General features: G+C 72.2%; 49 protein-coding genes, 1 tRNA gene and 1 pseudogene (2 of these 51 only partly in view). 23 read left to right on the top strand and 28 right to left on the bottom strand.

Annotated elements, in window-relative coordinates:
* Positions 1 to 522: the 5' portion of a helix-turn-helix domain-containing protein gene (locus ACF1BE_RS06505; protein WP_392197850.1), read on the bottom strand. The gene continues 303 nt to the left of window position 1, outside the view; the window shows 522 of its 825 coding nt (coding positions 1-522); it begins with the start codon at positions 520 to 522; the stop codon falls past the left edge of the window.
* Positions 523 to 877: 355 nt separating this feature from the next.
* On the opposite strand from ACF1BE_RS06505, the gene ACF1BE_RS06500 reads away from it, so the two are divergent.
* Positions 878 to 1375 (top strand): ATP-binding protein, encoded by a 498-nt coding sequence (locus tag ACF1BE_RS06500; protein WP_392197819.1) that lies wholly within the window; start codon positions 878 to 880, stop codon positions 1373 to 1375.
* Between the two features lie 110 nt (positions 1376 to 1485).
* Here ACF1BE_RS06500 and ACF1BE_RS06495 read toward each other — a convergent pair whose 3' ends face one another.
* Positions 1486 to 1755 (bottom strand): DUF397 domain-containing protein, encoded by a 270-nt coding sequence (locus ACF1BE_RS06495; protein WP_205614162.1) that lies wholly within the window; start codon positions 1753 to 1755, stop codon positions 1486 to 1488.
* A 433-nt stretch (positions 1756 to 2188) separates the two neighbouring features.
* Here ACF1BE_RS06495 and ACF1BE_RS06490 point away from each other — a divergent pair, with 433 nt between their 5' ends.
* Positions 2189 to 2704 carry a DUF4232 domain-containing protein gene (locus tag ACF1BE_RS06490; protein WP_392197818.1) on the top strand — a complete coding sequence of 172 codons (516 nt, stop codon included), beginning with the start codon at positions 2189 to 2191 and terminating at the stop codon, positions 2702 to 2704.
* 3 nt (positions 2705 to 2707) lie between these two features.
* Here the strand turns inward: ACF1BE_RS06490 and ACF1BE_RS06485 are convergent, their stop codons facing one another.
* Positions 2708 to 3817 (bottom strand): DUF2786 domain-containing protein, encoded by a 1110-nt coding sequence (locus tag ACF1BE_RS06485; protein WP_392197817.1) that lies wholly within the window; start codon positions 3815 to 3817, stop codon positions 2708 to 2710.
* Positions 3818 to 3970: 153 nt separating this feature from the next.
* On the opposite strand from ACF1BE_RS06485, the gene ACF1BE_RS06480 reads away from it, so the two are divergent.
* A complete protein-coding gene (locus ACF1BE_RS06480; protein ID WP_392197816.1) occupies positions 3971 to 4711 on the top strand; it encodes a Clp protease N-terminal domain-containing protein in 741 nt (246 codons plus the stop codon).
* Between the two features lie 312 nt (positions 4712 to 5023).
* Complete coding sequence (locus ACF1BE_RS06475) at positions 5024 to 6724, top strand: bifunctional 3'-5' exonuclease/DNA polymerase (RefSeq protein ID WP_392197815.1); 1701 nt, start codon at positions 5024 to 5026, stop codon at positions 6722 to 6724.
* 40 nt (positions 6725 to 6764) lie between these two features.
* Here the strand turns inward: ACF1BE_RS06475 and ACF1BE_RS06470 are convergent, their stop codons facing one another.
* The 3 genes from ACF1BE_RS06470 to ACF1BE_RS06460 all read right to left on the bottom strand — a co-directional run bounded on the left by ACF1BE_RS06470 (position 6765) and on the right by ACF1BE_RS06460 (position 11829).
* A complete protein-coding gene (locus ACF1BE_RS06470; RefSeq protein WP_392197814.1) occupies positions 6765 to 10142 on the bottom strand; it encodes a BTAD domain-containing putative transcriptional regulator in 3378 nt (1125 codons plus the stop codon).
* A gap of 636 nt (positions 10143 to 10778) precedes the next feature.
* A complete protein-coding gene (locus ACF1BE_RS06465) occupies positions 10779 to 11402 on the bottom strand; it encodes a pyridoxamine 5'-phosphate oxidase family protein (protein ID WP_392197813.1) in 624 nt (207 codons plus the stop codon).
* Between the two features lie 82 nt (positions 11403 to 11484).
* Positions 11485 to 11829: an ArsR/SmtB family transcription factor gene (locus ACF1BE_RS06460; protein ID WP_392197812.1), complete on the bottom strand. Its 345-nt coding sequence runs from the start codon at positions 11827 to 11829 to the stop codon at positions 11485 to 11487.
* A gap of 153 nt (positions 11830 to 11982) precedes the next feature.
* Between ACF1BE_RS06460 and ACF1BE_RS06455 the strand changes: the two genes are divergently transcribed.
* Positions 11983 to 13236 carry an MFS transporter gene (locus ACF1BE_RS06455; protein WP_392197811.1) on the top strand — a complete coding sequence of 418 codons (1254 nt, stop codon included), beginning with the start codon at positions 11983 to 11985 and terminating at the stop codon, positions 13234 to 13236.
* Positions 13237 to 13256: 20 nt separating this feature from the next.
* Here the strand turns inward: ACF1BE_RS06455 and ACF1BE_RS06450 are convergent, their stop codons facing one another.
* From ACF1BE_RS06450 to ACF1BE_RS06440, 3 genes are all read right to left on the bottom strand, one after another.
* Positions 13257 to 14423: an MAB_1171c family putative transporter gene (locus ACF1BE_RS06450; RefSeq protein WP_392197810.1), complete on the bottom strand. Its 1167-nt coding sequence runs from the start codon at positions 14421 to 14423 to the stop codon at positions 13257 to 13259.
* A complete protein-coding gene (locus ACF1BE_RS06445; RefSeq protein WP_392197809.1) occupies positions 14413 to 14925 on the bottom strand; it encodes a hypothetical protein in 513 nt (170 codons plus the stop codon). Before ACF1BE_RS06445 ends, ACF1BE_RS06450 begins: the two co-directional genes overlap by 11 nt.
* Positions 14926 to 15084: 159 nt before the next feature.
* On the bottom strand, positions 15085 to 15510 hold the full coding sequence (locus ACF1BE_RS06440) for a helix-turn-helix domain-containing protein (protein WP_392197808.1): 426 nt from the start codon (positions 15508 to 15510) through the stop codon (positions 15085 to 15087).
* Between the two features lie 355 nt (positions 15511 to 15865).
* Between ACF1BE_RS06440 and ACF1BE_RS06435 the strand changes: the two genes are divergently transcribed.
* From ACF1BE_RS06435 to ACF1BE_RS06360, 16 genes are all read left to right on the top strand, one after another.
* Positions 15866 to 16648, top strand: coding sequence for a thioesterase II family protein (locus tag ACF1BE_RS06435; protein ID WP_392197807.1), 783 nt, complete (start codon positions 15866 to 15868; stop codon positions 16646 to 16648).
* Positions 16645 to 17775: a LuxR family transcriptional regulator gene (locus ACF1BE_RS06430; RefSeq protein WP_392197806.1), complete on the top strand. Its 1131-nt coding sequence runs from the start codon at positions 16645 to 16647 to the stop codon at positions 17773 to 17775. The genes ACF1BE_RS06435 and ACF1BE_RS06430 overlap by 4 nt, the downstream gene beginning before the upstream one ends.
* A gap of 204 nt (positions 17776 to 17979) precedes the next feature.
* Positions 17980 to 18846: a diiron oxygenase gene (locus ACF1BE_RS06425; protein WP_392197805.1), complete on the top strand. Its 867-nt coding sequence runs from the start codon at positions 17980 to 17982 to the stop codon at positions 18844 to 18846.
* Complete coding sequence (locus tag ACF1BE_RS06420; protein ID WP_392197804.1) at positions 18846 to 19694, top strand: hypothetical protein; 849 nt, start codon at positions 18846 to 18848, stop codon at positions 19692 to 19694. Before ACF1BE_RS06425 ends, ACF1BE_RS06420 begins: the two co-directional genes overlap by 1 nt.
* A gap of 1 nt (position 19695) precedes the next feature.
* Entirely contained in the window at positions 19696 to 20112 is a 417-nt protein-coding gene (locus tag ACF1BE_RS06415) for a holo-ACP synthase (RefSeq protein ID WP_392197803.1), read from the top strand.
* A 21-nt stretch (positions 20113 to 20133) separates the two neighbouring features.
* Positions 20134 to 20373, top strand: a complete 240-nt coding sequence (locus tag ACF1BE_RS06410) for a phosphopantetheine-binding protein (RefSeq protein ID WP_392197802.1) — start codon at positions 20134 to 20136, stop codon at positions 20371 to 20373.
* A gap of 22 nt (positions 20374 to 20395) precedes the next feature.
* Positions 20396 to 21223 (top strand): class I SAM-dependent methyltransferase, encoded by an 828-nt coding sequence (locus ACF1BE_RS06405; RefSeq protein ID WP_392197801.1) that lies wholly within the window; start codon positions 20396 to 20398, stop codon positions 21221 to 21223.
* An 11-nt stretch (positions 21224 to 21234) separates the two neighbouring features.
* Positions 21235 to 22185: a 3-oxoacyl-[acyl-carrier-protein] synthase III C-terminal domain-containing protein gene (locus ACF1BE_RS06400; RefSeq protein ID WP_392197800.1), complete on the top strand. Its 951-nt coding sequence runs from the start codon at positions 21235 to 21237 to the stop codon at positions 22183 to 22185.
* Between the two features lie 5 nt (positions 22186 to 22190).
* Positions 22191 to 23558, top strand: coding sequence for an ATP-grasp domain-containing protein (locus ACF1BE_RS06395; protein ID WP_392197799.1), 1368 nt, complete (start codon positions 22191 to 22193; stop codon positions 23556 to 23558).
* Positions 23555 to 24868, top strand: a complete 1314-nt coding sequence (locus ACF1BE_RS06390) for a diaminopimelate decarboxylase (RefSeq protein ID WP_392197798.1) — start codon at positions 23555 to 23557, stop codon at positions 24866 to 24868. The genes ACF1BE_RS06395 and ACF1BE_RS06390 overlap by 4 nt, the downstream gene beginning before the upstream one ends.
* Before the next feature lie 18 nt (positions 24869 to 24886).
* Complete coding sequence (locus ACF1BE_RS06385) at positions 24887 to 25153, top strand: acyl carrier protein (RefSeq protein WP_389584486.1); 267 nt, start codon at positions 24887 to 24889, stop codon at positions 25151 to 25153.
* 10 nt (positions 25154 to 25163) lie between these two features.
* The gene (locus tag ACF1BE_RS06380) at positions 25164 to 26009 is read left to right on the top strand and encodes a hypothetical protein (protein ID WP_392197797.1); all 846 of its coding nucleotides are present in this window, start codon (positions 25164 to 25166) and stop codon (positions 26007 to 26009) included.
* 5 nt (positions 26010 to 26014) lie between these two features.
* Positions 26015 to 26614 carry a hypothetical protein gene (locus ACF1BE_RS06375; protein WP_392197796.1) on the top strand — a complete coding sequence of 200 codons (600 nt, stop codon included), beginning with the start codon at positions 26015 to 26017 and terminating at the stop codon, positions 26612 to 26614.
* Positions 26607 to 27767, top strand: a complete 1161-nt coding sequence (locus ACF1BE_RS06370; protein WP_392197795.1) for an acyl-CoA dehydrogenase family protein — start codon at positions 26607 to 26609, stop codon at positions 27765 to 27767. The genes ACF1BE_RS06375 and ACF1BE_RS06370 overlap by 8 nt, the downstream gene beginning before the upstream one ends.
* 33 nt (positions 27768 to 27800) lie before the next feature.
* Entirely contained in the window at positions 27801 to 28214 is a 414-nt protein-coding gene (locus ACF1BE_RS06365; RefSeq protein WP_392197794.1) for a holo-ACP synthase, read from the top strand.
* A gap of 221 nt (positions 28215 to 28435) precedes the next feature.
* Positions 28436 to 29398, top strand: a complete 963-nt coding sequence (locus ACF1BE_RS06360; protein ID WP_392197793.1) for a carbohydrate kinase family protein — start codon at positions 28436 to 28438, stop codon at positions 29396 to 29398.
* 152 nt (positions 29399 to 29550) lie between these two features.
* On the opposite strand, the gene ACF1BE_RS06355 is transcribed toward ACF1BE_RS06360, so the two are convergent.
* The 11 genes from ACF1BE_RS06355 to bldG all read right to left on the bottom strand — a co-directional run bounded on the left by ACF1BE_RS06355 (position 29551) and on the right by bldG (position 46670).
* A tRNA-Thr gene (locus tag ACF1BE_RS06355) sits at positions 29551 to 29624 on the bottom strand.
* Positions 29625 to 29776: 152 nt separating this feature from the next.
* The gene (locus ACF1BE_RS06350) at positions 29777 to 31381 is read right to left on the bottom strand and encodes an alpha/beta hydrolase (protein ID WP_392197792.1); all 1605 of its coding nucleotides are present in this window, start codon (positions 31379 to 31381) and stop codon (positions 29777 to 29779) included.
* Between the two features lie 106 nt (positions 31382 to 31487).
* Positions 31488 to 32693: a DNA polymerase III subunit delta' gene (locus tag ACF1BE_RS06345; RefSeq protein WP_392197791.1), complete on the bottom strand. Its 1206-nt coding sequence runs from the start codon at positions 32691 to 32693 to the stop codon at positions 31488 to 31490.
* A gap of 415 nt (positions 32694 to 33108) precedes the next feature.
* Positions 33109 to 36492, bottom strand: coding sequence for a dTMP kinase (tmk, locus tag ACF1BE_RS06340; protein ID WP_392197790.1), 3384 nt, complete (start codon positions 36490 to 36492; stop codon positions 33109 to 33111).
* Between the two features lie 131 nt (positions 36493 to 36623).
* Positions 36624 to 39455 (bottom strand): type I DNA topoisomerase, encoded by a 2832-nt coding sequence (gene topA / locus ACF1BE_RS06335; RefSeq protein ID WP_392197789.1) that lies wholly within the window; start codon positions 39453 to 39455, stop codon positions 36624 to 36626.
* Between the two features lie 257 nt (positions 39456 to 39712).
* Positions 39713 to 39910, bottom strand: coding sequence for a hypothetical protein (locus tag ACF1BE_RS06330; RefSeq protein ID WP_392197788.1), 198 nt, complete (start codon positions 39908 to 39910; stop codon positions 39713 to 39715).
* A gap of 411 nt (positions 39911 to 40321) precedes the next feature.
* The gene (locus tag ACF1BE_RS06325) at positions 40322 to 41842 is read right to left on the bottom strand and encodes a methyltransferase (protein WP_392197787.1); all 1521 of its coding nucleotides are present in this window, start codon (positions 41840 to 41842) and stop codon (positions 40322 to 40324) included.
* A gap of 60 nt (positions 41843 to 41902) precedes the next feature.
* The gene (locus ACF1BE_RS06320; RefSeq protein WP_392197786.1) at positions 41903 to 42520 is read right to left on the bottom strand and encodes a small secreted protein; all 618 of its coding nucleotides are present in this window, start codon (positions 42518 to 42520) and stop codon (positions 41903 to 41905) included.
* 244 nt (positions 42521 to 42764) lie between these two features.
* Positions 42765 to 45170 (bottom strand): sodium-translocating pyrophosphatase, encoded by a 2406-nt coding sequence (locus tag ACF1BE_RS06315; RefSeq protein ID WP_392197785.1) that lies wholly within the window; start codon positions 45168 to 45170, stop codon positions 42765 to 42767.
* A 304-nt stretch (positions 45171 to 45474) separates the two neighbouring features.
* Positions 45475 to 45909, bottom strand: coding sequence for an ATP-binding protein (locus ACF1BE_RS06310; protein WP_392197784.1), 435 nt, complete (start codon positions 45907 to 45909; stop codon positions 45475 to 45477).
* Positions 45910 to 46328: 419 nt separating this feature from the next.
* Positions 46329 to 46670, bottom strand: a complete 342-nt coding sequence (bldG, locus tag ACF1BE_RS06305) for an anti-sigma factor antagonist BldG (protein ID WP_121787637.1) — start codon at positions 46668 to 46670, stop codon at positions 46329 to 46331.
* 81 nt (positions 46671 to 46751) lie between these two features.
* Between bldG and ACF1BE_RS06300 the strand changes: the two genes are divergently transcribed.
* Positions 46752 to 49253: a DEAD/DEAH box helicase gene (locus ACF1BE_RS06300; RefSeq protein WP_392197783.1), complete on the top strand. Its 2502-nt coding sequence runs from the start codon at positions 46752 to 46754 to the stop codon at positions 49251 to 49253.
* A gap of 595 nt (positions 49254 to 49848) precedes the next feature.
* On the opposite strand, the pseudogene ACF1BE_RS06295 reads toward ACF1BE_RS06300, so the two are convergent.
* From ACF1BE_RS06295 to ssd, 7 genes and pseudogenes are all read right to left on the bottom strand, one after another.
* Positions 49849 to 50154, bottom strand: a pseudogene (locus tag ACF1BE_RS06295) (Rv3654c family TadE-like protein); the annotation flags it as partial.
* Positions 50155 to 50399: 245 nt separating this feature from the next.
* On the bottom strand, positions 50400 to 50735 hold the full coding sequence (locus ACF1BE_RS06290; protein ID WP_392197782.1) for a TadE family type IV pilus minor pilin: 336 nt from the start codon (positions 50733 to 50735) through the stop codon (positions 50400 to 50402).
* Positions 50736 to 50757: 22 nt separating this feature from the next.
* Positions 50758 to 50958, bottom strand: a complete 201-nt coding sequence (locus ACF1BE_RS06285) for a DUF4244 domain-containing protein (RefSeq protein ID WP_392197781.1) — start codon at positions 50956 to 50958, stop codon at positions 50758 to 50760.
* 85 nt (positions 50959 to 51043) lie between these two features.
* On the bottom strand, positions 51044 to 51823 hold the full coding sequence (locus ACF1BE_RS06280) for a type II secretion system F family protein (RefSeq protein ID WP_392197780.1): 780 nt from the start codon (positions 51821 to 51823) through the stop codon (positions 51044 to 51046).
* 160 nt (positions 51824 to 51983) lie between these two features.
* Positions 51984 to 52832: a type II secretion system F family protein gene (locus ACF1BE_RS06275; protein WP_392197849.1), complete on the bottom strand. Its 849-nt coding sequence runs from the start codon at positions 52830 to 52832 to the stop codon at positions 51984 to 51986.
* 17 nt (positions 52833 to 52849) lie between these two features.
* A complete protein-coding gene (locus ACF1BE_RS06270) occupies positions 52850 to 54049 on the bottom strand; it encodes a TadA family conjugal transfer-associated ATPase (RefSeq protein WP_392197779.1) in 1200 nt (399 codons plus the stop codon).
* Positions 54046 to 55152, bottom strand: a complete 1107-nt coding sequence (gene ssd, locus ACF1BE_RS06265) for a septum site-determining protein Ssd (RefSeq protein WP_392197778.1) — start codon at positions 55150 to 55152, stop codon at positions 54046 to 54048. The genes ACF1BE_RS06270 and ssd overlap by 4 nt, the downstream gene beginning before the upstream one ends.
* Positions 55153 to 55741: 589 nt before the next feature.
* On the opposite strand from ssd, the gene ACF1BE_RS06260 reads away from it, so the two are divergent.
* Positions 55742 to 56572, top strand: a complete 831-nt coding sequence (locus ACF1BE_RS06260; RefSeq protein ID WP_392197777.1) for an HAD family hydrolase — start codon at positions 55742 to 55744, stop codon at positions 56570 to 56572.
* Between the two features lie 335 nt (positions 56573 to 56907).
* On the opposite strand, the gene ACF1BE_RS06255 is transcribed toward ACF1BE_RS06260, so the two are convergent.
* Positions 56908 to 57671 carry the 3' portion of an oxidoreductase gene (locus ACF1BE_RS06255; protein ID WP_392197776.1) on the bottom strand. Its footprint extends 61 nt past the window's final position, so 764 of the gene's 825 nt are visible here — the last part of the coding sequence; its start codon lies off the right edge, out of view; it ends in the stop codon at positions 56908 to 56910.

Raw genomic sequence — 57671 nt, 5'->3', positions numbered from 1 at the left:
GCGGTCGCCGTAGGGGCGGCGCAGGGCGGCCTCGTCCAGGACGATGTGGAACTCGGGGGCGGCGTCGGAGAGCAGGTACTTCTGCCGCTCCAGCCGCAGCGCGACCCGCCGCTCCACGTCGGCGGCGCTCGCGCCCTTCATGCCGCGCCGGACCACCGCGCGGGCGTAGTCCTCGGTCTGGAGCAGGCCGTGCACGAACTGGACCTCGTAGACGCGGATCAGCGAGGCGGCGCCCTCCAGGCCCACATAGGTGGGGAACCAGCTCGGCAGGACGTCGGTGTAACTGTGCCACCAACCCGCCACGTTGGCCTCCCGGGCGAGGGAGAGCAGCGACTCGCGCTCCGACTCGTCGGTGATGCCGTAGAGCGTCAGCAGGTCCTCCACGTCCCTGGTCTTGAAGCTCACCCGGCCCAGCTCCATCCGGCTGATCTTCGACTCGGAGGCGCGGATCGAGTATCCCGCCGCCTCGCGCGTGATGCCCCGCGCTTCACGCAGTCGCCTGAGTTGCGAGCCGAGCAGCATCCGCCGCACCACCGATCCGGGCTCTCCCGCGCTCACGTTCGCCAGCCTCCCCAACCGTCTCCAGGGGCCGAAGTCTGCCACTAAAACACTTCGAGCAGTACTCGGCCGGTTACGGAAACGGAAAGACCTCGGCCGTCGTGGCGGGGTCCGGAGCGGGAGAGGTCGGGACCTCTGACGGAAACCGTGGGGAACCGCCGGGTAGATGGCAGAAAAAATGGCCAAGAAGTGGTACGGGCAGCCTCATTTCGGTCACGTGCACGTGCATCTGCCCTTGCATCTGCTCTACGCATCCGAAACCATGGGTGCCGCGCCACCGCTGCATCGCAACGACCGCGAACAACCGGGAGTGCCTCGCATGGGGACGAATGGATCGACCATGCTCAAGCCGTTACGGCAGGGCCTTCCGCCGTTGGACCCCGCAGCCGTGTCCGATGCCGCCTCCTGTGCCCTGCCCGCCCGGTACGAGGCGGTGCGCGAGGCCCGGCGCTTCACCCGCGACACTCTCGACCAGTGGGACGCCGGCGACCGCTTCGACGACATCTGCCTCGTCGTCTCCGAACTCGTCACCAACGCCCTGCGCCACGCGCTGCCGGCCGATCAGCGGCGCGGCGACGGGTGCGGCCCGTCCGTGCGGCTGCACCTTCTGCGCTGGACCGAGCGCCTGGTGTGCGCGGTGCGCGACCCCAGCCACGAGACGCCGGTGCCGCGCGACTCGGAGGACTTCGCCGCCGAGTCGGGCCGCGGGCTGTTCCTGGTCGACTCCTTCGCCGACAGCTGGGGCTGGCACCCGCTCGCGGGCGCCCTCGACGGCAAGGTGGTCTGGGCGATGTTCCGGCTCAAAGCGGCCGGCTGATCCGGTACGGCACCGGCGGACGCCCGCTGTCTACGCGCGTCGGTGTGCCGCGTGCGTGCGCCTGTGCCCCCGACATCGTTGCCAACGGGCCGTCCCGTGAAGGGGCGGCGTCAACTGCCCACCAGATGGTCGAACTCGCCGTCCTTGACGCCGAGGAGCATCGCCTCGATCTCCGCCCGTGTGTAGACGAGCGCCGGCCCGTCCGGAAAGCGCGAATTGCGGACGGCGACCTCGCCGCCCGGCAGTCTCGCGAACTCCACGCAGGAGCCCTGCGAATTGCTGTGCCTGCTCTTCTGCCAGGCCACTCCGTCCAGCTGCGTGGCAGCCATGCCGTTGTACACGTCGTACCCCCCGTACACGTTGTCAACGTCGCGGTCCACAGGTCGCTCCCCGGTGGTGCACTGGCTGATGTGGCCATAGATGCTGTGGTCAACTGACCCGGATCATAACTCTGTTCACGTGCAAACGCATGAGCAGATGCACGTGCACGGGGAGTGGTCCCGCGATTACGGTCTTGACGCCTGCTTTACGAAGCCGGCCCAGCGCCTGTCCCGAGCAGGCAGGCCGTGTCCGGCCCGGCCTCACCCGTGATCGCGCGTGCCGTCCTGCGGGCCGCACCGTGCGGATCGAACCCCCGTGCACTAGGAAGAGACGCGTAGCGAGCCCTTACTGTTCCAGGGTTCAGGTGACGGTCCGGTCGGCGGGGTGCCGGCCCGGATCCAGGGGGGTCGCGCCGGGGTGCGCGAACCGGGCCCGCGTTCAGGGGCCATGATGCAGGGGCACCGTCACCACCACGTGGACAGGGACCTGCTCATGCGCGTCATTCCGCTCACCGTCACCGCCCTCACCGCCGCCCTGCTGCTGACCGCCTGCGACGGCGGCGGGAGCGACAGCGGCGGCAGCGCCGGCTCGGCCTGCACGATCGGCGAGGTCTCCGTGCAGATGGGGTCGGCGAGCGTGGCCCCGGCGGCGGGAGACAGCGGCGAGATCCCGGTCAGCATCACCAACCACAGCGCCCCCTGCACGCTGGACCACTTCCCGGGTGCCGTGCTGGAGACCGGCACCACGCAGGCCACGGTGCCCGCGCTCAAGGGCGCGAAAGCGCAGAAGCTGAAGCTCGCCAAGGGCGACTCCGCTTCCTTCTCGATCAGTTACGTGCGCGGCAAGGACGGCGACAAGAACACCCTGGCGGCCAGGACGGTGCGGATCAGCCTGCCCGGATCCGGCAGCACCCGGTCCTTCCCGTGGTCGTACGGTCCCGTCGCCGGCCGGGGCAGCGGCGGCGGCCCGGACGCCTCCGTCAGCGCCTTCCAGCAGGTCGGCGACTGATGGTCAGCCGAGCCGGCGGCGGGCTCCGACCTGCGCCCGGTCCGCCGCGCGGGCGCCCTCGGTCCAGCCCGCGGCGTCGCTCACCCCGCGCAGCCGGGTGCTCGTGGTCTCCGGGAACATGCGCTCCAGCCGGCCGGTGACGGCTGTCGCGCGCGTGGCCAGCACCGGCAGGAGGTCCCGGGTCACCTGGGTCTCGGCCGCGGCCGCGAGCCGGTCGCCCACGCGGTGCGCGTAGGCCGCCAGGAACGACTGCCGGAACGACTTGGTCCGCTTGCGGCCGCCGGCCCTCTGCGCCGCCTCGGCCTCGGTCATGGCGTGTGTGGCCTGCACCAGCAGCGAGGTGTAGAGCAGCTCGACGGCCTCCAGGTCCGCCTCGAAGCCGACGACGGTGGAGAAGCCGAGCGGTTCGTTCCACACCGCGCGGCAGTGGTTCGCGGTGGCCACCGCGTCCAGCAGGATCGCCTTGGCCTGCTCGTACGGCGCGTCGACGCCGATGCGGCAGGCGCCGGGCGCGTCCGGGGCGGGCGCCTCGGCGGCGAGCAGCGCCTCGTCGACACTGTGCCGTGCCATCAGCTCCTGCGCCTTGGCGCTGAGCGCCTCCGCCTCCTGCGGATAGCCGGTCGCCTCGGCCTTGGCGAGCAGCGCGCGAATGCGGCTCAGCATGCGGGAGGCGCCCGGACCGGGGGCCCGGCGCGACTCGTCCTCCAAGGGTTCCAGCGGGGGCAGGCGCAGCAGCAGGCGGTACAGCTCCAGGACGGCGGTGGCCCGCGAGAACCGGTCGGTGCCGGGCACGGAACCCTCGGGCAGGGCCTTTAGCTGGGCGGCCCAGCGGCGCCCGTGCGGCCGGCCCCGTCCGGCCTGGGCCCGGATCAGCGTGGCGGCCAGGCGCACATGTACGTCGTCCAGCTCGCGCCGCACCAGCCGTACGACGTCGGCGGGCTGCCAGCCGCGCCGCCAGGCCGCCGCCACGAAGTCCTCGCCGCGCAGCGCGAGTTCGGCGTCCGCGGCGGGGTCTGCGGCGAGCAGGGAGGCGGCCGTGTCGAGCCCGGTGTCGGTGTCGTCGTAGAGGGCGGCGCGGAAGGCCCGTTCGACGGTGCTGGCGGTACTGGTCACACCGTCGATCGTGCCATGCGGCCCCGACAGCCGGCGCCGGCCGTCCACAGCCTGTGGACAACTATCCGCGCGAACCGGCCGGGAAAGCCGGTGCCGGGCGACACCGTCAACCATCCGTTGACAGTCATTGAGTGACAACCTACGGTTGACACCATGGCAACCAACCCGAACTTCACGGCATCCGTGCGCCTCGACGACCTCATCGAGGCCATCAAGAAGGTGCACACCGAGCCTCTCGACCAGCTCCAGGACGCGATGATCGCCGCGGATCACCTCGGTGACGTGGCCGACCACCTGATCGGGCACTTCGTCGACCAGGCCCGCCGCTCCGGGGCGTCCTGGACCGACATCGGCCAGAGCATGGGCGTGACCCGGCAGGCGGCACAGAAACGCTTCGTGTCGAAGGAGTCCGCCACCCTCGACCTCAGCCAGGGCTTCAACCGCTACACCCCGCGCGCGCGGAACGTGGTCATGGCCGCCCACAGCGAGGCGGTCGCCGCACGCAACGCCGAGGGCCGTCCCGAGCACCTGGTGCTGGGACTGCTGGCCGAGCCGGAAGGCCTGGCCGCGAAGGCGATCACCGCGCAGGGCGTCCCGCTGGACTCCGCACGCCGGGCCGCGACCGCCGCGCTGCCGCCCGCCGCGGAGGACGTCCCGGACCTGATCCCCTACGGCCCCGAGGCCAAGAAGGTCCTGGAGCTCACCTTCCGCGAGGCGCTGCGGCTCGGCCACAACTACATCGGCACCGAGCACATCCTGCTGGCGCTGCTGGAGCACGAGAACGGCCAGGGCGTTCTCAGCGGCCTCGGCATCACCAAGGCGGCGACCGAGGAGTACGTCGGCGAGGTGCTGGCCCTGCTGCTGGAGCAGCAGGAGGGAGAGCGGGAGGAGTAGGCGGCGGAAGCCGGGGGTGCCGCGGAGGCAGCGCGGGGGCGGGGCCGCCGAGGCTGGAGCTGCCGGGCGTACGGGGGCTGCGCCGCCTGCGAGAGCGCGCGGGGCTGCGGGCTGCGGGCTGCGGGCTGCGGGCTGCGGGCTGCGGGCTGCGGGCTGCGGGCTGCGGGCTGCGGGCTGCGGGCTGCGGGCTGCGGGAGCTTACGGGGTGGCGGGGCTGGCGGGGGCTGTGGGGCCTGCGGAGGCTGTGGGGCCTGCGGAGGCTCGAACCGCAGGTCAGGATCGTTGTCAGACCCTGCTGCCAGACTCGTGGTCATGACCGACCGGTGGGCGCTCGCACCGGCCGAGGACGGTGGCGTGGACGTCGCCCCCCTCGGCCCGGACGGGCTGCCCGCCGGGCCGGTGCGGCGGGAGAGCGATCTCGCCGGGGCGGTGCGGAGCCGCCCGGAGGTGACGCGCTGGGTGTGGCGGTCGACCGCCGAGGTCTACCCGCGTCTGCTCGCCACGGGGGTGCGAGTGGAGCGGTGCTACGACATCGAGGACGCCGAGACACTCCTGCTGGGCCACGAGGGCCGGTCGGGCGAGCCACGCTCGGCCGCCGCCGCCCTGGCCCGCCTCCGCGGCGGACCCGTGCCGCCCGACCCGCCGCAGCGCGCGGCCGTACCGGGCGCCCAGTCCCCCCTGTTCGAGCCCGCCGGCACCCGCCTGCCCCTGCCGGACCTGCTCGCTGTCCACGCCGAGCAGCTGCGACGGCACGGCAGGACAGCGCACCCCGACCGGATGCTGCTGCTGACCGCCGCGGAGTCGGCCGGGATGCTGGTGGCCGCCGAGATGAACCACGCGGGCCTGCCCTGGAGCGCCGACGTCCACCGCGAGCTGCTGCACTCCCTGCTCGGCGAGCGGTACGCGGGCGGCGGCGAGCCGCGCCGCCTCGCCGAACTGGCCGACGAGGTGTCCGCCGCCTTCGGCCGCCGGGTACGGCCGGACCTGCCCGCCGACGTGGTCAAGGCCTTCGCGCAGGCCGGGATCAAGGTCAGGTCCACCCGCCGCTGGGAGATCCGTTCCGTCGACCACCCGGCCGTCGAGCCGCTGCTGGAGTACAAGAAGCTGTACCGCATCTGGGTGGCTCACGGCTGGTCCTGGCTCCAGGACTGGGTGCGCGACGGCCGCTTCCGTCCCGAGTTCCTCGCCGGCGGCACGGTGACCGGACGCTGGGTGACCAACGGTGGGGGCGCCCTCCAGATCCCCAAGGTGATCCGCCGGGCCGTGGTCGCCGACCCCGGCTGGCGGCTGGTGGTGGCCGACGCCGACCAGATGGAACCGCGCGTGCTGGCCGCGATCTCCCGCGACCCGGGTCTGATGGAGGTGGCCGGCCGCCCGAGCGACCTCTACCAGGCCGTCTCCGACCGCGCCTTCTCCGGCGACCGGAACCAGGCCAAGCTCGCCGTCCTCGGCGCGGTCTACGGCCAGACCTCCGGCGACGGGCTGAAGAATCTGGCCGCGCTGCGCCGCCGCTTCCCGAGAGCCGTCGCCTACGTGGACGAGGCCGCCCGCGCGGGCGAGGAGGGCCGGCTGGTGCGCACCTGGCTGGGCCGCACCTGCCCGCCGGCCGCCGGGTCGGGCGAGGACGCGGCGGAGGAGGCGGGCATCCCGGTCGGCGAGGACGACACCGGGGCGCAGCCGGACGGCCGTACCGGCTGGGCTCCCGGTCACGCCTCCGGCGACTCCCGCGCGCGGGGCCGCTTCGCGCGCAACTTCGTCGTCCAGGGCAGCGCTGCCGACTGGGCCCTGCTGCTCCTCGCCGCGCTGCGCCGCGCCTGCGCGCCGCTCCGGGCCGAGCTGGTCTTCTTCCAGCACGACGAGGTGATCGTGCACTGCCCCGCCGAGGAGGCCGACACCGTCGTCCAGGCCATCCGCGCCTGCGCCGACCTCGCCGGCCGGCTGACCTTCGGCGAGACACCGGTGCGCTTCCCGTTCACGACGGCGGTGGTGGAGTGCTACGCAGACGCCAAGTGAACGGGTCCGCGAGGCGGGCAGGGTGTCACCGCGGGGCGGGTCAGCCGTCGTTCAGCAGGTGCGTCAGCTCGGCCAGGACCGCCTGCTCGTCCGTGCCGTGCAGCGCGTCCAGTGCCGCCCGCCAGGCGTCGCGCGCCTCCGGCCGCCGCCCTTGCCCGCACAGCAGCAGCCCGTGCTGGTGCAGAGCCAGGCCGCCCATGTAGCGGTCGGCGCGGGCGTCGGCCCGGCGCAGCAGCTCGGCGCACTCACCGGCCGCCCGCCCCGTCTCCCCCAGCTGCCGCAGCGCGCGGACGAGGCCGAGCCGGGTCTGGGACTCCCCGTGCCAGTCACCGTGGCCGCCCAGGATGCGCAGGCTCTCCTCGAAGTGCCGGGCGGCGGCGGCCGGTTCGCCGAGGGTCAGCTGGGCGTAGCCGATGTTGCAGTGCGCCGAGTGCTGCACGATGACCGCGCCGATCGCGTCCCCGATGGCCAGCGAGCGCCGGTGCTGTTCGATGGCGGCACGCGGGTCGGTGTGCTCGTAGAGGTTGCCCAGGTGGCTGTGGGTGACGGCCTCCCCGTAGGGGTCGTTCAGCAGCCGGGAGTACGTGAGGCTCTGCCGCAGCGCCTCCCCCGACTCCTCGAACCGGCCGAGCCCTTCCAGCAGCAGTCCGCGGTTGTTGAGGCAGCGCCGGATCCGGGAGGCCGTGCCGAGCCGGCGCCAGATCTCCAGGGCCTGGTCGGTGAGGGTGAGGGCGTCGTTCTGCCGGCCGGTGAGGAAGTGGAGGCCCGCGAGGTCGCCGAGCGCGTAGGCCTCGGCCGCCGGGTCGGCGAGCCGCCGCGCGGCGGCGAGGGCGGCCTGTCCCAGCAGCTCCATCTCGGCGACCCGGCCGCTGCGCTGCACGTAGGGGAAGAGCAGCCGTGCGAGCACCGAGAGCGCGGCGACCGTGCGCGTGTCCTCCGTGCCGGCGTTCCGCTCCACCAGCGCGACGACGTTCTCCAGCTCCATCTCGCCCCAGGCGAAGGCCTGCTCGGCCGACTCGAAGGGCGCCAGGGCCGCCACGTCCGCGGCGTGTTCCGCCGGCTGCGCACTGGTCGGCCGCCGCCGGTCGTCCTGATCGAGCCCCGGTTCCACGACGGCCGTGAGCACCCGCTCCGCCGCGGCGGCGTACCACCGCAGTGCGGTGCGATCGGGGCCGGCGGTGTCCTGGGGGGCGGTCACGGCGGGTGCGGGGCGCGTCCTCGCGCGCGGCCCGGTGGCGGGGACCACGGGGACGGCGTCGGTGCCCGCGGGCGATGTGGCGGCATCGGCGGGAGCGGGGTCCTCGGGCGCGTCGGCGCCTGCGGCCGGTGCACAGTTCTCGGCCGCGTCCGGGATCTCGGCAGGAGACGCGGCCGGGGGCGGGGCGTGGCCGGAGGGCGTGGCCGCGTCGGCCAGTTCGCGGGCGAAGTCGCGGACCAGGTCGTGGGGGGTGTAGCGGCCGTACGCCGTCTCCTCCAGGAGGGCGACGTCGACCAGGCGGTCCAGGGCGGCCTCGGCGCGGCGCTCGTCGGTGCCGGTGAGGCGGGCGACGAGCGGCGCGCCGTAGGTGGGCAGGTCGAGGGCCCCGATGTGGCGCAGGGCGAGGGCCGCGTCCCGGTCGGCCTCGCGCTCGGCGGCGGCGAGCGCGTCGTGGGCGACGGCCAAGGAGCGCCGGACGCTCAGGTCGTCGTACTCCAGATGGTGCAATCGTCCACCCGTATCGGCCAGTTGGCTCGCCAGGACATCGGGGGTGAGGGCACGCCGGGCGGCGAGCCGCGCCGCGACCACGCGCAGCGCCAGCGGGAGCCGGCCGGTCAGTTCGACCAGTGCGTGCCCGGCGTCCAGCCCCTCCCGTCCGCTCACGGCGCGCAGCAGGGCCGCGCTGTCCTCGCCGGTCAGCGGGCCGAGCGGGAAGCGGCGCGCGCCGTCGAGCGCGGTCAGCGGCGAGCGGCTGGTGACGATCACCGCGCAGCCGGGTCCGGCCGGGAGGAGGGGCCGTACCTGGGCCGCGGTGGCCGCGTCGTCCAGTACCAGCAGGAGGTGCGCCGGAGCGAGCAGCGACCGGAGCAGGGCGGCTGCGGCGTCCGGGTGTTCGGGGATGTTCCGCGGCTCGGCACCGAGGTCCCGCAGCAGTGCGGCGAGCGCCTGTGCGGCGGTCAGCGGGGTCACACCCGGGGTGGCGCCGTGCAGGTTGACGTACAGCTGGCCGTCGGTGAAACGTTCCCTCAGCTCATGGGCGACATGCAGCGCCAGCGCGCTCTTGCCGACGCCCGCCATACCGCTGATCACGGCCACCGTGGGTGCCGGGACGGTCGGTTCGGTCAGCGCGCGGTGCAGCGCGCGGCACACGTCGGCACGCCCGGTGAAGTGCGCCGGAGGCGCCGGGAGCTGGGCCGGACGCGGCGTCTGCCGCGGATCCGGCCCGTCACCGTCGCACGGTGCGGCGGAGGCCGAAGGGGCCGCCTCACCCTTGCCGGCAGCGCTCACCCGGCCGTCCCCGCCCGGCGTGCGCCCGCCACCACCGGCCGGGCCGGGACCGCCGTGCTCGCCGCCCTCCCGCCGCCGCCCCTCGCCGCTCCCCCGCAGCACCTCGACATGCGCCTCCCGGACCGCCTGGCCGGGTTCGATACCGAGTTCCTCCACCAGCCGGGCGCGCAGGTCACGGTGGACGGCGAGGGCCTCGGCCTGCCGTCCGGTGCGGTGCAGGGCGAGCATCAGCTGACGGTGGTACGCCTCGCGCAGCGGATGCTCGGCGACCAGGGCCGCCAGTTCCGGCACGAGAGCCGCCAACCGCGCTCCGCCGACGGCGAGTTCGGCGTCGTACCGCCACTCCAGCAGGAACAGCCGGGCTTCCTGGAGGCGCTGCACGAGGGCGTAGCCGCCGAGGTCGGCGGGAAGCCCGCTGAGCGGGGCGCCGCGCCACAGCGCGAGCGCGGCGGTGCAGGCGCGGACGACGCCCGGCCAGTCACGCCGGGCGTGCGCGGTCCGCGCCTCGGTGCCCAGGGCGTCGAAGACGTGCACGTCCAACTCGCCGTGGTCGACGCGCAGCATGTATCCCGGCGATACGGCCCTGAGCCGCTCGGGGTCGTCCAGGAGCCGGCGCAGCCGGGTGACATGGTTGTGCAGCGAGGCCTGCGCGGAGACGGGCGGCGCGCCGCCCCACAACACGTCCTTCAGTGACTCGACGGAGACGACCCGCCCGGGCTCCAGCAGCAACGCGGCGAGCAGGGCGCGGACTTTCGGACTGCCGATGGCACGGACACCGTGGTCGGCGGCATCGCGGGACGCCGGGTGCACGTGCGCGTCCGCTCGGCCGGATTCCCGGGATCCCGGGGAGGTGACGTCCGACATCCCGTACGGCGGTCGGTCGTAGAGGACCGGCGGCCCCAGCAGTCCGAAGCGCAGCTCGCCCCGCCGCATCACGCCGCTTCACTGCCTTTCCGCGCGGTCGGGGCCGACCGTGCACCACGGCGGGCCCGTGCCCGCCGTTGTCTGGCGGAAATCCGCCCTGCCCACAACGGCTTCCCGCCACCTTCCGTCCGCCCGTCCGGTTGTGGAACGCCCGCAACTCCGGGCTGTCTCCGCTGCCGCCGGGCGACTTCCGGCCAGTCGGCTCACCGCTGTCCGACGAACCGTTGGCCACATGTTAGCGATCCGTTGGCGAATCCTGATGTGATCATTCCATCGGGTCCGGCCCGACGGCGCGCGCGTATGTCGCGTAACTCGGGGGAGTGTCGCCGCAGGCCGGGTCCGGGGACGAACAGGGCCCCGGCCGTCGGAGGTGAACGACCGGGGCCCCGTCCCGCCCTCTTCTCCCCCCGGCCCGGTCCGCTTCCTGGTACCCGGTGACGGCTCCCGGCACCAGCGCCGGCGCGAATGACCCGCGGGACGCCCGAGGCGCCGCACGGCCCGCCGGCGCACCGCCCGCCACCCACCGGCCGGCCCCCGCGGCCGTCCGGCCCCCCGTCGGCCCGCGCCGCTCCGGGACACGGGCCGCTGCGACAGACCGCCGTCAGCCGCCGACGCGCGTACCCGGGGCGCGGAGAAGCGTACGCGTCAGGCGTCGTCGCCGAGGCGGGCCCTGAGGCGGCGGTTCTCCTCCTCCAGGGCGGCGAGCCGGGTGCGTACCGGATCGAGTGCGGCACTGAGCTCGGCTTCCGAGAAGCGGGGCGTGATGTGCTGGTGGCAGTTCCAGTTGAACCCCTCGACCCGGATGACCATCAGGCGTTCCAGGTGGCCGGGGGTGCGCCTGGCGGAAAGTCGCTCGGTGAGGACCGGGTCGTCCTCCAGGGACTGGACGGAGGCCCGGCCGAAGATCTTCAGTCTGCGCTGCTGCGGGTAGTCCATGAGGAACAGCGCCACGCGCCCGTCCGCCCGGACGTTCCCCGTGGTGATGTACTGGCGGTTGCCGCGCACGTCGGCGTAGCCGATCGTCCGCTCGTCCAGGACATGGAGGAAGCCGGGCGCGCCTCCCCTGAACTGCACGTACGGCCAGCCGGTCTCGCTGACGCTGGCGAGGTAGAAGCCGTCGCGGGACTCGATGAAGTCGGCCTCGCCCGCCGTCAGCGGTTCGGGGGCGTCTCCCTCCATGAGCCGGCGACCGGCTGCCGCCGCGCTTCCCTGTTCACTTTGCACCTGGCGCACGGAATCGGTGTACGCCAGATGGGCGTAGCGACCCACTGGGACCTCCTGGGGCTCGGCTCGTCGGCGGCTGTCCGCCCTGCGTCGCTCGTCGCGGGGTGGTCCTGTCCCCCCCGCCGGGTCATCCGGCGTGCTGTCGCCGCTCCTGCGGTGTGGAGGCCGTCAGGATCGACGTCAGCAGGCCGGGGAACCGGTGTTCGAGTTCGTCCCTGCGCAGCCGGCTGAGCCGGGAGTTGCCCACCAGCCGGGTCGCGACGACGCCGCTCTCCCGCAGCGTGCGCAGGTGGTGGGAGACGGTCGAACGCTTGACGGGGACGTCGAGGGTGGTGCAGGAACCCTCGCCCGAGCTGTCGAGCAGCCGGACGATCTGCAGGCGTACGGGGTCGGCCAGGGCCTGTAGGACCGTACCGATGTCGACCTCGTCGAGGTCGGGCTCCGGCAGCCAGGTGTCCTTCGTGTCACGCATCACGGCCTCCATGGTGATCGCCTCTGACGATACACATCACCTCTGCCCGCCATCCGGCAGAAGAGCCGATGCGCGTCGGCAGTTACGATGCGGATCGACATAGACTACGATGCTCATCGTAAGGGACGGCATCTATCGGAACAGGAGCACCCGATGACCGACACCGCGCAAGCCGACCACGGTGAGCGCTGGCGCCCTCATGCGATGGTTCTGGCCCTGGGCACCTTCGCCGTGGGAACCGACGCGTTCGTGATCGCCGGCCTGCTCCCCGACATCAGCCGTTCGCTGCACGTCGACACCGCCGCCGCGGGTCAGCTGGTCAGCGTCTTCGCCATCGCCTACGCGCTGCTGTCGCCCGTCCTGGCGGCCCTGACCGGCAACTGGTCCCGGCGCCGGGTGCTGGTCACGGCGCTCGCCGTCTTCGCGGTGGGCAACGTCGTCACCGCACTCGCCCCCGGCTACCCGCTGGTCCTGGCATCCCGGGTGGTGGCCGCGGCGGGAGCCGCGATGTTCACGCCCAACGCGGGGGCCACCGCCGCCGCCATCGCCGGCGACGAGCGGCGCGGGCGGGCCATCGCGATCGTGACCGTCGGCCTGACGTCCTCGCTCGCTCTCGGCGCGCCGCTGGGCACCGCCATCGGGAACGCGTTCGGGTGGAGGGCGACCATGTGGTTCGTCACGGCGCTCGCCGTCGTCATAGCGCCGGTGATCGCGCTGCGGCTGCCGGACATCAGGCTCGGCACCAAGGTGGGCCTGCGCCAGCGGCTCTCGCCGCTCACCGACCGCAGGGTGGCCAGCGTCCTCACCGTCACGCTGCTGGCCTTCGTCGGGATCTACCTGCCGTACACGTACATCAGCTCGGTCTTCGCAACGGCCACCGGCGACGACGGCGGCCGAGTGGCCTTGCTGCTGCTGGTGTTCGGACTGGCCGGTACGGCGGGGAACCTGATGGCCGGCCGCCTGGCCGACCGGCACGGACCCCGGAACGTGGTCATCTGCGCCACCCTCGGTCTGGCCGCGGTGTTCCTCGCCATGCTGCCCAGCCAGAAGTCGTTCGCCGCCGCGATCGTCGTGGTGGCGCTCAGCGGAGTGGGCTCGTGGTCGGTGACCGCTCCCCAGCAGCACCGCGTCATGGCGCTCTCCCAGCCGGGGGCCGAAGCGCTGGGGGTCTCGCTCAACGCGGCCGTGATGTACCTGGCGATCTCCCTGTCCAGCGTGATCGGCGCGATCGGCCTGAACTCGTTCGGCAGCGCCGCCTCGCTGCTGCCCATCGCGGTGGTCTGCGTCCTGGCGGCGGCGCTGCTGACCTGGCTGTCCGCCAGGCCGGAGCGTCAGGCGGACGAGCAGGCCACCGGCGCCACGGCGGACACGACGACCGGTGACGTCGGGGCGTCGGCCGTGAAGTGACCCGGGTGAGTGGGCGGCGATCAGCGGATCCCGGTGGGGAACCGGTGCGCCGGGCGGCCGGCGTCGCCCCCCGGCGCACCGCGGGAGTAGGCGTCGGCGACCCGGATGAGGAAGGCGGTCTCGTGGACGAGATCGTGACCGCCCAGCGCGGACAGCCCCACGGCCCGCGTACGCGGCCCCTGACCGCGATTCTTCGCGCGGCGGGCCGCCGCCAGCCAGCGTGCCATCTCCGCCGCGTACGCGGCGGACAGGTCGGGGGCCGCCGTCGGACCGGGATCGGGGAACGGCGGATCAGGCGAGGCGTAGTCGCGCAGCACCAGGATGGCGTCACGGATCTCGATGACCTGGCGGTACACCAGCAGGCTCCAGGGGCCGCGCGGCAGCAGCAGTTCCAGCAGGCGCGGCCGGGGCGGCGCGAGGGCTACCCAGGGCACAGCGGACACGAGGTCGCGCCAGAGTCTCCACAGACGCCAGAAGTCCCTCGCGTCCCGGTGTGCACGGCGGATGGTCGAAAACGCCGGCGCGGCGATGACGGCCGCCCTGCAGAGGCAGAACACGCCCATGACGAAGGGAAGGGTCGGCGTCACCCAGGAAACGCCTGTCATCAGCCGGATCAGACATCCCACCCAGGAAAGGGCGGCCAGGCAACTGCCCAGTCCGAATAGGCCCATGGTGGTCCTGAGCGGGGATTTCTCATCCTCACGCCAGTGTCGCAGGCATACCGCGATGCACAGAATGTTCCCGGCCTGATGTATACCGATCACTATCAGCCAGAAAACATCGCTTCCGGTGCCGAGCGACTGATGGACGTTCATGCCCGGGTTCCAGCGCGCGCCGAGGATTATCAGGCAGACGATGGCCAGGCCGGAACCGAAATGAAGCCATTCTCGTTGCTGCCGGTCCGTCGTGACCAGGACGAAGTCCATGACGATGATGGCCGAGAGCACTCCGCACAGGTGGGTTGCCAGCACATACGCCTGGTAGATGTGGAAATCGCGGTCCACCAGCTCGACCAGAAAATGCCGTTTCAGCGTCATGGTGACGGCCGCCGCCGCGACCGCTATCCACAGGCCGCGCTGCTGCGGTGACCGAATGGCGGAAGGCGCCCGTAACAGCAGGGCGAGCCACATGACCGACGTACCGACGCTCTCGACCCACAGCCCGGTCGTCGTCACGTCATAGGACACGCGACAGCCCCAGCGCCGCTTCCCATTCACTCGCGGATTCGGACGGTGGTGTCTCCGGCCGGACCGCGACGGTCCGGATGAGGCTGGCGAGCATCTCGGCTTCCTGCTCCTGGCGCGTGGTGTAGTCGGTGCGCGCCAGGAGGCGCTGCGCGAGACCTGGATCGAGCTCCCCGAGCTGCCCGGGCGACCCGAGGCCGCCGGGCATGTCGAGCGTCGGGTGGTCGAACAGCATGTGACCGATCTCGTGCAGGATGATGTGTTCCTGGTGGGGGCGGCTGGTCTGCTGTTCGAAGAAGACGAAGTCGTAGGCGCCGGTGGCGAGCCACAGCCCGCAGGCTCCCGCCGCCGCCGCTCCGCTCGGCAGCGGGAGCAGGTGAAGCGGGCGCCCCCGCAGATCGGTCAGGTGGGCACAGAGCTCTTCGAGGGAGAACGGAGGCTCCAGTCGCAAGGTGCCCAGGACGGCCTCACAGCGACGGCGCAGCCGCCGGTACCGAATCCGCATACCACTCCCTGTTCTTCTCCGGCACTGTTTCCAGCGCTGCCCGAGCGAACTGGCCGCCTGCACGGTGATTACGTGTCACCCCCCACGACCGGACCGGTGGTTGCACGTGCGAGGCCCGGGACGCACGTCGGCTACCGTGGCTGACGATCCCTCAAGGCGTCAACTGTCGCTGGTATCCTTTTCCAGGGGAAGGCCCTCCAAAGCACGCAGTTGATCAATAATTTCGGCCGCGGCCACCAGCCCCTTCGTGGACAGCCCATTGGCCCGCGCGGCAATCCTGGTGACGCCCGCGTCCCGCAGCGCCTCCCACTCGCTCAGCTGGATGCCGGCCTCCCGCAGCGCGACCAGCCGCAGCAGCATGGAATCGACCTCCTCGGCGACCGCGTCGTCGAAGAAATACGCGGGCTTTACGCCGAAGAAGGCGGCGAGCGCCTCCAGGTGGTGCATCGTCGGGTTGTTGCGCGTCCCATTACGCAGGTAGGCGATGTACGCCTTCGAGATGTCCCCACCTCGTTCGCGGATCGCCCTGGCCACTTCGTCATTGCTGTATGGGCCACGGTCCCGCGGATGCACGGTGGCGAACAAGTGGTTGAGACGACTTGCGAGTGCCCCCGTAGCGGAAGACCGCGCATTTTCAGCCATGCCTACTCCGATCCGTCACCGGTCAGTCATTGACGCCAACCGTGCACCGGTTTGCATCGGTTGACAAGGAACCGCCGCCAGCTAAGCTGACTCACCGGCAACTGAGATGGCCATGGATCCCCTGAGTCTCGCGATCGTAGGGGCGGTCAGTTGCCGCGAGCAATCCCTGGCGCCGACGACCACGCATGACACGCGGTGCCGCCGCGCCTGACGCCGATCCTCTGTTCCGCGCGATCGCTCAACCCTCGGAACACGTTGACCTCCTTTTGTGCTGCGACCGGATGGGGATGACGACTCGATGGAAAAGCAAGCCGTCCAGGACACCGCGAACTGGATCCAGGTCCCCCGGCCCGTGCCCGGGGCCGCGACGCGGCTGGTCTGCTGTCCCCATGCCGGGGCGTCCGCGAGCGCCTTCGGCCCCCTGGCCAGAGCCCTGCCCGGCCACATCGAGGCACTGTCCGTGCAGTACCCGGGCCGCCAGGGCGGGCCCGGCTACCAGGGCTTCACCGACATCGGCGAACTGGCGGACCGGATCGCCGCCGAACTGCGGCCCTGGTGCGACCGCCCCTTCGCGGTCCTCGGCCACAGCATGGGATCCGTCGTCGCCTTCGAGCTGACCAGACGGCTGGAGGCCGCGGGGACGCCACCCGCGCGGCTGTTCGTCTCCGGCCGGCGTTCACCGTCGGACGGGCTCGGCGTGCACGTACCGCAGGACGACGAGGAGATCGTCGAAGAGCTCAGGGCGCTGGGAGCCATCCCGGTCAAGCTCCTCGACAAGCCCAAGTACCGGAAGTCGATCCTGACCGTGGTCCGCAACGACTACCGGGCGAACTCCGGTTACCTGGCCCCGCCGGACGCGACGGTGAGCTGTCCCGTCACCTTCCTGCTGTCGGACGCGGACCCCTACGTCGACGCGGCGGCGGCCGACGCCTGGGGGAGCCACACCACAGGGGAGCTGAAGGTCACGTCCTTCCCCGGTGGCCACTTCTTTCTCAACGAACAGCTGGCCGAGGTGGCGGAGGCCGTCACCGCGGATCTCCGCACCGGCTCCGCTGGGCGGCACACGGGAGGCATACGGTGAAGAACGTGCTGGACAAGGCCGTGCCGTCGTGGCTGGAGCCGGCCGCGGCCACCTCGGTGGACGAGATGACGGCACCGGTCAGGGACCGGTCCACCCGCGAGGTACCGGGCTCGTCGCCCACGTGCGGGGGAGACGAACTGGCCGTCCGGGTCTACGAGGAGACGTTGGCGAACGGACCCGCCACCGTGCTCCAGGTGGCGGCCGCCCTGCGCCTCCCGACCGCCACGGTCGAGCAGACCATGAGCACACTGCGCGGCCTGCGGCTGGTCAAGCGCTGCGAGGTGTCGGGCCAGTACCGGGCGGTGAGCCCGGACACCGCCCAGGTCGAGCTGGTGGTGCCGCTGGAGGAGGCCATCAGCCACAAGCGCCGTGAACTGGCCGGCATTCACGAGAGGCTGAGCTCCTTCGCCGACACCTTCAGCACCCTGCGGCGCTCCAGGCCCCGGCAGGAGGTGGTGGTGCGCTGCCACGACCCCCGGGAGGTGGAGCTGCGGATGGCCGACGCCGCCCGCGACCTGGCCGGCGAAGTGCTCGCCATGTGGCCGCTGGGCCCGGCCCGGGCACAGCAGGACCAGCCCCTGGGGCGCGGGGCGCTGCCGGGCGGCGCGCGTCTGCGGATCCTGTGCCCGCACACCGCCCGTACCAGTGCCCCCGCCCGGGCCGGTCTGCGCAGGGCGTCCGAGGCCGGCGCCCGCATCCGCACGTCCAACCACGTGTTCGAAGACCTCGTCATCGTGGGTGACGACGCGGTCTTCCTCTCCGAGCACGCCGAGGACCGGGACACCCCACTGGTCACGATCGTCTACGAGCCGGCGGTCGTGTCCCTGCTCCGCCGGGTCTACGAGTACGCGTGGCAGTCGGGGACCGACTTCGAGGCCGACGCCGTCTCGTACGGGGAGACGCTGGACGACGTCAAGGCCACCATCCTGGACCTGCTCGCCTCCGGCCTGAAGGACGACGTCGTCGCCCGCCGCATCGGCATGTCGTCGCGGACCTTCCGCCGGCACATCTCCGGCATCATGGGCGAACTCAACGCCGAGAGCCGGTTCCAGGCCGGGGTGGCGGCGGCCTGCGCCGGCCTCGTGGGTATGCGCGAGCCCTGCCCGCAGGTGGGCCGGGCCGGCTGAGCGGTCCGTTCCAGGCACGGTCTGCAAGGGCCCCGCGAGGGGGCCCCGGCAGGCCGTGCCTTCATGTCTTTTTTGGCTTCTTCCGGCTCCGCCGGCCGATTCCGCTGGCCAGGAGCGGCCAAGCCGCTTTAGGTCGTTGCCACGTACAGCCAACGCTCATTACTGTTTTTTCAGTGCCCCATCCGAATCGGAGGATGTTCGAGCATGGTCAGCAAACTGATTGATCAGGATGACCGGTTTCTCGGAATCCTGGACCGCCTGACCACCAAGGCGATCGACGACTACTACAACCCGTACAAACTGTTCGAATGGCCGGACAGCCTGCCGGAGAACATGTGGTGGATGAGCCCGGAGCTGACGACGACGCACGGCACGGAAGCCGCCGCACGACTCACCGAGGAGCAGCTCTACGCGCTTTCGCGCTACGAGAGCATCAACTTCTACAGCCTGAACGTGCACGGCATCCGGGAACTTCTCATCGAGGTCACCAAGCGGATACACACCTCGGGCTTCGAGACGCCCTCCGAGTTCTTCCACCATTTCATCGGTGAGGAGAACGAGCACATGTGGTTCTTCGCCGAATTCTGCCTGCGCTACGGGAAGAAGATCTACCGGCAGCCTTCCGGCGCGAACGTCGAGATCCCGCGCTCCGACGTGGAGAGTCTGCTGGTCTTCGCCCGCATTCTCATCTTCGAGGAGCTGGTCGACCACTTCAACTCCAAGATGGCGCTCGACGACCGGCTGCACGAGACCATCCGTGGCATCAACCGGATCCACCACCAGGACGAGTCCCGGCACATCGCCTTCGGCCGCGAACTGGTCTCCGCGCTGTTCGAGGAGGTGAAGCGCAGCTCCTCCGAGGAGGAACTGAAGGACATCACCGCCTACATCAGGCGGTACATGAGCTACAGCTTCGAGTCGCTGTACAACCCGCAGGTCTACCGGGACGCGGGGGTCGAGAACCCGCTGGATCTTCGCCGGGAACTCCTCGACTCCCCGACACGGCCGGAGTTCGAGAAGAGCGTATTCCGCAAGACCACCAAATTCCTGGAGAAGACGGGGCTCATCTGATGACCGACGCCCACGCGACCCTCGACCTGTCCCAGGCGCTCGTCATCCTCGACCCCGACCGGACGGACCTGCTCAGGGAACTCGACCGGACCTTCGCCGGCTGGGGAACATCCGCCGGCGCCCGCGAGATCCTCCCGCCACCGCTGTACCCGGTCTCCGACCTGGAGAAGTTCGACGTCTACGCGAACTTCCCGCACCTGGCCCTGGTGGCGGCCCCGCTCGACGTGGACAGCGGTGCGGCCAAGCCCGCTGACGGTCGCTTCGCACCGTCCGACCTGCGGGAACCGCGGCTCGGACTGCCGCACGCGACCTGCTACGGCGCCTACCTGTACTACGAGAGGAGCCGGGTCACCGACAAGACCCTGGTGACCCTGGTGAACCGCTGCTTCCGCAACGAGGAGTACTACGGCGGACTGCGCCGGCTGCTCAGCTTCCAGATGCGGGAAATCGTCGCACTGGGCTCGTACGAGCACACCCAGCAGGTTATCTCTGCCTTCACGGAGCGCATCACCGCGTTCGCAGAGGGGCTGAATCTCGGACTGGAGAAGGTGGCCGCGTCCGACCCGTTCTTCGAGAACGACGGCGCCCGCGCCCTCATGGCGAAGCTCAGCCCGGTCAAGTTCGAATTCCAGGCCGCGGACGGCCTGGCGATCTCGTCGGTGAACACACACCGAAATTTCTTCGGCGAACGCTGCGACATCCGCCTCACGTCCGGCGACGAATACGCGTACACGAGCTGCGTGGCATTCGGACTGGAACGGTGGCTGTCCGTTCTGCTCGATCTGCACGGCGGTGACGCGCGGCAGGCGCTGGAATCCGTCAGGGCGGCCGCCCGGCAGGTCGCCTGACATGAGATACGGACGGGTCGGAATCGACCTGGTCCCGTTCGGCCGCGTCCGCGAGATGGTAGGGCGCGACAACGGGGCCGCGCTGGCCCGGATGCTCTCGGAAGAGGAAACGAGACTCTCCCGCACGGCCGGCGGGCCGGACATCGCGGGTATCGCCGGGCGCCTGGCCGCCAAAGAGGCGGTGTTCAAACTCTTCCGCGTTCCGGGGCAGACGTTGCCGTGGCTCGGCATCGAAATCCTGAAAGACGACGGCGGCTGGCCCGTCGTACGACTCGGCGGACGCGCCGCCGACCTGGCGCGGGACGCCGGTCTGGAGCACATCGAAGTCAGCATCACGCACGACGAACCATGTGCCGTGGCGGTCGCCTTCTGCGCCGGTGCGCCGGAGGCGGACACCAGTCGGCTGACATCCGCCTGACAACGGTTTGAGGAGTGGGAAATGGCATCGGCAGGAATCGACGAAGTACGCGCCTGGATCCTGGAACGGCACCCGGAACGGAAGACCGTCGAATCCGACGAGAACCTCATCGAGAGCCGGCTCGTGGACTCGCTCTCGTTCGTCGAGCTGGTCTACGCCATCGAGAGCGCCAGCGGCGTGGAAATCGATTTCGAGGCCATCGACATCCAGGACTTCCAGACGCTCTCGGCGATCGAGAAGGCGTTCTTCGTCACCGTCTGACTCCCGGAGGGGGACAAGCATCATGGAAGCTGTCTCGTACACGGCCCAGTGGACGGCCGCGGCCCGGGCGGTCGAGTCCGAACGCGGCGACGAGGCGATGTTCGACGACCCGTTCGCCCGCGAGCTGGCGGCTCCGCGCGGCTTCGAACTGCTGGAGAAGTACGGCGGGGGCGGCCTGCTGCCGTTCATCGCCATACGCACGAAGTACCTGGACGACAGCATCGAGGCGATCCTCGGGGACAGCGGCATCCGGCAGATCGTGTTCATCGCCGCCGGCATGGACACCCGGGCCTTCCGGCTGGCCTGGCCGCCCGGCGTGACGGTCTACGAGGTCGATCACGAGGCCCTGGTCGCGGAGAAGCGCAGGCGCCTCGCCGAGCTGGGCGCGCGGCCGACGACCGAACGCCGCGAGGTCGCCGCCGACCTGGCCGGGCAGTGGCTGCCCGCCCTGTACGACGCCGGGTTCGACCGCGACCAGCCCACCCTGTGGGTCGCGGAGGGGCTGATGTTCTTCCTCACCCGGGAGCAGGCGTCCGGGCTTCTCGCCGTCCTGGGGTCCGCCTCGGCCGCCGGCAGCTGGCTGGCCGTCGACTTCGTCAGCAAGGCCCTGTTGCGCAGCCCGTTCTCCCGCGCCTTCCTCGAGGGCCTGCGCGAGGACGGCACACCCTGGCTGTTCGGCACCGACGAGCCCGAGGAGTTCCTGGCCGACACCGGGTGGAAGGTGCGGGAGCTGAAGGAGCCGGGTGAGCCCGGCGCGGGACAGGGCCGGTGGCCGTACGAGGTGCAGCCCCGCGACCGAAGGGGCGCGCCCCGCAGCTGGCTGGTCCGCGCGGAGTTCGCGGGCCGCTGAGAGGAGAGCACATGAGCGACGCGACGACCCTGGAGAGGATCGAGTCGTTCCTCCCCGAGCGCAGCGTGAAGATCGACGAAGTCGCCGGCAGCCTCGGTCTCCGGCGGGCCGAGGTGGGCGTGTTCCGGAAGATCTACGGCCTGGACCGGCTCCGGTTCGACCCGGACACGGGCCTGTTCGACCTGGTCCTCCCCGCTGCGCGGCAGGCGCTGAAGGCGCTCCCGGAAGGACACCGGATCAGGTACGTCATCTACGCCCACACCATGCAGACCCTCACCCCGCCGCACATCGACGCCGCTCAGGTGATCCGTGACGATCTGGGGCTGCACGACGCCGAGGCGTTCGCGCTCACCCAGCAGGCGTGCGTCAGCAGCCTGGGGGCCATCGACCTGGCGGGCGAACTGCTGCGGGCCGAGGCGCCGGAGGGCGCCCACGCGCTGATGGTGACCGGCGAGCGGGCCTACTCGCCCAAGGTCCAGCTGATCCCCAACAGCGCCATCATGGCCGACGCCGCGGCTGCCTGCCTGGTGACCGTGGGCGGCCGGGGTGACGAGGTGCGCTCCCATGTCACGCGCACCCTCGGCGAGTACGCGGCCGGACTGGAGATGACCAAGGAGGAGACCCAGGGCTTCGGCCGGGCCTACGGCACGGTGCTCGGCGAGGTCATCCTGGAGGCCGTACGGGAGGCGGGGCTGGCCTTCGGCGACATCGACCTCGTCATCCCGCACAACGTGAACATGGTCTCCTGGCGGCAGACGATCAAGGAGATGGGCGCCGACCCGGGCCGTTTCTTCCTGGAGAACATCGAGCGTTACAGCCACTGCTACGCCTCGGACGTCTTCGTCAACTACACCACGCTGCGCGACAGCGACCGGCTCGTCGACGGCCGCCACTACGTCCTGTGCTCCGTCGGTCTGGGTGCCACCTTCGGCGCCATGGTGATCACCCACCGGAAGCGGTGAGCGCGATGGACGCCACCGCCTACACGGCGGATCTCAAGGAAGCGCTCACCGGCGACCGCGACGCCCGGTTCGTGTGGCTGTGCAATTTCGAGGTGGAGAACCAGTGGGCGCGCGACTACGTCGGTCTGCCGGCGGCGCGGGTGTCGGCCACCAGCGCGACCGTGCAGCGCATGGAGGAACTCGGCGCCCTGCTGGCCGAACCCGCCGACTGCCTGCTGCTGGACCGGCCGCTGGACGACGGCTACCGACGCTACCTCGAGAAGACCGGTCTGGGCGCCCCCGTCGAGCTGGTCACACGGGACCCGGCCGGCGCCGGCGGCACCAGCCGGGCCGTGCTCGACTCACCGGAGTTGATGGACCGGCTGCGGCAGCTCGCACGGGACGGCGCGTATCTGATGCCCATGGGCAACTCGCTCCTGGAGCAGCGGATCTCCCAGGAGACGGGGTTGCGCGCCGCGGTGCCGAACGCGGCCGTCCACGAGCGGGTCAACAGCAAGATCTACAGCCGTCGCCTCGCCGGGGAGCTGGGGCTGCGCGAGATCCCCGGATTCTGCTGCGAGACGGTCCCGCAGCTGCGCCACGCGCTCGACCAGGGGCTGGGCGACGGCGGGCCGGTGATCGTCAAGGACGCCTACGGCGTCTCCGGCAAGGGCCTGCTCGTGCTGGACAGCCGCAAGAAGGCCGACCGGCTGCTGCGCATGGTCGAGCGCCGGGCGCACAACACCGGCGACGACGCGATCCATGTGGTGGTGGAGCGGTTCCTGCCCAAGCGGTTCGACCTCAACTACCAGTTCACCATCGACCGCGCCGGAGGGGTCCGGTTCGACTTCGTCAAGGAGGCGCTCACCTCCGGCGGGGTGCACCTCGGCCACGTCATGCCGGCCGACCTCACCCCGGCCCAGCACGAGACGCTCACCGAGGCCGCCGAGGCGCTGGGCGCACGACTGCACAAGGACGGGTTCTTCGGCATCGTGGGCGTGGACGCCCTCGTCGGCGCCGACGACCTGGTCTATCCGGTCCTGGAGATCAACGCCCGGCTGAACATGTCCAGCTACCAGGGACGCGTCACCGAACGGTTCCTGGCGCCCGGGGGCACCGCACTGGCCAGGCACTACCCGCTGCGGCTCACCACGCCGGTCTCCTTCGACGAGGTGGCCGAGGCCCTCGGCGACCTGGCCGAACCGCCGTCGGCGGGTACCGGAGCGGTCATCACGTCGTTCGGCACCGTCAACGCGCAGAGCGGTGGATCCGTCCCGTTCGACGGCCGGCTCTACACCCTGCTCTTCGCCGCGCGACGCGAGGAACTCACCGCCCTCGACCAGCGGGTGGCCCGCTCGCTCGCACGATTCGGCACCAGCGGAAGGAAGCCATGAGCAGCCGGAAGGAAGCCACCAGCAGCACCGGCGGCACGAGCGGCACGGAATTCCATGTGCAGGGCGTGCCGATCTCGCGCATCGCCGAGGAGTTCGGCACCCCTGTGTACGTCTACGACGGCGAGGAGCTGCGCTCCGTCTACCAGTCGCTGCGCGACCGGCTGCACCCGGCGGTGGACGTCTTCTTCTCCCTGAAGGCCAACCCGAACATCAGCGTCACCTCCCGGCTGGGCTCGCTCGGCGCCGGCGCGGAGATCTCCTCCATGGTCGAGCTGATGACCGTGACCCGAGCGGGCATCGCACCGGACGACGTCATCTTCCTGGGACCGGGAAAGACGCGCGCCGAGCTGGAGGCCTGCGTCGCCGCCGGTCTGTACGCCATCGTGTGCGAGTCGCTGGACGAGGCCGCCGAGATCGAGGAGATCGCCGCCGCCACGGGCCGCGACGAGGTCCCCGTGCTGCTCCGCGTCAACCCGGACTTCCACACCAAGGGCTCGGGCCTGACGATGGGCGGCAAGCCACGCCAGTTCGGCATCGACGCCGACGTCCTGCGCCGCTCCCGGGGCCTTCTCGACCGTCTGCGCAGGGTGCGGGTGCGCGGCTTCCACGCCTACATGGGCACCCGCTTCCTGGGCGCCGAGGACCTGGCGCGCAACACCCGCCAGATCCTCGCCCTGGCCGACGAACTCGCGCAGGCCCTCGGGATCGAACTCGAGACCGTCGACTTCGGCGGCGGTTTCGGCGTCGCCTACTTCGACAACGAGAAGGACCTCGACCTCCCGGCCACGGTCGCCGGGATCAACGAGGTGGTCGAACCGTTCGCCGCCGCGCACCCCCGGTGCCGGCTGATCAACGAACTCGGGCGGTACCTGACCGCGACGTGCGGCACGTACGTGGTGCGGGCGCTGTACGTCAAGGAGTCGATGGGCGAGCGGTTCGTCGTCGCCGACGGCGGCACCAACCACCACATGGCGGCGGTCGGAGTCGGCAGCTTCGTCAAGCGGAACTTCCCGATCCGCTCGCTGACCCGGTACGACGACGAGCTGACCGGCACCTACACCGTCACCGGGCCGCTGTGCACCCCCAACGACGTCATCGGCAAGAAGGTCGTCCTGCCCCCGGTCCAGGCCGGTGACCTGCTGGGGGTCGAACGCTCGGGAGCGTACGGACCGACCGCCTCACCGGGCCTGTTCCTCAGCCACGGCTTCCCGGCCGAGGTACTGGTCCACAACGGCACCGCGCACCTGGTGCGCGAACGGGACCGCAAGGAGGACCTGCTCACCAAGCAGCGCCTCATCGACTTCGACTGACACAGGAGCGAACTGGCAATGGAACGCGGCAGCGTGATCTCGGCGGTGGAGAAGTCCCTCAGCGAGGTGCTGGAGCGCCCCGTCACCGGCCTCACCGAGGAGGTACGCCTCTTCGAGGACCTGCATCTGGACTCCACGTCCGTCCTGGAACTGCTGATGGCACTGGAGGACGCCGTGGACATATCGGTGGACCCCGAGGACCTGGACATGGACGACTTCAAGTCGGTCGGATCGCTCACCGACTACGTCCTGTCCCAGGCCGCGCAGACCACCGGCGAGGGATGAGGCGACGGCGATGCCCACTCTGCGTGCCGCCTGCGCCGTGGTGTCCCCACCGCGCAGGCCCTACGACGACGACCCGTCCCTCCTCTCCTACTACCGCGACCTGGTCGAGCCGTTCGGGCTGGAGGTGGAGGAGGACCTGCTGCGCGCCGGACCGAACGTCCGCCACCGGGACCTGATCGACCGGCTCGTGACGGCCGGTGACACCGGCGACAGCGCGCCCGATCTGGTGATCGTGACGCAGGCGCTGCCGGACGTCACCCCGTTCACCGCGATCTCGCCCTACCTCGACCGGCTTCTCGGCGGCCGTGCCACCAACTTCGGCATCCACCAGCAGGGCCTGGCGGCGCCGTTCACGGCGCTGCGCATCATCTCCGCCTTCCAGCGCGCCGGCCGCAGCCTCGATGCGGTGCTCGCCGTCCTGGAGCAGACCACCCTGCCCACCCGGTTCCCGCTGGTCCACGACAACCACCTGGTGGACTCCGGGGTCATGCTCCGGTTCGGCCGGGACGGCGGGCCCCGGGTGACCGAAGTCGAGGCGGTCCCCGCCACCGAGCCGGTGGCCGCCCGGATCGGCGAGGTGGCGGGCAAGGAGCCGGACGGCACCCTGGTGGTGGCCGGGCCCTGGCTGGACGTGGCCGCGCTCGACGGCGTCCGCCACCACTACCAGGCCGGCCACGGCACGTACTGCACCAGCGTCTGGCTGGCACTCGCCCGGCACTGGCGCTCCTGGCAGCAGGAGTACCCGACGGTCGTGCTGTGCGACACCGACCCGCGCTCCGGGGACAGCCACCTCGCCGTGCTGCGGTCGGACGGTCACGACGCGGTCCCGGGCACGGCAGGCGGTGAGGGACGGTGACGCCGGTGGACAGCGCCACGACGACCTCCCCGGACACGGCCCTGCGGGACTTCGCCGCCGCGCTGGACGCCTGCCACGACAAGGTGACCTCGGGCGGCCTCGTGGTCTCCCACGGCGGCTGGGTTGTCGCCTCGCCGGCGCGGGTGACCGCCGGGGCACAGGTGCCGGGCAGCTCGGGAGCGCTGATGGCGCAGCGCGGCGGAACCCCGGCCGCCGACCGCCGGCAGGAGGCGTTCGCACAGGAGCTGATCGGACTGCACCGGCAGACCCTGCGCGAGGTGCTGGACGGCGCGGTCACCCGGCTCGACGAACGCGTCTCGGAGGGCGTCAGCCTGCTCAACCGCCAGCTCGTCCAGGGCGCGGTGGCCGATGTGGCCCTCGCCCTGTCGGAGGCGGACGACCTGCGCGAGCTGCCCATGAGCACCCCGTGGCGCCGCTGGCGGATCCACCGGGACCTGGTGAACGCGGGCCGCACCGCCCTCAAGCTGTACGGCGCCGGCGGCTTCGTCGCCGGGGGACCGGGGACCGTCCTGTACCTGACCGAGATCCTCGGCAACATCTACCTGCGCCCGGAGCAGCCGGGACCGGAGGCCGGAGATGACTGAGCCCACCGGCGAGCGCATCGCCGCACTGCGCTCCTACGTACGGGAGGCCGGCCGGGAACTGCGCGCGATCGGCCTGGAGATCGACCGCGACCCGGAGGCGATCGACCGCTGGCTGGGACTGCCCGCCGTGGACATCATGCGCGGCTGCACCATACCGGCCGAGTACCTCGACTCCCCGCTGCGCGTCGGCGCGCACACCTACGACATGAGCTCCTGCCTCGAACACACGGTGACCATCGAGGAGCTGAGCTACGGCGACGCGGGATTCATGCTCGCCTGCCCCGGTCCCCTCATGTCGGGGGTGGCGGTGGGCGCCCTGGGCGACGACAAACAGCGCCACCACTACTACGAGCGCATGGCCGGACCGGAGCCCGTCTGGACGTTCTTCGGGCTCACCGAACCGGCCAAGGGATCGGCCGCCACCGAGCTGGAGACCACGCTCGTCCCCGAGGGCGACGGCTTCCGCCTCACCGGCGAGAAGCGGTACGTGGGCAACGCCGCGTACGCCCAGCTGGGCGTGGTGTTCTGCCGCAGGGCGCCCGGGCCGCTGGGCATCGAGGCGGTCCTGGTGGACACGGCCGCTCCCGGATTCCACGCCGAGCCGATCCCCACCGTCGGCATGCGCGGGGCGCGGATCTCCGCCATCAGGCTCGACGGCGTACGCGTGGAGCGTGAGCAGATCCTCGGCTACGACAGCCTCAAGCCCAGCCGGCGCGGGCTGATCGGCGCCATCCGCACCCTCCAGCGGTTCCGTCCGGTGCTGGCCGGCACCATCGTGGGGCTGTGCCGCGCGGTGCTGGACCACGTACGCGAGCAGCGCCCCGCCCTGGCGGGCGGCGCCCGGGCCCGGCTGGAGGACCTGGAGGACCGGCTCACCGCCGTACGCCGGCAGAACTACGAGGTCGCCGCGGCCATCGACGCCGGCCGGGTGCGCGCCGACCGCGTCGCCGGGGTCAAGACGCGTGCCGCGGAGCTGGCCGAACGCTGCACGCTGGCCGCCGCGGACCTGATGGGCCCCGGCGCGCTCCTGGAGGACCCGCTGCTGAACAAGCTGTACCGGGACGCGCGGGCCTTCGAGTTCATGGAGGGAACCGGCCACATCCAGCGGCTGGCCGTCTTCCAGGGCGTGCTCAAGAGGACGTTTCTCGACTAGCGGGACACCGCGAAGGAGCAGGGGGAACACACGGTGTGGATCGGTGTCGACGTCACGCACGAGAACGAGCTGGCGGCCCTGCTCGCCCGTCCGTGGTTCCGTGACTACACGTACGCCCCGGAGGAACTCCGGACCGCCGCCTCCTTCGGCGCGGAGCGAGCCCATGAGTTCCTGACCGGGCGCTTCGCGGGGAAGGAGGCGGTACTGAAGGTCATCGGCACCGGCGTGGGGGCGGGCGTGACCCCCCGCCAGGTGGCCATCCTGCGGGCCGACAGCGGGGCCCCGCAGGTCCGCCTCTCCGGCGCGGCGGCGCGGCATGCCCGCGATCGTGGCATCGCCGGCATCAGCGTGTCCGTCACGCACAAGAAGGGCGTGGTCGTCGCCGTCGCGATCGGCGTGCCCGCCGCCTCGCACGCCGGCACCGAAGCCCGCGAACCCTCGCGCTGAACCGCGCGGCGCGGCCGCGACACCCCCACCCCTCTTCGTCCGGCCACAGCGTGATCGACGCAGGACCTGCCGCGGCCCGTCCACGCGCAGGCCACCGCCAACGGGCACTTGGGCCGCGTGCCGCCCGACCCCACCAGGAAGCGCACCCGCGCCCGGGCGTCGCGCGACGCCGCCGGCATCTGACCCGTCCCGCCCGACCGCAGGCCGAAGGAGAGCACGCCGTGCGTATCGCCGTCACCGGTTCCATCGCCACCGACCACCTGATGTCCTACCCGGGCCGGTTCGCCGACCAACTGGTCGCCGGGCGGCTCGACCGTGTCTCCCTGTCGTTCCTGGCCGACACCCTGGAGATCCGCCGGGGCGGCGTCGCGGCGAACATCGCCTTCGGCCTCGGCCGGCTCGGCCTGCGTCCACTGCTGGTCGGGGCGGCGGGAACCGACTTCGCCGACCACCGCGAACGGCTGGAACGCGCCGGCGTGGACACCGGCCCGGTGCGCATCAGCGCCTCGGCGCACACGGCCCGCTTCGTGTGCACGACGGACGCGGACCAGAACCAGATCGCCACCTTCTACGCGGGCGCCATGGCCGAGGCCCGAGACATCGACCTGGCCGCGGTGGCCCACGACGCGCGAGGGGTGGACCTGGTGGTGATCGCGCCCGACGACCCGGAGGCGATGCTGCGCCACACCGACGAGTGCCGGAGCCTGGGAATCCCCTTCGCGGCCGATCCCTCGCAGCAGCTCGCGCGGCTGGACGCGGGCGAGACCCGCCGACTGGTGGACGGCGCCCGGCTGCTGTTCACCAACGAGTACGAGGCGGCCCTGCTCCAACAGCGCACCGGCTGGAGCCCCGCACACATCCTGGACCGGGTCGGAACCTGGGTGACCACCCTCGGTCCGGACGGCGCGGCCATGGCCCGCGCCGGTGAGCCGGCCCTGCGGATCCCCGCCGTCGCGACCAGCCACCCGCTGGATCCGACCGGAGCCGGCGACGCCTTCCGCGCCGGCTTCCTCGCCGGCGTCGCCTGGGGCCACACCCCCGAGCGGGCCGCCCGGCTCGGGTGCGCGCTGGCGACGGTCGTCCTGGAATCGGTGGGCACCCAGGAGTACGAGCTGACCGCCGCCGACCTGTCCGCCAGGACCGACAAGGCGTACGCGCCGACTCCCGCCGGCCGGACGTCGTAACCCCGCCGCGCCGCCCACCCTCCCGGACAGGCGGCACACGGACTGCTCGGTCGTCACCGCAGGACACCCGCGGATGTCCGGCGTGAGGCGGTCCACCGACCACAAATAAGAAAAACCCCAGGTCACGGCGAGTGAGTCCTGGGGTTGATCCGAGCCGCTTTCGGGATTCGAACCCGAGACCTACGCATTACGAGTGCGTTGCTCTGGCCATCTGAGCTAAAGCGGCGCGCTGTCCGCACCATGGTGCGATCAGCAACGTCGGTAAGTCTACACAGTTTCCCGTGGTGCTTCGTACCCGCCCCGGAGCGGGTGGCACCGGGGCGGGCGGCGCGGGCTGGGGTCTTTCGTTCGGATCCGGCCTGATCCGAACGAGAGGGCCTAGGAACAGCGTTTGCCGGACGCCGGCGGGGTGCCGCGGAGGAGATAGGTGTTGATCGCCGAGTCGATGCAGGCGCTGCCGCGGCCGTAGGCGGTGTGGCCGTCGCCGACGTAGGTGAGGAGGCGGCCGGAGGAGAGCTGGCGGGCCAGGGACTGCGCCCAGCGGTAGGGCGTCGCCGGGTCGCGGACCGTGCCGACCACCAGGATCGGCGCCGCGCCCCTCGCCTCGATGCGGTGCGGCTCACCCGTCGCCTTCACCGGCCAGTACGTGCAGTTCAGCGACGCCCAGGCCAGGCCCGGGCCGAAGACCGGGGACGCCTTCTCGAACGCGGGCAGCGCCTTCTGCGCCTCCTCCGGGCCGGTGAAGGCCGGCGGCAGGTCCAGGCAGTTCACGGCGGCGTTGGCCATCATCAGGTTGCTGTAGTGGCCGCTCGTGTCCCGCTCGTAGTAGCTGTCGGAGAGGGCCAGCAGGCCCGCCCCGTCGTTGTGTCGCATCGCCGAGGTCAGCGCCGCGCGCAGCTGCTCCCAGGACCCCTCGTCGTACATCGCCGCGATCACGCCGGTGGTGGCCAGTGACTCCCCCAGCCTGCGGCCGTCCGCGTCACCCGCGGGCACGGGGTGGGCGTCCAGCTTGCGGAAGAACGCCCGCAGGTGGTCGCCGGCCTGTGCGGGCGTCGTCCCCTTCCCGCCGAGCGGGCAGTCGGAGCGCCGTACGCAGTCCTTCGCGAACGCCTGGAACGCCGTCTCGAAGCCCGCCGTCTGGTCCAGGTTCAGCCTGCGGGCGTCCAGGGACGGGTCCATGGCGCCGTCGAGCACCATCCGGCCGACCCGCGCAGGGAACAGTCCGGCGTACGTCGCCCCGAGAAACGTGCCGTACGACGCTCCCACGTAGTTCAGCTTCCGGTCGCCGAGGACCGCCCGCAGGATGTCCATGTCGCGGGCCGTCTCGACGGTGGAGACGTGCCGCAGCAGCTTCGCCGAGTGGGCCCCGCAGCTCTCCGCGAACTCACGGTCCGCCTTGACCAGCGCTTTTTGCTCCCGCTGGTCGTCGGGGGTCATGTCGGTCTGCGTGTAGGCGTCCATCCGGTGCCCGTCGAGGCAGTGGACGGGCTCACTGCGGGCGACGCCCCGGGGATCCACCGCGACCATGTCGTAACGGGCCCGGACCTTGGCCGGGTAGCCGATGCCCGCGTACTCCTGGAGGTAGCCGACCGCCGAGCCGCCCGGACCACCCGGGTTCACCAGCAGCGAGCCGAGCGGCTTGCCCTTCCCGGTGGCCTTCTTGCGCGCGACGGCGAGCCGGACGGAACCCGCACCGGGTTCGGCGTAGTCCAGCGGGGCCTTCATCGTGGCGCACTGGAAGCCGGGTACTCCGCAGTCGTGCCATCGCAGCCGCTGGCTGTAGTACGACGTCAGCGCCGACGGCGTCGAACGCGGCAGCGCGGCCAGCGCCGCGTCCACCGTCGCGCCTCTCGCCGTGCTGGGACCTTCCGGTGAGCAGGCGGACACGAGCAGGGCGGCGGCCGCGACGAGGGAGGCCGTGAGACGGGCCGTCGTCCGGGAACGGACGGCACGGATCCGATGGGGGGATGGCCTGGTGTGCATCAGGCGAGCGTAACGGTGCGCGACAGGGCGGGTGCGTTCTGTGCGAAGTGTGGCTCGTACGGGGGACACCCACCACCGTGTCCCCCTCGGCGACCGGGCCGAACCGTCACCCCGCCCGCAGGGCCATGGTCATCGCCTCCACGGCCAGCAGCGGGGACACATTACGGTCCAGGGCCTCCCTGCACGCGGCGATCGCCTCGATACGGCGGAGGGTGGACTCCGGGGCGCCGGCGCGGGCCAGTCGCTCCAGGGCGTCCCCGGCGTCGGCGTTGGCGATCGCCACTCGGGTGCCGAGCTGGAGGGCGAGGACGTCGCGGTAGAAGGCGGTGAGGTCACCGAGGGCGATGTCGAGGCTGTCGCGCTGCGTACGCGTTCTGCGGCGCTTCTGCATGTCCTCGAGGTCCTTCATCACTCCCGCCGTGCCACGCGGCAGCCGGCCGCCCTGGGCCGCCCCCAGCGCCGCCTTCATCTCCTCGGTCTCCTTGCCGTCCGTCTCCTGGGCGAGTTGCCGGGCGTCCTCGGCCGCCGCGTCGACCAGCTCCTGCGCGGCCCTGAGGCACGCGCCGACCTCGTCGAGGCGCAGCGGCAGCTTCAGCACCGCCGCGCGACGCTCGCGGGCCGCCGGGTCGGTGGCGAGGCGGCGGGCCCGGTCCACATGCCCCTGGGTGGCGCGGGCGGCGGCGACGGCGACCTCCGGCTCGATGCCGTCTCGGCGTACGAGCATGTCGGCGACCGCGTCGACCGTCGGCGTGCGCAGGTTCAGGTGCCGGCAGCGGGAGCGGATGGTGGGCAGGACGTCCTCGACGGACGGGGCGCACAGCAGCCACACCGTGCGGGGGGCCGGCTCCTCCACTGCCTTCAGGACGGCGTTGGCCGACTTCTCGTTCAGCCGCTCGGCGTCCTCGACCAGGATGATCTGCCAGCGGCCGGTCGCCGGGGCGGTGAACGACTTGCGGACCGTGTCCCGCATGTCCCTGACCAGGATCTCCGCGCCGACCGCGGCGACCGTCGTGACATCCGCGTGCGTGCCGAGCAGCGCGGTGTGACAGCCGTCGCAGAACCCGCAGCCGGGGGTCCCGCCGAGGGCCCGGTCGGGACTCACGCACTGGAGAGCGGCGGCGAAGGCCCGCGCCGCCTGGCTCCGGCCCGCGCCGGGCGGGCCCGTGAACAGCCAGGCGTGCGTCATCTTCGACGCCTCCGGCGGCGGCTCGTCCGCCGCGGCGGCCGTGACGAGGGCATCGGCGTCCCGCGCGGCTGCATCCAGCACCGCGCTCACCTTCTCCTGCCCGACGAGGTCGTCCCACACGGTCATGGGTCACGCCGCCCTTCCGTCACACTCCACGTTCCGGACTCCATTGTGCGGGCGAGGTCCGACAACGGAGGCCGGCCCGACCGGCGCGAGGCGGCACCCTGCCGGCCCGCGGCCCCTGGAGGATGCCCTGCGGGCACCGCCGCCCGCGGGGAAGTGCCCGGCGGCCACCGCCCGCGCCGATGCCCGGCACAGCCGGCGGCCCTCACCGATGTCCGCCGGACGCGGCACGTGGCACCGCCGGCCGCGGGACGACCGACCTCGACCGGCGGCCGGCCGGGCCCCGGGCCCGGCCTCGTCCGGCGCCGGGCAGGACCCGGTCCCCGCTTCGACCGGTGCCGGGGCGGAACCAGTCCCCGTCTTCGACCGGTGCCGGGGCGGAACCGGCCCCCGCCCCGCCTCCGGCCCGCATCCGTCCTCAGCCGCGACGGCCCCGGCCGCGGCCCCCGCTGTTCCGCTGTTCGTCGGTGTTGCCCTGGTCACCGTGCGGCTGTTCGTCGTAGGAACCCAGCAGCTCGTCCGCCAGGGTCGGCAGGTCGTCCAGCGGGGTTTCCTCGGCCCAGTCGGAGCGCGGGCGACGGCGCGGTGTGCCGTCGGCGTCGATCTGGGGCATCTCGCGGGTGCGTCCCTCGGAGCCGTCGGGACCCGTACCCGGCCGCTGCCGGCCTGGCCGCTCGTCCCGGAAGAAGCCGGGCGGCACCCGGCCCGCCGGGTCGTCGTCCCGTACGGGCGGCAGCACGGCGGTCTCGTCGGCCGCACCGTGATCCACCACCGGCGGCAGCTTGGCCGTGTCCTCGACCGACACCGGCGGCAGCTTGGCCGTGTCCTCCACGGACACCGGCGGCAGGACGGCCGTCTCGTCCGCCACACCCGGCGTCACCGGCGGCTGCGGCAGCTCGGCGGTCACCTCGGCATCGGCATGGGGCCGCCGCGCGTCCTCGGCAGGACCGCCGCGTTCCTCGCGCACCGGCCGCAGCACCGTGGTGTCGTCCGTGTTCCGCACGTCCTTACGCAGCCCGTCGAAGCCCCGCCCCTCCCTGGGGCGCCGGTCCGCGCCCGGTGAGACCACCGGCGTGGGGGCCGTGACCGCCTCGTCCGCCACGCCCGGCGCGGTCGGGGTGGCCGGCAGGGGGGCGCTGGGCCTGCGGGCAGCCACGTCGGCCGCCGCCGCCGCCTCGGCGGCCCGCCGGCGGGCCTCCTCGGCCCGCAGCAACGCCTCCTCGGCCTTGCGCTGCGCCTCCAGCCGGCGCGCCTCCTCCTCGGCACGCAACCGGGCCTGGCGGGCCTCCTCCTCGGCGCGCCGGCGGGCCTCCTCCTCGGCCTGCTTGCGGCGCCGCTCCTCCTCGGCCCTGCGGCGGGCCTCCTCCTCGGCGCGTGCCTTCTCCTCGGCGAGGAGCCGCTGCCGCTCCTCCTCCGCTCGCCGGGCGGCTTCCTCGGCCCGCAGCCGGGCCTCCTCCGCCTGCCGTTCGGCCTCGCGCCGCTGCGCCTCCTCCAGCTCGCGCCGCTTGCGCTCCTCCTCCTCGGCGCGCAGCCTGGCGAGCTGTTCCTGGCGCTCGCGTTCCAGGCGCTCCTCCTCGGCCTTGCGCGCGGCCTCCTCCTCGGCCTTGCGCCGGGCCTCCTCCTCGGCCTTCCTGCGCGCCTCCTCCCGGGCCTTGATCTCGGCCTCGGAGAGCGGCAGCACGGTGTCCAGCCGGTGCCGGATCACGGTGGTGACGGCCTCGGGCTCCTGTCCGGCGTCCACGACCAGATAGCGGCCCGGGTCGGAGGCGGCCAGCGTCAGGAAACCGGACCGCACGCGTGCGTGGAACTCCGCGGGCTCCGACTCCAGCCGGTCCGGCGCCTCGGTGAACCGCTCGCGGGCGGTCTCCGGGGAGACGTCCAGCAGGACGGTGAGGTGCGGGACGAGCCCGTCGGTGGCCCAGCGGTTGATGCGGGCGATCTCGGTCGGGGAGAGGTCGCGGCCGGCGCCCTGGTAGGCGACGGAGGAGTCGATGTAACGGTCGGAGATGACCACCGCGCCACGTTCCAGCGCGGGGCGTACGACCGTGTCGACGTGCTCCGCGCGGTCGGCGGCGTACAGCAGTGCCTCCGCGCGGTGCGACAGGCCCGCCGAGGACACGTCCAGCAGGATCGAGCGCAGCCGCTTGCCGACCGGGGTGGCGCCGGGCTCCCGGGTGAGCACGACCTCGTGGCCCTTGGCGCGGATCCACTCGGCGAGGGACTCGGCCTGGGTGGACTTGCCGGCGCCGTCGCCGCCCTCCAGGGCGATGAAGAAGCCGTTCACCGCCGGTGCGGTGACGGGGTCGTCGCCGCCCAGCAGCGCGTCCTTGAGGTCCTGGCGCAGCGGGACGCCGGACCGGTCGTCGACCTTGGCGAGCACCAGCGCGGCCACCGGCAGCAGCAGCGCGCCGACGAGCATCAGGGTGAAGGCGGCCCCGCCGTGTGCGAAGACGAACCTGCCGTTCTCCAGCCGGTGCGGGCCGATCAGCGCGGCGACCAGGGGCGCGATCAGGGCGCCGAGCGCTATGAAGACCCGGACCACGGCGTGCAGGTGCTCGGTGGTGCGCGCCCGGCGGTAGTCCTCGGTCTCCTGGTCGAGCAGGGTGTGCCCGGTGTTGGCGGCCACGCCCGCGCCGGCGCCGGCCAGCGTGACGATCAGCAGCACGGTCGTGACGTCCGGGACCAGGCCGGCGGCCAGCAGGGCGATGCCGGTGACGGCGATGGCGAGGGCCAGCAGGCGGCGCCGGGAGAGCGAGGGCAGCACCGCGGGGGCGGTACGGATGCCGACGCCGACACCTCCGGTCAGGCCCAGCACCAGCAGGCCGTAGAGCACCGGGCCGCCGCCCAGGTCCTTGGCGTGCAGCACGCACACCGCGACGGCCGCCGCGATCGCGCCGGCGACCGAGGCACAGGCCGGGACGAGCAGGGGCACCGCGCCGGTGCGGCCCTTGTCGACGCCGGTGCCGGTGCGCGGGCGGCGCAGGCCCTCCAGCGGGGACCGCGCACGCGGGGTGCGGGTGCCGGGCAGCTCCAGGGCGGTCAGCACGGCCAGGGATGCGGCGAACAGGCCTGCCGCCACATACGACCCGAGGGCCGCCTGGTGCTGGTCGAACCAGGCCACGCCGGTGCCCAGCAGGTTGTTCAGCAGACCGGCGACGACCAGTGCGGCGGCGGCCAGCGGGACCGCCAGGAAGGTCGTCCGCAGTGCCAGGCGGCGCAGGGCGTCCAGGTGGTCCGGGAGCGGCCGTACGGTGGCGCCCTCCGGCGGTGGGGCCGGCAGCAGGGCGGGGGCGGCGCTCTCCCGGCACACCGTCCACAGCCGCTCGGCGACGCCGGTGACGAAGGCGGTGACGAGCAGGACGGCGAGCGCGTCGTCCGGGGTCCAGTCGATCCACAGGGGCGCGACGATCAGCAGCGCGGCGCGGATTCCGTCGGCGCCGACCATGGTCCAGCGCCGGTCGAGGGGGCCCTCCTGGGCGGTGAGTGAGGTCAGCGGGCCGAGGAGGACGGCACCGAAGAGGAGTGTGGCAAGGATGCGCGCCGCGAAGACCATCGCCACCGCGAAGGCCACTCCCCGGTAGCCGCCGCCGAAGGCGCCCTCGGTGATCGCCGCCTGGAGGACCAGGACGACCAGCACGAGAAGGGCGAGGGTGTCGCCGACCCCGCTCACCAGCTGCGCGCTCCACAGGCGCCTCAACTGCGGTCGGCGCAGCAGGGAGCGGACGGCGCGTTCGCGGGAGTCCGCGACCAGGGCGTCGTCCGGTGCTGTGGGGTGGGCCGTTGGCTGCTCGGCTCGCGTCATGCGTTCAGCCTATCCGCAGCCGCCGACACCACACCTCGCCTGTCCTGGCATGCGCACGCCCCGACATCAAAGTGATGCCGGGGCGTGCGTGGCGCGAAGCCGGAGTGGAGGTTTCCGGTCGGGACCGGGCGTCAGTCGTCGGCGCCGGACACCGCCGCCTTGGAGGCCGTGGCCTTCTTGGCGGTGGTCTTCTTCGCCGTCGTCTTCTTCGTGGCCGTCGTCGTCTTCTTCGCGGCCGTCTTCTTGGCCGCGGTCTTCTTCGCCGGGGCGGTCTTCTTCGCCGTCGCCTTCTTCGCGGTCTTCTTGGCGGGGGCCTTCGCGCGCTTCTCGGCGAGCAGCTCGAAACCACGCTCAGGGGTGATGGCCTCGACGCTGTCGTCGGAGCGGAGGGTCGCGTTGGTCTCGCCGTCGGTGACGTACGGGCCGAACCGGCCGTCCTTGACCACGACCGGCTTGCCGGAGACCGGGTCCTCGCCCAGCTCCTTCAGCGGCGGCTTGGCCGCGGCCCGGCCGCGCTGCTTCGGCTGGGCGTAGATCGCCTGCGCCTCTTCCAGCGTGATGGTGAAGAGCTGGTCCTCGGCCTGGAGCGAGCGCGAGTCCGTGCCCTTCTTCAGGTACGGGCCGTAGCGTCCGTTCTGCGCGGTGATCTCCACGCCGTCGGCGTCGGTGCCGACGATCCGCGGCAGCGACATCAGCCGCAGCGCGTCGTCGAGCGTCACCGTGTCGAGCGCCATGGACTTGAAGAGCGACGCCGTGCGCGGCTTGACCGCGTTCTTGCCGGTCTTCGGGGTGCCCTCGGGGAGGACCTCCGTGACGTACGGGCCGTAGCGGCCGTCCTTGGCGACGATCGTGTGGCCGGTGGCCGGGTCGGTGCCCAGCTCGAAGTCCCCACTGGGCTTGGCCAGCAGTTCCTCGGCCAGCTCGACGGTCAGCTCGTCCGGCGCCAGGTCGTCCGGGATGTCGGCGCGCTGGTGCTGCTCGGTGTCCTTCTCGCCGCGCTCGATGTACGGGCCGTAGCGGCCGACGCGGAGCACGATGTCGTTGCCCACCGGGAACGACGACACCTCTCGCGCGTCGATCGCGCCCAGGTCGGTCACCAGTTCCTTGAGGCCGCCGAGGTGGTCGCCGTCGCCGTTGCCGGCGTCCGCGGCGGAAGCCGTGACGTTGCCCTCGCCGAAGTAGAAGCGCTTCAGCCACGGCACGGCCTGGGCCTCGCCGCGGGCGATGCGGTCGAGGTCGCCCTCCATCCTGGCGGTGAAGTCGTAGTCGACGAGCCGCCCGAAGTGCTTCTCCAGGAGGTTGACCACGGCGAAGGAAAGGAAGGACGGCACGAGGGCCGTGCCCTTCTTGAAGACGTAGCCGCGGTCGAGGATCGTGCCGATGATCGACGCGTACGTCGACGGGCGGCCGATCTCGCGCTCTTCCAGCTCCTTGACCAGGGAGGCCTCGGTGTAGCGGGCCGGGGCCTTGGTGGCGTGCCCGTCGACCGTGATCTCCTCGGCGGACAGCGCGTCGCCCTCGGTGACCTGCGGCAGCCGGCGCTCGCGGTCGTCCAGCTCGGCGTTCGGGTCGTCGGCACCCTCGACGTAGGCCTTCAGGAAGCCGTGGAAGGTGATCGTCTTGCCGGAGGCGCTGAACTCGACGTCACGGCCGTCGGCGGCGGTACCGCCGATCTTGACGGTCACGCTGTTGCCGGTCGCGTCCTTCATCTGGGAGGCGACGGTCCGCTTCCAGATCAGTTCGTAGAGCCGGAACTGGTCGCCGGTGAGGCCGGTCTCCGCAGGCGTGCGGAACCGGTCACCCGACGGTCGGATCGCCTCGTGCGCCTCCTGCGCGTTCTTCACCTTCGCGGCGTAGGTGCGCGGCTGCGGGGGGAGGTAGTCGGCGCCGTACAGCTGCGTGACCTGCGCGCGGGCGGCGTTGATCGCCGTGTCGCTCAGCGTCGTGGAGTCCGTACGCATGTACGTGATGTAGCCGTTCTCGTACAGCTTCTGCGCGATCTGCATCGTCGCCTTCGCGCCGAAGCCGAGCTTGCGGCTCGCCTCCTGCTGGAGCGTCGTCGTACGGAACGGGGCGTACGGCGAGCGGCGGTACGGCTTGGACTCGACGGACCGCACGGAGAAGCGGGTGTTCTCCACGGCGGCGGCGAGGGCGCGGGCGTTCGCCTCGTCGAGGTGCAGGGTGTTCGCGCTCTTGAGCTGTCCCAGGGAGTCGAAGTCGCGGCCCTGCGCGACCCGCCTGCCGTCGACGGTCTGGAGACGGGCGACCAGCGACGCCGGGTCCGACGGATCGCCCGCGCGGCCGGTCCCGAAGGTACCCGTCAGGTCCCAGTACTCGGCAGAACGGAAAGCGATGCGCTCGCGTTCCCGCTCGACCACGAGCCGGGTCGCGACGGACTGGACGCGGCCGGCCGACAACCGCGGCATGACCTTCTTCCACAGGACCGGCGACACCTCGTAGCCGTAGAGGCGGTCGAGGATGCGGCGGGTCTCCTGGGCGTCGACCAGCTTCTGGTTGAGCTGGCGCGGGTTGGCGACGGCCTCGCGGATCGCGTCCTTGGTGATCTCGTGGAAGACCATCCGCTTGACGGGGATCTTCGGCTTGAGGACCTCCTGGAGGTGCCAGGCGATCGCCTCGCCCTCCCGGTCCTCATCGGTGGCGAGGAACAGCTCGTCGGAATCCTTCAGCAGGTCCTTGAGCTTCTTGACCTGCGCCTTCTTGTCGGCGTTGACCACATAGATCGGCTGGAAGTCATGGTCGACGTCCACACCGAGGCGGCGGACCTCACCGGTGTACTTGTCGGGCACCTCGGCGGCGCCGTTGGGGAGGTCGCGGATGTGCCCGACGCTCGCTTCGACGACGTAGCCGGGGCCGAGGTAGCCCTTGATCGTCTTCGCCTTGGCAGGCGACTCGACGATGACGAGTCGGCGGCCGCCCTGTGCGGTCTCGCTGGTCGGGGACAACTTCGCTCTTCTCTCCGGTCGAGGCTGGGGGCCTCCCCAGGTCTTCGTCCCGGGGGCACGGCGTACTACTGGTTGTGTGACGCTGCGGAGTGTGACGCTACATCCCGCCCCCGTGTCAAACGGGAAAAGCCCACAACGGCCACTCGAACGGTAACCCGACTCCCGCCATTCCTGCCGCCCGGACTGCCTGGCGAATCCCGCTCCCCTGTCCGGAGCGTGCTGCTCCCCTTACCCGGCGGACATGGTGCCGCCCGGTGTCAGAGGCGGGTCAGGCAGTACACGCCGAGCGCCAGTGTCACCGTCCCGGCCACGCCCGCGACGGTGGCCGATGCGACCCGGCTCACACCGTCGGCCACCGGTTCGCGGTGCCGCAGCCGGGTCCCCGTCCAGGCCAGTAGACCGGCTCCGAACAGGGCGAACACCACTGCGGCGAAGATCGCCGGCCCGCTCTCCATGCACCGCCCACCTCTTCCGCGCCGCCCGGCCCTGCCCAGCGCCGGGAGGGTGGCACACGCGGGACACGAACAGGCGACAGCGGGGTGAACGGAAGGGCGACGAGCCGCCGGATGTGCGTTCGGACACGTCGGCCCGAAACCGCCTGCCGTATTTTTCCGGCCTTTTTCCCGTCACGGGCCCGTTCTCCTCCCGGCGGCACCTCCGCCGGAGCCCGTGCCCCCGGCATACGGCGGTGCGCACGCACCGGGCCCGGCGTGATCCGCCGGTGCCCACGACAGCGCGGCCGCCCGGCGTACCGCACCTGCCCGCTGCGGCCCTCTCGCCCCCGCGACACGCGCCACCGCTCACGGTGCTCCGAGGCTCACGGTGCTGTGAGGGCGTGCCCGCCCGGGCCTGCCGCGTGCGCCCGCTCAGCGCACCGGCTCCAGGAAGCCCTGCTCCACCAGCAGCCGGATCTGCGCCGGCGTCCGGTCGCGGAGCACCACCGGGTCCTCGCCGACGAGCTGCGCGATGGCGTCCAGGATGCGGCCGGCGCTCAGCGTGCCGTCGCACACGCCCGCGAACCCGGCACCGACCGTGTCCACCTTGGTCGCCCGGCGCATCCCGCGATGCTGGCGCAGCACCACGTGCTCCGGGTCCTCGGCCCCGGGTAGGCCGACCTGCTCCTGGACCACCTCCGCCGCGAGCCGGAAGTGGCTGTCGAGCAGCGCCGCGTCATCGTGCGCCCGGAGATAGTCCAGGCGCTCGAAGTGGGCCCGGATCGTCTCGCCGAGGGGCTGCTCGACCGGGTGCGGCCACTCCTCCACGGTGACCGAGGGCTCGGCGGCCCCGGTACCGCGCAGGGTGATCCAGCCGAAGCCGACCGCCCTGACCTTGCGCGCCTCGAACTCGTCGAGCCAGGCGTCGTACCGCGCCTGGTACTCCACCGGGTCCGCACGATGGTCACCGGCGTCCCGCAGCCACAGCTCGGCGTACTGCGTGATGTCCTGCACCTCGCGCTGCACGATCCAGGCATCGCAGCCGCGCGGCACCCACGACCTGAGCCTGTCCTGCCAGTCCTCCCCCGCCACGTGCTGCCAGTTCGCGAGGAACTGCGCGAACCCGCCCTCGGTCAGCCGTTCCCCCGCCTGCTGAACGAGCGAGCGGCACAGATCGTCCCCGCCCATGCCACCGTCCCGGTACGTCAGCCGGGCGCCGGGGGAGATCACGAAGGGCGGGTTGGACACGATCAGGTCGAACCTCTCGTCGTCCCTGACCGGTGCGAACAGCGAACCCTCGCGGAGGTCGGCGGCGGGCGCCCCGGAGAGCGACAGCGTGAGCGCCGTGGTGTGCAGCGCGCGCGGGTTGAGGTCGGTCGCCGTCACGCGCGTGGCGTGCTGGGCGGCGTGCAGCGCCTGGATGCCGGAGCCGGTGCCGAGGTCCAGGGCGGAGGCGACGGGCGTGCGGACGGTGATGCCGGCGAGGGTCGTGGAGGCGCCGCCGACGCCCAGGACGACCCCTTCGTCACGCTGCCCGACGCCGCCGGCGCCGCCGACCGCGCACCCCAGGTCGGAGACGATGAACCAGTCCTCGCCGTCGGGGCCGCCGTACGGCCGTACGTCCACGGTGGCGGCCACCTCGTCGCCGCCCAGGCGGATGAGCCACCCGGCTTCCAGCGCCTCCCCGGCGGGCAGGATCTCGCGCACGCGCGCGTAGGGCACCGGCTGCTGGAGCAGGAACAGCCGTACGAGCGTCTCCAGCGGCGTGTCGCCGCGGGTCGCCCTGAGGGCGGGCACGGTCTCGCTGCGGGCCAGCGCCGCGTAGGCGGGGGCGCCGAGCAGGTCGAGCAGCCCGTCGGCAGTGAAGGAGGCGGCCAGCAGGGCGTCCCGCAGGCGCGCGGCGATGTCGGGCCGGTCGGAAGCGGGCAGGGGAGCGAGTCCGGAGTCAGTCACGTCCCCATTGTGGCCCGGGACGTCTGCCCGGGCCGTCTCCGCGCGGACCGGCCGCCGGTGTCAGCCGGCCGTCCCCTGCGGCGTCGCCCCGGCCGTCCCGGACGCCGCCGGGACCTTGCAGCTGGGCTGCTCGGCCATCGCCGCCTTGACGTCACCCTGCTCCAGCCGCTTCAGCGCCTGGGTGCCGCTGCTGCTCTGCTTGCCGACGTCTTCCGCCTGGGCTGCGGCGACGTCCTTGAGGCCCTTGGCGAACTTGCCCTGGTCCTTGGTGTCCAGCCCGTCGACCTTCTTCTTCAGGTCGACGTACGACGAGGAGAGGCCGGCCAGGTTCCTGGCGGCGTCCCGCTGTCGCTTGGCGCCGTCGTCGACCCCAGGGGGCGCTCCGGCGTGACCGAGGGCGTCGGCGAGGGCCTTGTAGCCGTCGGCCAGGTCCTGGAAGGCCTGTGCGTAGGTCTTCTGGGCGCTCTTCGGCGGGAGGTTGCTGTCCGTGGCGATGGACGCGATCGACGCGTTGGCCGACTTGATCTTGGCGTCCTGCGCGGGTACCGCGTCGCACACCTTCTTCGCCCAGGCGACCAGCTTCGGATCGGGCCCCTTGTCGCCGCTGCTGCTGCAACCCGACAGCGCCACTACCAGTACCGCACCGCCGGACAGTGCGGCCGCGAGCTTCTTGTTCACCGGATCGGTCCCTTCCATGGCTCTCGGCCCCCGGAATCTACACGGCGGATGACGGCCCTCCCTCAACCGGACGGACTCTAAGTAGGCTTTTGTGACTATTCGCACCAGGGGAGAGAAGGCTCACGGCGTACGCATGCGCACAGGAAGCGGGCGGGCAACGGGCACGCGTGCGCACAGGAAGCGGGCGGGCGGCGCGTCAGCCCGCGCCGCCCGCCCGTCCGTTGGCCGGTCCTTCCCGGCAGGTCTACGAAACCACCGCCGCGTCCGGTGAGTTGGCGGCCCGCCCGGTGTCCTCCTCTTCGCCGACGGCGATCCCGCGCCGCTTGGAGACGTAGACCGCGACGACGATCACCAGCAGTGCGAGGACCGCGACCCCGATCCGCACGCCGAGGTTCCTGTCGTCGCCGTAGGAGAACCTGATCACCGCCGGTGCGATGAGCAGCGACACCAGATTCATGACCTTCAACAGGGGGTTGATCGCCGGTCCGGCGGTGTCCTTGAAGGGGTCACCGACCGTGTCGCCGATCACCGTGGCCGCGTGGGCGTCGCTGCCCTTGCCGCCGTGGTGACCGTCCTCCACCAGTTTCTTGGCGTTGTCCCAGGCGCCGCCGGAGTTGGCGAGGAACACCGCCATCAGCGTGCCCGCGCCGATCGCGCCGGCGAGGTAGGAGCCGAGCGCGCCGACACCCAGCGTGAACCCGATGAAGATCGGCGCCATGACGGCGAGCAGACCGGGTGTGGCCAGCTCCCGCAGCGCGTCCTTGGTGCAGATGTCGACGACCCGTCCGTACTCGGGTTTCTCGGTGTAATCCATGATCCCGGGGTGTTCACGGAACTGCCGCCTGACCTCGAACACCACCGAACCCGCCGACCGTGACACCGCGTTGATGGCCAGTCCGGAGAAGAGGAAGACGACCGCGGCGCCCGCGATGAGGCCGACGAGGTTGTTGGGCTGCGAGATGTCCATCGACAGGGTCAGCGGAGAGCCCGGGCCGCTGAGCGTCGCGCCGACATCCCGCACGTTGGTGGTGATCGCGTCGCGGTACGACCCGAACAGCGCCGACGCGGCGAGGACGGCGGTGGCGATGGCGATGCCCTTGGTGATGGCCTTGGTGGTGTTGCCCACCGCGTCCAGGTTGGTGAGCACCTGCGCGCCCGCGCCCTGGACGTCGCCGGACATCTCGGCGATGCCCTGCGCGTTGTCGGACACCGGCCCGAACGTGTCCATGGCGACGATCACGCCGACCGTGGTGAGCAGTCCGGTGCCGGCGAGCGCCACCGCGAACAGCGCCAGCATGATCGACGTACCGCCGAGCAGGAACGCGCCGTACACACTGAGGCCGATGAGGAGCGCGGTGTAGACGGCCGATTCCAGTCCCAGGGAGATACCGGAGAGGATGACGGTGGCCGGCCCGGTGAGGGAGGTCTTGCCGATGTCCCGCACCGGGCGGCGGTTGGTCTCGGTGAAGTAGCCGGTCAGCTGCTGGATGACGGCGGCGAGCAGGATGCCGATGGCCACCGCGACCAGCGCGAGGATCCGGGGATCGCCGCCCTTGCCCCTGATCGCCGCGTCGGTGACGCCGTCCAGGTCGGCGTATCTCCCCGGCAGGTAGACGAAGACGGCGACCGCGACCAGCACGAGCGAGATCACCGCGGAGATGAAGAAGCCGCGGTTGATCGCCGTCATGCCGCTGCGGTCGGCGCGCCGCGGGGCGACCGCGAAGATGCCGACCATCGCCGTGAGCACACCGATGGCGGGCACCAGCAGCGGGAAGGCCAGTCCGGAGTCGCCGAAGGCGGCCTTGCCGAGGATCAGCGCGGCCACCAGGGTGACGGCGTACGACTCGAACAGGTCGGCCGCCATGCCCGCGCAGTCGCCGACGTTGTCGCCCACGTTGTCGGCGATGGTCGCGGCATTGCGCGGGTCGTCCTCCGGAATGCCCTGCTCGACCTTGCCGACCAGGTCGGCGCCGACGTCGGCGGCCTTGGTGAAGATGCCGCCGCCCACGCGCATGAACATCGCGATCAGGGCGGCACCGAGGCCGAAGCCCTCCAGCACCTTCGGCGCGTCGGCCGCGTACACCAGCACCACGCAGGAGGCGCCCAGCAGGCCGAGCCCCACCGTGAACATACCGACGACGCCGCCCGTGCGAAATGCGATCTTCATCGCGGTGTGCGAGACGGTGGTGAGATCCTTTTCCGGTTCGCCTGCCGCCGGCGTGGCCTCCCGGGCCGCCGCGGCGACCCGCACATTGCTGCGTACGGCGAGCCACATGCCGATATAGCCGGTGGTCGCCGAGAAAACCGCTCCGATCAGGAAGAACACCGAGCGTCCGGCACGCTGATTCCAGTCGTCCGCGGGTAGCAGCATGAGCAGGAAGAAGACCACCACGGCGAATAGGCCGAGCGTGCGCAACTGCCGGGCGAGATACGCCTTGGCACCTTCCTGGACCGCCTCGGCGATCCGTCTCATGCTGTCGGTGCCCTCGCCCGCCGCCAGCACCTGGCGCACCAGGATCCCCGCGACCACCAGCGCGGCCAGGGCGACCGCCGCGATGACGGCCACGAGGATCCGGTTGTCGTCGGTCAGGACCGCAGCCGCGAGGGATGTCGGGTGACCCAACTGATGTGAGATGGAAAGCCCCGCCATTCGTCCTCCTTGACGCTTGGGCTGAGCTCAAGATGTGGACGGATTGTAGGTACCCCCGAGTGAACTAGACAGGGGACGGTAAACGGAATCGGCCTCTTGCACCCTCAACAATGATCGAGCCTACGGCGGATGGCACGCCAGGAGACCCGGAAGAAGTAATGCCCCGAACACATTGACAGCCCCTGAGGCACTTGATCAATTATCCGGCATTGATCGTGAATTTCTTCACGCATTCCGGGCGGCGGTGCCGGAAAAACGACAAGGGCCCTGCTCAGCAGGGCCCTTGCGAGGAGTGTGCGGCGGCTCAGAGGAGCACTGTGGCCGGTGGCGTGGTCGGCCAGGTCATCCGGATCAGGCCGCCGTTGCGGCCGGTGGAGACCTCCACGTCGTCGACGAGTCCGCTGATGACCGCGAGGCCCATCTCGTCCTCCTCGACATCCGTGTCGCCTTCCGGCGTGTCGCCGGGCGTGTCGCCGCCCGGCACGGCGTGCGGGGCTTCGTCGCCGACCTCGATGGAGAACTGCTTCTCGTCCTCGATCAGCGCGACCTTCACCGGTGCCGTGACGCCGCTGTTCTGGTGCAGACCGACGGCGCGGGAGCACGCCTCACCCACGGCGAGCCTGACCTCGTCCAGGGCGGCCTCGTCCACTCCGGCCCTGCGCGCCACCGCTGCCGCCACCAGCCGGGCGGTCCGGACGTGCTCGGGCAGCGCGCTGAAGCGGAGTTCGACGGTGGCCATGCATCCCCCTCGCGACTACGGGCGTGCGGTCGGGGGCGGGACCGCTGGGGCCCGCACCCCCTGGTGTGCTTCTGTGTGCGCCGGACCGTTTCACCGGCCTTGAACCGGACGGCTCGTGGCCCGGAGGCGGGACGCGTCACAGGACGCGCCACGGCCCGGACCCGACGGGTCACGGCCCTGGGCCGAAGCCACGACCCTGACCCGGACGGGTCAGGGTCACAGCCCGTTGACCGGATCGGGTCGCAGCCCGCGAACGGGGGTCACGACCGACAACCAGGACGGGTCACGACCGACATCCGGGACGGTCACGGCCCGAGAACCGAACCGCTCACCGGCCGGCCTCGGACAGGTCACGGCCCGGACGGGACCGGCCGGCGGCAGACCCCGGCAGGGGCCCGGCGCCGACGGCCGGTCCGACTTCAGTCAGTGGCCGATACCGCTTCATCGACCGAGGTGTGAATCGGGAACACCTTGGTGAGGCCGGTGATGCGGAAGATCTTCAGAATGCGCTCCTGGTTGCAGACCAGGCGCAGCGAGCCCTCATGGGCCCTTACGCGCTTCAGGCCGCCGACCAGCACGCCGAGCCCGGTGGAGTCGAGGAAGTCCACGCCCTCCATGTCGACGACGAGGTGGAAATTCCCGTCGTTCACCAGCTCGACCAACTGCTCGCGCAGCTTGGGCGCGGTATATACGTCGATTTCGCCACCGACCTCGACGACCGTACGATCGCCGACGGTACGGGTCGACAGGGACAGGTCCACGGATCCTCCAGCACCTTGCTATCGAGCGCTCGCCCCTCGGGCATCTCGGCTTGCGGCCCCCGGGGCGTTTCGCCAGCCGCGATGGCATTCAATCACTTACCGGCAGGCGTGCACGACGCCTTGGCTCCATTGTCCGTCACTCCGGTGACACACTCGGTGCCGATGGCCAAGAATCACCGATCCGATCAGTCCCCGGCGACCCCGGCTTCCCGCCTGTCTCCGGGCTCGGTCCTGGGCCGGCTCGCCTCCGGGCCGAGCCGGTCTGCGCGCATCACTCATACGGAGCACTTGCCCCCGCGTGCGGGCCGCCATGCCGTCTGGCCTGACCGGATTCGGCCCGAGGTGATCGCGGCCGTCCAGGCGTGCGGCATCGAGCATCCCTGGGCGCACCAGGCACTGGCCGCCGAGCACGCCCTGGACGGTGAGTCGGTGGTCGTCGCCACCGGCACCGCCTCGGGCAAGTCCCTCGCCTACCTCGTCCCGGTCCTGTCCACCCTCCTGGACGGCGCCGAAGCCCCGAACGGCCGCGGCGCCACCGCGCTGTACGTGGCCCCCACCAAGGCACTCGCGGCCGACCAGTGCCGGTCGGTGAAGGAACTTTCACAACCTCTCGGCACGGCCGTACGTCCGGCCGTGTACGACGGCGACACACCGTTCGAGGAACGCGAGTGGATCCGCCAGTACGGCAACTACGTCCTCACCAACCCGGACATGCTGCACCGCGGGATACTCCCGTCCCACCCGCGCTGGTCCTCCTTCCTGAAGTCGCTCAGGTACGTCGTCGTCGACGAGTGCCACACCTATCGGGGCGTCTTCGGCTCGCACGTCGCCCAGGTGCTGCGCCGCCTGCGCCGCCTGTGTGCCCGCTACGGCTCCTCCCCCGTGTTCCTGCTGGCCTCGGCGACCTCCGCCGAACCCGCCGTCGCCGCCCACCGGCTGACCGGCCTGCCGGTGGTGGAGGTCGCCGACGACGCCTCCCCGCGCGGCGAGCTGGTCTTCGCCCTCTGGGAGCCGCCGCTCACCGAACTGCACGGCGAGAAGGGTGCACCCGTACGGCGTACCGCGACCGCCGAGACCGCCGACCTGCTGACCGACCTCACCGTGCAGGGCGTGCGCTCGGTCGCCTTCGTACGGTCCCGGCGCGGCGCCGAGCTGATCGCGGTGATCGCCCAGGAGAAACTGGCCGAGGTCGACCGCTCACTGGTCCGGCGTGTCGCGGCCTACCGCGGTGGTTACCTGCCCGAGGAGCGCCGTGCCCTGGAGCGCGCCCTGCACTCCGGCGAACTCCTCGGTCTCGCCGCCACGACGGCCCTGGAGCTGGGTGTGGACGTCTCCGGCCTGGACGCGGTCGTGATCGCCGGCTATCCGGGAACGCGTGCGTCCCTGTGGCAGCAGGCGGGCCGCGCGGGCCGCTCCGGTCAGGGCGCCCTCGCGGTCCTCGTCGCGCGCGACGACCCGCTGGACACGTTCCTCGTCCACCATCCCGAGGCCCTGTTCGACCAACCGGTGGAATCCACCGTCCTCGACCCCGACAACCCCTACGTCCTCGCCCCGCACCTGTGCGCCGCCGCCGCGGAACTGCCGGTGACCGAGGAGGACCTGCAGCTCTTCGGCCCCGCCTGCGCGGACGTGCTCCAGCAGCTGGAGGTCGCGAAGCTGCTCCGCCGCCGTACCAGGGCCTGGCACTGGACCCGTCGGGAGCGGGCCGCCGACCTGACCGACATCCGCGGCACCGGCGGCCGTCCGGTGCAGGTCGTCGAGGCCGATACGGGCCGTCTGCTGGGCACGGTCGACGCGAGCGCCGCGCACTCCACGGTCCACGAGGGCGCCGTCCACCTGCATCAGGGCCGCACCTACCTGGTCCGCTCCTTCGACCTGGAGGACTCCGTCGCCCTGGTCGAGCGGGCCGACCCGCCGTACTCGACGGTGGCCCGCGACACCACGTCGATCTCCGTCCTGGAGACGGACACCGAGGTCCCGTGGGGCACCGGCCGCCTGTGCTACGGCTCCGTCGAGGTCACCAACCAGGTCGTCTCCTACCTCCGCAGACGCCTCATCACCGGTGAAGTGCTCGGCGAGACCAAACTCGACCTCCCTCCTCGTACGCTGCGCACCCGCGCGGTGTGGTGGACGGTCACCGAGGACCAGCTGGACGAGGCCCGGATCATCCCGGAGATCCTCGGCGGCTCCCTGCACGCCGCCGAACACGCCTCGATCGGCATGCTGCCCCTCTTCGCGACCTGCGACCGCTGGGACATCGGCGGCGTCTCGGTCCCCCTGCACCCCGACACGCTCCTCCCGACGGTCTTCGTCTACGACGGCCACCCCGGCGGCGCGGGCTTCGCCGAGCGCGCCTTCCACACCGCGCGCGCCTGGCTCGCCGCCACCCGTGAGGCCATCGCCTCCTGCGAGTGCGAGGCCGGCTGCCCGTCCTGCATCCAGTCCCCCAAGTGCGGCAACGGCAACGACCCCCTGCACAAGAGGGGCGCGGTACGCCTGCTGACGGTGCTCCTGCGGGGAGCGCCGGAGGAGAAGCCTGAGGAGAAGCCGGAACAGACCCCACTGAGCGACGAGGCCGGCTGAGCCAACCGGGGGAACAACCGGGGGCCCCGGGCGGGTAGCCGACGGCAGCATGCGGACCGGTCGAGCCAGCGGGGGATCTCGGGCGGCCTGCGTGGAGGGCGAGGAGAACACGCGGACCGGTCGAGCCAGCAGGGGATCTCGGGCCGGCTGGGCGGAGAGCCGACGGGCGATGTGGTGCCCGCCCAGGCCCCCGGGCGCCAGCGGCTCAGTGACCGGGCCGCTCCGCACGGCCCACCGGCGAGACCCGGTGCCCTTCCAGGGCGGCGGACGGCCAGGCCTGGCGCCCGCTCCGGACGGCAGACGACAGGGGCTGGAACCCGCCCTGCACCGGGACGGCGGACGGCTCGGCCCGACGCACGCCCGACGCTCCAGGCGGCTCGGCCTGGGGCCCACCTGACGCTCCAGGCGGCTCGGCCTCGGGCCCAACCAGCACCGGCACCGGCACCGGTACCGGCGGAGGCTCGGCCCGACGCCCGCCCGGCACCACAGACGGCTCGGCGTTGCTCCCACCCGGCACGGGCACCGCCGGAGACGGATCGGCCTGGCTCCGTTCGCCTCGGCAGCCGGCACACACCCCCTGGGCCTCGTCCGGCACGGCAGGCGACTCCGGGTCCACCGGCCCCGCCGGCCCCGCTCTCGCTCTGATCTCCGCTGTGAACGGGCCTCTTCCGGTGGCCACCGACACGTCCGACGTCTCCCCCAGGATCACGCACCGCACCAGCCGTGCCCCCTGGGCCGCCGTCACCCGTTCGGCCCGGGCACAGGCCGCCGTGCCACCCTCGGCCCAGTGGTCCGCCGCCGCGAGAGCCGCCAGGTCCGCGCCGCCGGCCGCCCGGTGCCGGACGACGACGGCATGCCCGAGAGCGAGCACCCCGCCGAACACCGCCAACAGCACGGCGATCGCCCCGAGACTCCAGACGGTGGCGGATCCCCGGTCGGGCTCCCGGCACCGGTCCGGATGCCCGCGCCCGCCGCCCCACGCCTTCTCGAGGTGTCCACGTACCTGCTCCCTCCACGGCTCCTCGTCCCGCTGCCTGCCCTCCTCCTGGTCCCACTGACCGCCCCGCACCTCCTCACATCCGTTGCCGCCGGTGTGCCCTCGGCCGTCGGCGTACCCCTGCCTGCCGTGCGGCTCACGCCGGCGTCTCATGGCCCCGCCTCCCCCGCTCCCGTGTCCTCGACGAGCGCCAGGGCCTCCTCCCGTACCTCGAACGGCAGCCCGTTCAACCCCGGTGGCTCGGCCACCACCGTCACGCGGACCCGTTCGCCCTCGTGTGCCACGGTCACCCGTGCTCCCCTCGGCGCCGCCTCCCGGGTCACCGTCACCACCGCGTCGGCCGGATCCTGCCGGGCGGCGGCCCGGGCGCCCGTGCGGGCGGCGTCCACGCACTGGATCTGGGCCGCCACGACGAGCAGCCCCCAGACCAGCGCCATCGTGAACGCCACCAGCACGGACAGCACCACGGCCGCCTCCGCGGTCACGAACCCCCGGTCCCCGCCTCGCTCACATCCGCGCACTGAGGGCCTTCTTCACGATGGCCTGTAGCTCCGCCCGGACCTGGCCGCTGGTGACGACCTCGTACAGCAGCAACGCGAACCCGACGGCCGCGATGATGCCCATCGCGTACTCGGACGTCACCATTCCGGTGTCCTGCCGGCACGCCCTGCGCACCCGTACCGCTGCTTTCCTGATCTTCCTGTTCATCTCAACCCCCGTGAAGGTTCGGGTCTGTCCGTCGCCGTTCCCGGCATTTACCTGACACGCGCGTGCTGGTCCGCTCCTGTGCGCCTCACCTCCCTCTCACCACCCCGCCCGCCAGTCCGATCACGACGGGCAGCACGCCGATGACGACGAACGCGGGCAGGAAACACAGGCCGACCGGCGCTGAGATGAGTACGGCGGCCCGGCGCGCCCGGGCCGTCGCGGTGCGGGCCCAGTCCGCCCGCGCGTCCGAGGCGAGGCGGGCGACCGGGTCGGCCGCGGGGAGCCCGGTCTCGCCGGCCCGTTCCAGCAGCCGCGCCAGGGCACCGGCACCGGGCAGCGCGGCCAGGCCGCGCCAGGCATCCGCCGGTGCACCACCGAGCCGGACCTCCGCCGCGCCCTGCGCCAGTGCTTGCCCGACTGGTCCGCCGAGCGCCTCGCCGACCGCCTGGGCGGCGATCACCGGACCGGCGCCGGCCGCGATACAGGCGGCAACCAGGTCGGCGGCGAGCGGAAGCCGTCGTGCGACCCCGGCGGGGTCGACCACCTCCCCCCGCCCGGTTGCCGCCTGGCGGTCCCGCCACCGCCACAGGAGCACACCCAGGCCGAACCCCAGCAGGACCCCGGTGACTCCGCCGACCAGCACCCACACCCCGCACGCCGCACCAGCCGGGGGCAGCCATCGGCGTACGGCCCCCGGGATGGTGAACGGTGCTCCGGCAGCAGGCACCTCCAAGCCCAGCAGCCCGACCACCCGGCGCCGTGCCAGGCGCCGCCGTCGCGCCAGCTCGAGTCTCCGGACACCCCAGCCGAGGGCCAGCACCCCGGCCACGGCCATCCCCAGCCTGTGGACGACTTCCCCGCTCATACCGCCCGTCCTTCCACCATCACTCGCACCGCGCCCCGCATCACGACCACCTCGAACACCACCCCGCCGTCACCCGGCCCGCTGACGCGCCCTCCCACCGGCCCACCGGCCTTCGCCCCCCTACCGGCCCCACTCGCCCTCCACCACCCGCTCAGCCCCCTCACACCGCCTCAGCACCCCGCACGATCCGCATCGCCCACCACATCCCGGCCGCCTCGAACACCGCCCCCACCGTCAGACAGCCGAGGCCGGCACCGCTGTGCAGCAGGACCCGGAGCGGTTCCGCGCCCATGGCCGCGCCGAGCAGCAGACCGAGGGCCGGCAGGGCGGCGAGCAACACCGCGGTGGCCCGGGCCCCCGCCAACTGGGCGCGCAGGTCGGCACGCTGGTCGCGCTCGGCGCGCAGGGCGCCGTCCAGCCGCTCCAGGCCGCCGGCGAGTCCCGCGCCCTGATCCACGGCCACCCGCCAGCACGCCGCGAGTCCGAGCAGGCCCTCGGCCCCTGGCCGGCGGGCCGCCGCGGTGAGCGCGCCGGGCACGTCCCCGCCGAACCGGGCCGCCGCGACCACGGCCGCCTGCGCGTCACCGAGTCCGCTGAAGTCCCGCGCGGCCCGCAGCAGTGCCTCGCCCGGCTGCCGCCCCGCCCGTACCTCCCCGGCGAGCGCTCCGCACAGGGCGATCACCGCATCCGCCCGCCGCTCCCGGCTACGCCGAACCTGCCGGGTCAGGCGCAGCCGGCGCAGCACCGGCACCCCGGCCGCCCCCGCGACGACCGGAAGGACCGAGGCACCCAGCAGGCCGATCACCAGCCCGGCAAGGAGCGCCCACCACTCGGGCCCCCACCGTGCGCGCATCCGCCGCAGTTCCGCGAGGGCCTGCTCCCAGGCGGGCGGCCCGGTCGCGACCACCCCGCCACCGGCGAGCAGCAACCGTGCCCGCCGCATCCCGTGATGCCGTCCGCCGAACAGCCGGGCCATCGCGCCGAGACAGAGCAGCGCGCCCACCGTCATCCCGAAGGTCACCTCGGTCACCTCTCTCGGTCGTCCCCGAACTCATCAGCCGCACCCAGCAGTCGCCGTAACCGCTCCCACCCCCGCTCCCGCACGAAGGCCCGCTCGCCCCACCGCAGGGCGGGCACCGTACGCACCAACCCGGTGGTGTCCCGGTCCAGCACATGGACCTCGGCGATCCGGCGCCGCCCGGACCGGTCCCGTGCGAGGTGCACCACCACGGAGAGGGCAGCCGCCAACTGGCTGTGCAGCGCGGCCCGGTCCAGGCCGGCGGCCGTGGCCAGCGCCTCCAGCCGGGCCGGCACGTCCCCTGCGGTGTTGGCGTGAACCGTGCAGCAGCCGCCGTCATGTCCCGTGTTCAGGGCCGCGAGCAGATGCACGACCTCGCTCCCGCGCACCTCGCCGACGACCAGCCGGTCCGGCCGCATCCGCAGCGCCTGCCGCACGAGGTCCTCCAGGGTGACGAGGCCGGCGCCCTCCTGGTTGGCGGGCCGGGTCTCCAGCCGGACGACGTGCGGGTGGTCCGGCCTCAGCTCGGCCGAGTCCTCGGCGAGCACGATCCGCTCACCGGGTCCGACCAGGCCGAGCAGGGCACTGAGCAGGGTCGTCTTGCCGCTTCCGGTGCCGCCGCTGACGAGGAAGGACAGCCGGGCCGCGAGCAGCGCCCTGAGGATCCGGTCGCCGCCGGGCGGCACCGTGCCCGCCGCGACGAGTTCCTCGACGGTGAAGGCCCGTGGCCGTACCACCCGCAGGGCCAGGCAGGTGCAGCCGACGGCGACCGGGGGCAGCACCGCGTGCAGCCGGGTCCCGTCGGGCAGTCGGGCGTCCGCCCACGGCCGGGCGTCGTCCAGCCGGCGTCCGGCCACGGCTGCCAGCCGCTGCGCGAGGCGTCGTACCGCCGCCGCGTCGGGGAAGGCGACCGGGGTCAGTTCCAGGCCGCCGCCGCGGTCCACCCACACCCGGTCCGGGGCGGAGACCAGGACGTCGGTGACGTCCGGGTCGGCGAGCAGCGGTTCCAGGGGACCGGTGCCCACGAGTTCGGATCTCAGCTGCTCGGCCGCGCCGAGGACCTCCGCGTCGCCGAGCACCCGGCCCTGTTCACGCAGGGCCTGGGCCACGCGCGCGGGGGTGGGTTCGGCGCCGCTCTCGGCGAGTCGGCGGCGGACGCCGTCGAGGAGGGCCGCGCCGTCGGCCCGGTCGAGCCCGGGGAGGGTCATCGGGTGCCTCCCGCCTCGACCAGAGCGCGCTCCCAGAAGTCGGCACAGAAGCGGGCGAGCGGGCCGCGTCCGGTGGCGCCCGGGGGTTTCGCACCGCCCTGTGGCCGCAGCAGCGCCGGTTCGGCGGGCACCTCCCCGGCCAGCGGCAGGCCGAGCAGCCGGGCCACCTCCTGGTCGTCCAGACCAGGTGCGTACGGCCCGCGGACAGCCACCCGCAGGTCCCGTACGACCATCCCGACGGCGGAGGCGACCCGGCCGGCGGCAGCGACCGCGCGCAGTTCGGCGGGGACGACGAGCACGGCGACATCGAGCTGGGCCAGGGCTTCTGCGACCCCGTCGTCCAGGCGGCGGGGCAGGTCGACCACGACGGCGCCGCCGCGCCGCCGGGCGGCGGCCAGCACCGCGCGCACCGCCTGGGGCGGCACGGCGACGCAGTCACCGCGGTCCCAGCTGAGTACCCGCAGGGAGTGCAGTTCGGGCAGCGATTCCTCCAAAGCCCCGCCGCCCACGCGTCCCCGGGAGGCCGCGAAGGCGGGCCAGCGCAGCCCTTCCGCGCTCTCGCCACCGAGGAGCACGTCGAGTCCGCCGCCGAGCGGATCGGCGTCCACGAGAAGGGTGCGCAGCCCCTCGCGCGCGGAGGTGACGGCGAGCGCGCAGGCGAGAGTGGAGGCCCCGGCGCCGCCCCGGCCGCCGATCACCCCCACGGTGAGGGCCGGGCGGCCGATGCCCTCGGCGACGTCGGCGATGCGGTCGACCAGCCACTGCTCGCCGTCGGGGAGCATCAGAACGTGGTCGGCGCCGATCTGGACGGCTCGTTTCCATACCCCCGAGTCGTCCTGGTCGCGGCCGACGAGCACCACCCCGGGCCGGCGCGCGGCCCCGCGCACCCGGCGGGCGGCGTCGTCGCCGACCAGCACGAGCGGTGCCGATCCCCAGTCGTCCCCGGATTCCGGTACGTCGTGGTGGACCTCGGGTGTGGCGCCTGCCGCCGCGCACAGGCGCAGCAGATCGTCCAGCAGGGCGGCGTCCTCGGTGACGATGAGCGGTCGCCCGGGCCGCTCTGCGGTGCCGGGCGGCGGGTCGTGGGTGATGGTTCCGGTCACGGTTCCCCCTTCGCTGCGCGGGCCGCGCAGCCCGGCGGCCGCGCGATTCCCAAAGGTGTGAAGAACCGGCAAGCGGCCTCCATATGAACGGCCGATAGGAACCGGCCGTACGCGCTCGGGCAATCAGAACCGGCCATGAACTCGCCGCGGTCGGAGCGCGCTGCAATCACGGTGCGACGTTCCGCGAAATCATGTGGATCTTGGTTCAAAACTGTGGACGACGCGGACCCTGTGAATATCTCCGTCATCCATACCGGTGACCCCTGTGCTGATCTGCGTGCGGTTTCCACAGCGCAGCGCGACGATTACACGGCGTGAGCAATCATGGGCATACACAGACCGCGGACACGGAGGCGTGATGTCGGCCGTAGGACCGCGGCAGGAAAGGGGAGGACGGGCAAAAATGCGTCCGGACATGCGACGACCCCCGCCGGGGGGGAGAGCGGGGGTCGTCCCCACGGCCGACTCGGGGGGGGAGGAGTCGGACCGGGTTAGCACGGTCGCGAACGATCCGTGACTTCCATGGTGTACCCGAGAGGCCTCTCAGGCAAACCCACGCGCCCCACCTTACGCCGAATGGTGGGCGCCTATGCTCAGGGGCGTGGAAAACCACTCCTTGCCCCGCGCAGCAGCCTTCTTCGACCTGGACAAGACGGTCATTGCGAAGTCGAGCACGCTCACCTTCAGCAAGTCCTTCTACCAAGGCGGGCTGATCAACCGCAGGGGCGCGCTGCGTACCGCATACGCCCAGTTCGTCTTCCTGGCCGGCGGCCTGGATCACGACCAGATGGAGCGGATGCGCGAGTATCTGTCCGCACTGTGCCGTGGCTGGAACGTCCAGCAGGTACGCGAGATCGTCGCCGAGACCCTGCACGAGCTGATCGACCCGATCATCTACGACGAGGCCGCCTCCCTCATCGAGGAGCACCACACGGCCGGCCGCGACGTGGTGATCGTGTCCACCTCGGGTGCCGAGGTGGTCGAGCCGATCGGTGAACTGCTGGGCGCGGACCGCGTGGTCGCCACCCGCATGGTCGTCGGCGAGGACGGCTGCTTCACCGGGGAGGTGGAGTACTACGCCTACGGCCCCACGAAGGCCGAGGCCGTCAAGGAGCTGGCCGCGTCCGAGGGCTACGACCTCGACCGCTGCTACGCCTACAGCGACTCGGCGACCGACCTGCCGATGCTCCGCACGGTCGGACACCCGCACGCCGTGAACCCGGACCGCGCGCTGCGCCGCGAGGCACTCGCGTACGGATGGCCGGTCCTGGAGTTCCGCCGCCCCGTCCCGCTCAAGAAGCGACTGCCGGCGTTGTCCGTCCCGCCGCGCCCCGCACTGGTCGCGGCGGCGGCCATGGCGGCGGCAGGGGCGACCGCAGGACTCGTCTGGTACGCCAGCAGGCGCCGCGGCACCACCTGACCGACGTCCGTTTCACGGCTGTTTGATGCTGGAAAGAAATAAATACGGGCAGAGGTTCCGCTCTGTCCCGGCTTGCAGTACAAAGGAGTCAAGGCCCGCGAGACCAGAGGACATCCGAGAGGATCCCCTACCACTACGCACGTGGCCCCACGGACCTCGCATGAACACCGCGCACCCACGCGACGTCGACCCGTCGATTACGGGCCAGCCGCACCAGGTGACGGGCAAAGTTCCCGGCCTGATGGGCATATATCGAGGACGCTTGGTAACCCGGTGAGCATGCCAGCGGCGGTACGAGAAATCGTACCGCCGCAACCCTTGTCCGGGGGGTTCCCTCAGGCCGCGCCGCGTTGCAGTGCCTCGCACACCGCCGTCGACTCGCGGACCCCCAGCTCGACCGCCCGGCCGCAATGGGCGATCCAGGCCGCCATGCCCTCGGGGCTGCCGGACACGTACCCGTCCAGGGCGGCCAGGTAGGAGGCGCGGCCCAGTTCGGCGTGGCCGACCTCGGCCGGGCAGACCGCCTTCGGGTCCAGGCCGCTGCCGATCAGCACGATCCGCTCGGCCGCGCGGGCGACCAGGCCGTTGTGGGACACGAAGGGGCGCAGTGCGAGCAGTTCCCCGTGCACCACGGCAGCCGTCACCAGGGCGGGCGCGGAGCTGCCGGCGATGATCAGGTCCGCCAGCCCCTCCAGTCGGCCCGACACCTCGGCTGCGGCCGGCAGCGGCAGTTCGACCAGCGGCTCGTCCACCGGCTCGCCCGCCTGGCGGGGCCGGCCGACCTCGTCGTCACTGCTCGCCGAGGCCACCAGGTGCAGCCGGGCCAGCACCCGCAGCGGCGACTGACGCCAGACGGACAGCAGCTGTCCCGCCTCGGCGGTGAGCCGCAGCGCCGCTCCCAGGACACGAGCCTCGGCGTCGGCGCCGAAGTCGGTACGCCGCCGCACCTCCTCCAGGGCCCAGTCGGCGCCGGACAGCGCCGCCGAGCCGCGCGAGCCGCGCAGGGCCGCCTCGGAGGTGATCTCGTTGCTGCGGCGCCGCATGACCCGGTGCCCGTAGACCCGGTCCACGGCCTTGCGCACGGACTCCACGGACTCGG

Origin of the sequence: Streptomyces sp. NPDC014991 (assembly GCF_043080665.1) — a bacterium.
Classification (GTDB): domain Bacteria; phylum Actinomycetota; class Actinomycetes; order Streptomycetales; family Streptomycetaceae; genus Streptomyces.
Note: the sequence above shows the minus strand (reverse complement) of the source record. Positions and strands in the feature narration are given on the sequence as shown.

Coding starts and splice junctions, on each gene's coding strand:
- ACF1BE_RS06500 (WP_392197819.1), top strand. CDS start 878: ATGGGGACGAATGGATCGACCATGCTCAAGCCGTTACGGCAGGGCCTT.
- ACF1BE_RS06490 (WP_392197818.1), top strand. CDS start 2,189: ATGCGCGTCATTCCGCTCACCGTCACCGCCCTCACCGCCGCCCTGCTG.
- ACF1BE_RS06480 (WP_392197816.1), top strand. CDS start 3,971: ATGGCAACCAACCCGAACTTCACGGCATCCGTGCGCCTCGACGACCTC.
- ACF1BE_RS06475 (WP_392197815.1), top strand. CDS start 5,024: ATGACCGACCGGTGGGCGCTCGCACCGGCCGAGGACGGTGGCGTGGAC.
- ACF1BE_RS06470 (WP_392197814.1), bottom strand. CDS start 10,142: ATGCGGCGGGGCGAGCTGCGCTTCGGACTGCTGGGGCCGCCGGTCCTC.
- ACF1BE_RS06460 (WP_392197812.1), bottom strand. CDS start 11,829: ATGCGTGACACGAAGGACACCTGGCTGCCGGAGCCCGACCTCGACGAG.
- ACF1BE_RS06455 (WP_392197811.1), top strand. CDS start 11,983: ATGACCGACACCGCGCAAGCCGACCACGGTGAGCGCTGGCGCCCTCAT.
- ACF1BE_RS06445 (WP_392197809.1), bottom strand. CDS start 14,925: ATGCGGATTCGGTACCGGCGGCTGCGCCGTCGCTGTGAGGCCGTCCTG.
- ACF1BE_RS06435 (WP_392197807.1), top strand. CDS start 15,866: ATGGAAAAGCAAGCCGTCCAGGACACCGCGAACTGGATCCAGGTCCCC.
- ACF1BE_RS06425 (WP_392197805.1), top strand. CDS start 17,980: ATGGTCAGCAAACTGATTGATCAGGATGACCGGTTTCTCGGAATCCTG.
- ACF1BE_RS06420 (WP_392197804.1), top strand. CDS start 18,846: ATGACCGACGCCCACGCGACCCTCGACCTGTCCCAGGCGCTCGTCATC.
- ACF1BE_RS06415 (WP_392197803.1), top strand. CDS start 19,696: ATGAGATACGGACGGGTCGGAATCGACCTGGTCCCGTTCGGCCGCGTC.
- ACF1BE_RS06410 (WP_392197802.1), top strand. CDS start 20,134: ATGGCATCGGCAGGAATCGACGAAGTACGCGCCTGGATCCTGGAACGG.
- ACF1BE_RS06405 (WP_392197801.1), top strand. CDS start 20,396: ATGGAAGCTGTCTCGTACACGGCCCAGTGGACGGCCGCGGCCCGGGCG.
- ACF1BE_RS06400 (WP_392197800.1), top strand. CDS start 21,235: ATGAGCGACGCGACGACCCTGGAGAGGATCGAGTCGTTCCTCCCCGAG.
- ACF1BE_RS06395 (WP_392197799.1), top strand. CDS start 22,191: ATGGACGCCACCGCCTACACGGCGGATCTCAAGGAAGCGCTCACCGGC.
- ACF1BE_RS06390 (WP_392197798.1), top strand. CDS start 23,555: ATGAGCAGCCGGAAGGAAGCCACCAGCAGCACCGGCGGCACGAGCGGC.
- ACF1BE_RS06385 (WP_389584486.1), top strand. CDS start 24,887: ATGGAACGCGGCAGCGTGATCTCGGCGGTGGAGAAGTCCCTCAGCGAG.
- ACF1BE_RS06380 (WP_392197797.1), top strand. CDS start 25,164: ATGCCCACTCTGCGTGCCGCCTGCGCCGTGGTGTCCCCACCGCGCAGG.
- ACF1BE_RS06370 (WP_392197795.1), top strand. CDS start 26,607: ATGACTGAGCCCACCGGCGAGCGCATCGCCGCACTGCGCTCCTACGTA.
- ACF1BE_RS06350 (WP_392197792.1), bottom strand. CDS start 31,381: ATGCACACCAGGCCATCCCCCCATCGGATCCGTGCCGTCCGTTCCCGG.
- ACF1BE_RS06345 (WP_392197791.1), bottom strand. CDS start 32,693: ATGACCGTGTGGGACGACCTCGTCGGGCAGGAGAAGGTGAGCGCGGTG.
- tmk (WP_392197790.1), bottom strand. CDS start 36,492: ATGACGCGAGCCGAGCAGCCAACGGCCCACCCCACAGCACCGGACGAC.
- ACF1BE_RS06330 (WP_392197788.1), bottom strand. CDS start 39,910: ATGGAGAGCGGGCCGGCGATCTTCGCCGCAGTGGTGTTCGCCCTGTTC.
- ACF1BE_RS06315 (WP_392197785.1), bottom strand. CDS start 45,170: ATGGCGGGGCTTTCCATCTCACATCAGTTGGGTCACCCGACATCCCTC.
- ACF1BE_RS06310 (WP_392197784.1), bottom strand. CDS start 45,909: ATGGCCACCGTCGAACTCCGCTTCAGCGCGCTGCCCGAGCACGTCCGG.
- ACF1BE_RS06300 (WP_392197783.1), top strand. CDS start 46,752: ATGGCATTCAATCACTTACCGGCAGGCGTGCACGACGCCTTGGCTCCA.
- ACF1BE_RS06285 (WP_392197781.1), bottom strand. CDS start 50,958: ATGAACAGGAAGATCAGGAAAGCAGCGGTACGGGTGCGCAGGGCGTGC.
- ACF1BE_RS06280 (WP_392197780.1), bottom strand. CDS start 51,823: ATGAGCGGGGAAGTCGTCCACAGGCTGGGGATGGCCGTGGCCGGGGTG.
- ACF1BE_RS06275 (WP_392197849.1), bottom strand. CDS start 52,832: ATGACGGTGGGCGCGCTGCTCTGTCTCGGCGCGATGGCCCGGCTGTTC.
- ACF1BE_RS06270 (WP_392197779.1), bottom strand. CDS start 54,049: ATGACCCTCCCCGGGCTCGACCGGGCCGACGGCGCGGCCCTCCTCGAC.
- ACF1BE_RS06260 (WP_392197777.1), top strand. CDS start 55,742: ATGCTCAGGGGCGTGGAAAACCACTCCTTGCCCCGCGCAGCAGCCTTC.